Source organism: Stenotrophomonas sp. 85239_Sma, assembly GCF_056481725.1.
Genome location: NZ_CM151163.1, coordinates 3505621 through 3562997 on the forward strand (window position 1 = coordinate 3505621; position 57377 = coordinate 3562997).

Genomic DNA, 57377 nt, shown 5'->3' on the forward strand with positions numbered 1-57377 from the left:
ACGGTGGCGGATGCCGTGCGTGCCCACGTGCGTAGCGCCAGCCGCCTTGAGCGCACGGCTCCAGCCACCGTAATACTCGCCCGTGGTTAGATGCTTGCCAGCGTGGCTAGGAGAAGGCAGCACATAGCGGCTACCCTCCTGCCGGGGTGCCGTCGAGAGTAGCCGATAGGCTTCCTCGCTCATGGGCTTAGACATGCCGCCTGTCTTGCTGTCAGGCCAGACGACGCGCCGGTTCTGCAAGTCAACCCAGTTCCATTCCAGCGCGATGATTTCCGAGCGGCGGCCGGCGAACTCGAACTGCAGGCGGATTCCCAAAGGGATGACGTAGTTCTCCAGCCCCTCCGACTCGATCTTGTCGAGCTGTCGGAACAGGTTGCCCATTTCTTCGTCGCTGATGAGGTGAGTCGATTTGCCGGCAGGGAACATCGGGACGTGACGGCAAGGGTTGGTACCGTCGGGCCGATAGCCCCATACCTCGGCCATGTTGAACATCTTGCGCAAGACGCTGAATACCTTGTTCGCCTCGGTCTGCTTGTACGAAAGCTTTTCCATCAGTCCGGCGATTTCAGGACGCTTCACGTCCTGAACTTTCTTGCGTCCCAGCAGCGGAATAATGTTGCGATTGATGACAGCCTGATAGCCGGCTTGGGTGCTGAGCTTGTTGCGCTTCTTGGAGTAGTCCTCCATGAACTTCGTGCATAGCTCCTTGACCGTAGGTGCCTGGCGCGCCTCCGCCTTCTCTGCGGCGGGATCTCCGCCTCGGCGGACTTGGGCCAGCCATTCCTGCGCCAGCGACCGCGCCTGTTCGACGGTCAGCTCCCCGTACAGTCCTAGCGAGGGCTTGCGGCGCTCGCCAGCGTTCGTCCGGTACTGGAGCATGAACACCTTGCGACCCGCCGGGGTAATCTTGCACAGGAAGCCGGGGACCAGCGTGTCCCGGAGTTCGACGGCCTCTGCCTGGGGTTGCGCCGCATCGACAGCGGACTTAGTGAGTTTGATCTTAGCCATGATGACTCCTTGGAAAGACCTGGATTCCAAGGGCCGGATAGGAGTCAGGCGGTCGGAAGTCAGGTCAGGTTTCGGAAAGCACCGGCATATGTTGAACTCGCTTAAGTCATTGATAAACCTGCTGTATCGGGCTGTAGCGTAGTCCAGCGAATTTCGGTGCTGGAGTCATGGTGAAATAAAAAAACCCCCTCCCCGCTGGGCAGCCAGGGAAGGGGGTTTCAGGATGCGGCTATCGGGAAGTACTTAGATCAGCGGCGCCGGGGTTGCCGGCAGAGCGACCGGAGCGGCCTTCTTCTTGCGGGCGGCCGGCTTGCGCTTGGCAACCTTCTTCGCTGCCTTCTTCGGGGCAGCCTTCTTGGTGGCCTTCTTCGCGGTCTTCTTTACTGCCTTCTTGGCGGTCTTCTTGACGGCCTTCTTGGCAGTGGCCTTCTTCGCGACCTTCTTGGCCGGCTTGCGGGCCGTTGCCTTCTTGGCAGTCTTCTTGGCTACCTTCTTGACAGCCTTCTTGGCGGTCTTCTTGACGGCCTTCTTGGCAGCGGACTTCTTGGCTACCTTCTTCGCCGCCTTCTTCACTGCCTTCTTCGCAGTGGTCTTCTTGGCGACCTTCTTCGCAGCCTTCTTCACTGCCTTCTTGGCAGTCGCCTTCTTCGCGACCTTCTTCACTGCCTTCTTGGCAGCGGCCTTCTTCGCGACCTTCTTCACCGCTTTCTTGGCGGCGGGCTTCTTCTTCGCAGCTTTCTTGGTTGCCATGGGATGGCTCCTCGTCAGTGATAGGGAGTTGAAACGCCCAGTTGGATCAAACCCGCGGATGCTGCGTGCGGGGACCGCCGGCGCGTCAGGCGCGCCGTTACGGATGCGGCAATGCCCGCCTCGATCGGCGGAGCGGGCATCGGAACAGGAGTTGCCTTGCATTTCTCCGGGGGAAGCGGGGCCATGTCCACCGTCATTTGGGTCGCGGTGGTCTTGAAGGGGCTGCTTCGCATCGGACGATTGATTCTGCGCACTCGGTTGGGCAGGCAAGGTCTGCTGAGGCGAAACCTAATCACGGTTTTTTTTACTGTCAACAACCCCCGCGAAAAATTTTCACATCCGCGCCGTTCCGGGCGCCTTCGGCGCCACCACTCTGCACGGCCTGCAACGACGGTGGAAGCGGCGCGCACGCGCGTTGCCTGCATCGATGCCAATGCAGGCGTTGATCAAAAAACACTTGAAATAAGCACTCCGCGCAGATAGGCGCAGGTTGGGCACAACAGCGTGCGCGCATCGGCGATGGTCACCGGCACCGCCGCCAACGCCAGCACAACGGCGCCGCAACAGGGGGCGAAAAGTTTTCACATTCGAACGCCTCGGCGCGGGGCTGAAACGCGGATTTGCGCAAAACTGCGCACGCCCATCGGCACCGTTCGTCTGTCGGTTGATGCCACGCCGAGGGTACACAGCGAACCCCGCGTCATGAGTCCGACGCGGTCGCCAAAACAAAAACGGCCACCCGAAGGTGGCCGTATCCGAACCCGGAAGCGACGACTCAGTGGTCGTCGTTCTCCAGGACTTCGGCGTACGCGTCCGGGTCCAGCAGTTCGTTGACCTCTTCGGCGTTGGTCAATTCGACCACGAACATCCAGCCTTCGCCGTAGGCATCTTCGTTGATGGTTTCCGGCTTGTCGGACAGCGCCGAGTTGACCTCGACGACCGTGCCGCTGATCGGGCTGTAGACGTCCGAGGCGGCCTTCACCGACTCGACAACGGCGATCTGTTCGCCGGCCTTGGCCTCGGCGCCGACTTCGGGCAGTTCGACGTAGACCAGGTCACCCAGCAGGCCCTGGGCGTGGTCGGAAATACCGACGGTGACGCGGCCATTGCCTTCGACACGGGCCCACTCATGGGACTTGAGGAACTTGAGGTCGCCGGGGATCTCGCTCATGGGACTGCTCCAGAGATATGCAGGGGTGGAAAAAACGGGGCTAGTGTAACCAACCGGCCGCCACTGCTGTCAGTGACGACCGGCACGTTCGGATCAGGCGTCGGCGAGCACGCCGGGCTGGGCCTGGCCTTCGCGCACGAACGGGAACTTGACCACGCGCACCGGCACCTGCCGGCCACGGATGTCGACGGTGACCTCGCCGAGCTCACCGGCCGGCACTCGGGCAAAGGCGATGCCCTTGGCCAGGGTCGGCGAGAAGGTACCGGACAGGATCTCGCCCAGGCCACTGGCGGTGGTCACCGCCTGGCCGTGGCGCAGCACGCCCTTCTCGTCCATCACCAGACCGATCATCTGGCGCGCGGTGCCGGCGGCCTTCTGTGCTTCCAGCGCGTCGCGGCCGATGAAGTCGCGGCCTTCGTCCAGCGACACGGTCCAGGCCAGCGCCGCTTCATACGGGCTGATCGCTTCGTCCATGTCCTGGCCGTACAGGTTCATGCCGGCCTCCAGGCGCAGGGTGTCGCGCGCGCCGAGCCCGGCCGGCTTCACGCCTGCCGCCAGCAGGCGGTTCCAGAAGGCGACCACGGCATCCTGCGGCAGCAGGATCTCGAAACCGTCTTCACCGGTGTAGCCGGTGCGGGCGACGAACAGCTCGACGCCGTCTTCGGACTGCGCCTGCAGGGCGGCGAAGCGGCCCAGCTTGGTCAGCGCTGCACGGTCGGCTTCGCGGGTCAGGCCGATGACGATGTCGCGCGCCTGCGGGCCCTGCACGGCGAGGATGGCCAGGTCCGGGCGCTGCTCGACGGAAACATCGAACGGTGCTGCCTGCTCGCGCAGCCAGGCCAGGTCCTTCTCGCGGGTGGAGGCGTTGACCACCATGCGGAAGAAGTCGTCGCCCAGGTAGTAGACGATCAGGTCGTCGATGACGCCGCCGCGCGGGTTCAGCATGCACGAGTACAGCGCCTTGCCGGTCACCTTCAGCTTGTCGACCGAGTTGGCCAGCAGGCGGCGCAGGAACGGCTTGACCTGCTCGCCGCGCAGGTCGACCACGGTCATGTGGCTGACGTCGAACACACCGGACTCGCGGCGCACCAGGTGGTGCTCGTCCAGCTGCGAGCCGTAGTGGATGGGCATGTCCCAACCCCCGAAATCGACCATCTTGGCGCCAAGGGCGCGGTGGGTATCGTTGAGCAGCGTCTTCTGGGTCATGACCGGGTCCGGCAGCAGAGGAAACAAGAACCGCCATTATCCCAGATCGGTCGCCCGCAGGCGTGCCGCAGCGCAGCGGTTCGTGGAAGCGGAAGCCCGGCTAGGCCCGTCCTTTCCCTTTCGGGCGAGGCAGTGGTTGCGGTGCACCGCAACCGCCTGCTACAGGTGCACCCGCCCACGCAGGATGTCGGCGAACATCACCCAGTCACCCATGAATGAATACAGCGGGTGCCGGAAGGTCGCCGGGCGGTTCTTCTCGAAGAAGAAATGGCCGACCCAGGCGAACCCGTAACCGCAGAACAGAGCAGCGAGCAGGAGCAGCGGTTGGCCGCGCAGCACGGCAGCAGCAACCAGCAGCAGCACCCCGCAGCTGCCGATGAAGTGCAGCCGCCGCGAGACCGGATGGCGGTGCTCGCTGAGATAGAACGGATAGAACTCGCGGAAGCTGGCGAAACGGGTCATGCGCGTGCTCCGGGCGGCGGGGTCACCGCCATCATGCGCCTTCCCGGGAGGGAAACCGGTCTGGACGGCCTGGCCGATTTCGACAGGGCATCGCATGATCCGGTGGCGGTGCCTTTGTAGAGTCGCGCCACGCTCGACGCTACAGGAGAGAGAGCGCGCGAGCGGTCGAGTCTGGCTCGACGCTACACCGAGGGCGCGCGCGGACCGAACATGATCACCGCCATGCCGGCCAGGCACAGGGCTGCACCGAGCAGGTCCCAGCGACTGGGACGAATGCCGTCGACCAGCCACAACCAGAACAGTGCGGTGCCGATGTAGACACCACCGTAGGCGGCATAGACGCGTCCACTGGCGGTGGGATGCAGGGTCAGCAACCACGCGAACAGGGCCAGGCTGGCCGCCGCCGGCAGTAGCAACCAGACGCTGCCCCCCTTGCGCAGCCACAGCCACGGCAGGTAGCAGCCGACGATCTCGGCCAACGCGGTCAGCAGGAACAGGCCGAGCGTCTTCACGCCTTTTCCGCGGCCTTGGCGTGCTGCCACAGCGCTTCCTGCGCCTCCAGGTCCAGTGCAGCCAATGCCTCGCCCTGCGCGTCGGCCTGCGCTTCCATGGCGCGGAAGCGACGTTCGAACTTGTGGTTGGCCCCGCGCAGCGCAGCGCCCAGATCGATATCGGCGTGCCGGGCCAGGTTGGCGCAGACGAACAGCAGGTCTCCCAGCTCTTCCTGCAGGCGCGCCTTGTTGCCTGCGATGTCTCCGCGCTCGAACTCCTCGCGCAGTTCCTGCAGCTCCTCGGCCGCCTTGTCCAGCACCGGCAGCGGGCCCGGCCAGTCGAAACCGACCTTGGCCGCGCGCGACTGCAGCTTCACAGCGCGCTGCCATTCCGGCAAGCCGCGCGAGATACCGGCCAGTGCGGAGGTGTCCTGCTCGCCCTTGGCAGCACGCTCGGCGCGCTTGATCGCCTCCCAGTTGCGCATCACCCCATCGGCATCGTCGACGCTGACATCGGCGAACACGTGCGGGTGGCGGCGCTGCATCTTGTCGCTGATCGCACGGGCGACCTCGGCGAAGGCGAACGCGCCCTGTTCCTCGGCCATGCGCGCATGGAACACCACCTGCAGCAGCAGGTCACCGAGCTCGTCGCAGAGATCGTCGAGGTCACCCCGGTCGATCGCATCGGCGACCTCGTAGGCTTCCTCGATGGTGTACGGGGCGATGGTCGCGAAGTTCTGTTCCAGGTCCCACGGGCAGCCACCCTGCGGATCGCGCAGGCGCGCCATGATCGACAGCAGGCGCTCGAGTTCGTTGCTGGCGGCGCTGCCGGTGGTGGGGGTGTCGTGCGCGCTCATGCGGACTCCAGGTTCAATCGGACAACCAGTCGCGCCACGGCAGGCTGGTATCACCAAGGGCAATGAAATCGCCGTTCAACAGGGTCTCGCGGCGGTTGTAGCGGAACGGCTTGCCGGTTGCGGCCGACAGCACCGCGCCACCAGCGGCATGCAGCACGCACTGGCCGGCGGCGGTATCCCATTCGGAGGTCGGGCCGAGCCGCGGATAGACATCCAGGCCACCTTCGGCGATCCGGCAGAACTTCAGCGACGAGCCCTGCGCGATGGTCTCGATGCGGCCCATGCGCGCCAGCAGCGCCTCGGTTTCCGGCGAGCGGTGCGAACGGCTGGCGGCAACGCGCAGCGGTGCGGTGGCCGGCGTACGGGTGCGCAGCACGGTGTCGTGCAGGCCCTGCCGCCGATAGGCCAGCTCGCCGCGCATGGCATGCCAGACGATGCCGGTGACCGGCGCCAGCACCACGCCGAAGGCCGGCGCGCCCTGGTAGATCAAGGCGATGTTGACGCTGAACTCACCGTTGCGCTTGACGAACTCGCGGGTGCCGTCGAGTGGATCCACCAGCCAGTACGCGCCCCAGTGGCGGCGCTGCTCCCAGCCCACCTGCGCCGATTCCTCGGACAGGATCGGCAGGTCCGGGGTCAGCTGGCGCAGGCCCAGCTCAATGACCTGGTTGGCGGCCAGGTCGGCCGCGGTGACCGGGCTGTTGTCGTCCTTGATCTGCACCTCGAAGCCATCGGCATACACCTGCATGATGGCCTGTCCGGCTTCCTGGGCGATGGCGATGGCGGTCTCGCGCAGGTCCGTCGTCAGCTTGATCATCGCGGTCCCTGCAGCCACTGCCGGGCAATGAACAGCGCCGCCAGCGAGCGTCCCTCGGAGAAGTCCTCGCGCAGCATCAGCTGGTCCAGTTCGGCCAGCTTCCACGGCACCACTTCCAGCTCCTCCGGCTCGTCACCGGCCAGCTTTTCCGGGTACAGGTCGCGCGCCACCACCAGCCACGACTGGTGGCTCATGTAGGTCGGGGCCAGGGTCATCGCGCGCAGCACGTCGACCCGGCGCGCACCATAGCCGGCCTCTTCCTTCAGTTCGCGGTCGGCCGCCTGCTCGGGCGTCTCGCCGGCGTCGATCCGGCCCTTCACCAGCCCCAGTTCGTAACGGTGCATGCCGGCGGCGTATTCACGTACCAGCAGCACGGTTTCGTCGTCGAGCATCGGCACCACCACCACCGCACCGTGCCCACGACTGACCAGGCGTTCGAAACGGCGGCGTTCACCGTTGGAGAACTCCAGGTCAAGATGCTGGCGCTGGAACGGCCCGTTCTCCTCATCGGTGATGCGATGGATGATCGGCAAGCGACGGCCGGCACGGTCATCGTTCATGCGGAATCTCCGCGGCGACCGGCGGCTGCGCCGGGGCCGATAGAATGTGCAGGCAGCAACATGTTCATGAGCCCGAAATGCTAGCAGACCCAACCCCCTCCCCGCTGGCCCGCCACTGGCGGCAGCGCGACCTGCAGGTGCTGTGGCACCCGTGCACGCAGATGCGTGAGCATCCGGACACCCTGCCGCTGGTGCCGATTGCCCGTGGTGAAGGCGCGTGGTTGATCGACCACGACGGCAACCGCTATCTGGATGCGGTCAGCAGCTGGTGGACCAATCTGTTCGGCCACGCCGAACCGCGCATCGGTGGCGCCATCGCCGCCCAGGCCGGGCAACTGGAACAGGTGATGCTGGCCGGTTTCGGCCACGAGCCGGCGATCACCCTGGCCGAACGCCTGCTGGCACTGGCGCCACGCCAGGCCGGCCGTGCACCGCTGGCCAAGGTGTTCTATGCCGACAACGGTTCGGCCGGCGTGGAAGTAGCGCTGAAGATGGCCTTCCAGTACTTCCAGAACCGTGCAGAGCCCCGGCGCACGCGCTTCATCGCACTCGAGAATGGCTACCACGGCGAAACCCTGGGCGCGTTGGCGCTGGGTGACATCCCGCTGTACCGCCGCGTCTATGCGCCGCTGCTGGCCGAAGGCCTGTTCGCCCCCTCGCCCGATGCCTACCTGGCCGAACCGGGCCAGAGCGCGGCCGATCGCGCGCGGCAGGCGGCCGATGGCCTGGCCACGCTGTTCGACCAGCATCCCGGCGAGATCTGTGCGGTGGTGCTGGAACCGCGCCTGCAGTGTGCCGGCGGCATGCGCATGCATGACCCGGTCTACCTGCAGCGCGTGCGCGAACTGTGCGATGCCCATGGCGCGTTCATGATCGCCGACGAGATCGCCACCGGCTTCGGCCGCACCGGCACCCTGTTCGCCTGCGAGCAGGCCGGGGTGATGCCGGACCTGATGTGCCTGTCCAAGGGCCTGACCGGCGGCTTCCTGCCACTGGCTGCCGTACTGGCGACGCAGGCGCTGTATGACGCCTTCCTCGACGACTCGCGCGAGCGCGCCTTCCTGCATTCGCACAGTTACACCGGCAACCCACTGGCCTGCGCTGCGGCGCTGGCGACGCTGGACATCTTCCGCGACGATGATGTGATCGCGCGCAACCGGGGCATCGCCTCGGTGATGGGCACGCTGGCGGCACCGTTTGCCGACCACCCGCAGGTGGCCGACGTGCGCCAGGCCGGCATGGTGGTGGCGTTCGAGCTGTCGCGCGACGGCGACAAGCGCGCGCCGTTCGACCCGGGCCTGAGGCTGGGCCTGCAGGCCTACAAGGCCGCGCTCAAGCGCGGCGTGGTGCTGCGCCCGCTGGGCGACGTGCTGTACTGGATGCCACCCTATTGCGTGGATGACGAACAACTGGAGCTGCTGGCACACACCACGCTGGCGGCCATCGACGAGGCGATTGCATGCGCGTGACCCGCTGCCCCATCGACCTGGCGCTGCACAGCGGCCAGACCGTGACCCTGCCGGAAGAGACCGCCAACCATCTGGTGCGGGTGATGCGCCTGCGCGAGGGAGACACCTGCGTGCTGTTCAACGGCGACGGCCATGACTACAGCGCCACGCTGACCGTGGCCGGCAAGCGCGAAGTGCAGGTGCGCATCGACGCGGTGCAGGCCATCGGCAACGAATCCCCGCTGGCGATCACCCTGCTGCAGGGCATCGCCCGTGGCGAGAAGATGGACCTGATCCTGCAGAAGGCGACCGAGCTGGGCGTGGCCGCGATCCTTCCGGTCAACGCCGAGCGCACCGAGGTGAAGCTGGATGCGGCACGGGCCGAGAAGCGGGTGGCGCACTGGAACAACGTGGTGACCTCGGCCTGCGGACAATCCGGGCGAGCACGCATTCCGCAGGTGGGCTCCCCGCTGTCGCTGGCGCAGGCTGCGGCGGCGCTGCCAGCCGATTCGCTGCGGCTGACCCTGGATCCGCAGGGCGCGCATCGCCTGTCGACGCTGGCGGCCGCTCCCGCGGGCGGCATCGTGATTGCGATCGGCCCGGAAGGCGGCTGGTCACCTCGCGATCGCGATCAATTGGCCGCGGCAGGATTCCAGGGGTTGCAGCTGGGGCCGCGGATCCTGCGCACGGAAACGGCCGGACTGGCCGCCATCGCGGCGTTGCAGGCGCGGCTGGGCGATCTGGGGTAAGGCGCAGCTCCCCTCGCCGGGCATGGCCCGGCCGATTCCCCATCAGGCCGCCAGCGAATCCAGCGCCGCTTCCAGTGCGTCCAGGTTCGGCAGCAGCGCGCTCTGCTCACCCAGCAGCACGCGCATGTGCACGACCTGCGGCAGGGTTTCTTCGGAGGCGTCGGCCAGCAGGCCGTCGCGCGGCACCGAGATCAGCTGCGGGAAGTTCTGCGTCAGCAGCGCGTAGTACGGGCGCTGCGCATTGCCGCTGAGGGACTTCAGCACCACCACCTTGTTGTGGCCGGCCACCGCCTCTTCGCCCAGCCCGGAAAGGCGTGCGAACGACACCAGCGGCACCTGCCAGCCGTGCCAGCCGATCTCGCCGACCAGCCAGCGCGGGGCATCGGAGACCGGCTGCACCGGCACGCGCGACATCATTTCAGCCACGGTGGCATTGGGCAGCAGCACGCGCTCGTTGCCGGCCTGGATCAGGACGCCGCGGATTTCGTCATTGCTGGCGTAGCTCATGGTGCTTCTCCGTTGTCGTCCTGCTCACCCCAGCGCGCGGCAATCGCCTGCGCCAGTTCCTGCGGTTCACCGGCCACCATGCCGGCAGCAACCACCGCAGTGGCTGCAGCCGGGTCGTAGCAGCCCTCGCCCACCTGCCCCGCCACCCACGCACCGGCAGCCGCCAGGTCCAGCGCCGGGCCGACGTGGGCCAGGTCGGCACCGCTGAGCAGCACCAGCGCGGTGTGTTCGGCCGGCAATGCAGCGAGCGAAATACCAGTGGCATCGCTCTGGAAATGCAGGCCATCGCTGGCCGCGCGGACGCCGATATCATCGGCCAGCACGTGGACCTCGCCCGGTACGGCATGCTGGCCGGCCTCGGCCAACTGCACCGGCAACGGCGAAACACGCGACATCTGCTTGACCAGGTTGCCGTAGCGGCCACCATCCAGGCGCATGTGCACCAGCACCGGCACGCTCAACGACGCGGGCAGTGCGCCGAGCAGGCGACGCAAGGCATCCGGGCCACCGATGCCGGCCAGCACCAGCAACGATGCGGCGCGTGCACCGGCCGGGGCGGCGGCATCCAGATCGACCAGGCTCAAATGATCGGTATCGAAGGAGGGCTGCGGCGCGGCGACCGGCGCCACGGCGTCTGCCGGTGCCGGTGCCGGCGCTTCGATCGATTCCTCGACCAGCGACCAGGCGGTGTGATCGAAGGAGATCGGCGGTGCCGCAGGCGCCGCCGGTTCGGCCAGCGCCTGCGGCGGCGAAGACGGATCCAGGGGTTCGGGCACGACCGGCTGCAGCGCCGCCAGGGCCTGCTCCAGCGCGATCGGTTCGTGCAGGTGTGCCGGAGGCGAATACAGCCCGTCGGCCGGAACCTCATCGGCCCAGCTCAGCGCCTGCTCCAGGTGCGGTTGCAGGGCTTCCTCCTGCGGCACCGGCGCGGGCGCCGGATGGCCGGGCTCCAGCTGCAGGCTGGGCTCTTCCTCGGCGCCCGGCGGCAACACCTGCTGGTGGCCGTGCAGCTTGGCGGCCAGATGGCGCCCCCAACGCTGGGCCTCCCAGCCGTCGCGGCGCGCGGCCAGCTCAGCCTCATCGAACACCAGGGTCAGCCCCGGTGCCGAGAGCACGGCTTCCAGCCGTTCCAGTGCATCCTCGATGGCAGCTTCCAGCGCGATCACCACGAACTGTGGGTCTGCGGCCTGCAGGACCTGTGGCTCCAGGCCGTTCGGATCATCTTCCAGGACCAGCTGCACATCTGCATGCGACAACGCTTCGCGCAGGCGTTCGCGCGCCGCACCGGGACGGGCCAGCAGGGCGACGGCCGGGGCCGGATGGGTTTCACTCACGGACACGGGCGATCCCCAGCAGGTCGTACACGTTACGCATCAGGTCCAGTTCCTGGTACGGCTTGCCCAGATAACGCTGGACACCGATTTCGAAGGCGCGCTGGCGGTGCTTGTCGCCGCTGCGCGAGGTGATCATCACGATCGGCACATCCTTGTAGCGCGGGTCGGCGCGCATCGCGGTGGCCAGCTCGTAACCATCCATGCGGGGCATCTCGATATCCAGCAGCATCAGGTCCGGCACGCGCTCTTCCAGCCGCTCCAATGCTTCCACGCCATCGCGGGCAACACTGACTTCGAAGTTGTGGCGTTCGAGGATGCGGCCGGTCACCTTGCGCATGGTCAGCGAGTCATCGACCACCATCACCAGCGGCACCTGGCGTTCGTCGCGCGGTGCATTGGCCAGTACCGGTGCGGTCGGATTGGCCAGGAAACGGCGCACCAGCGGCGCGACGTCCAGGATCACCACCACGCGGCCATCGCCGGTGATGGTGGCACCGTAGATGCCCGGTACCGATGCAATCTGCAGGCCAACCGGCTTGACCACGATTTCGCGGTTGCCCAGCACCTGGTCGATCGCCACGGCAGCGCGCAGGTCACCGGCCCGCACCAGCAGCAGCGGCACCTGGTCCTGGCCATCGGCGCGTGCCGGGGCCTGCCCGACCAGGCTGCCGAGGTCATACAGCGGGTAGTCCTCGCCGCTGTAGCGGTAGCTGCTGTCGGCGGCCTCGAAGCGTTCGCGCGACAGGCGGCCGATACCACTGACCGAGGCCACCGGCACGGCAAAGGTGGTTTCGCCGATCTGCACGAACACCGCCTGGGTGACGGCCAGTGTCTGCGGCAGGCGCAGGGTGAAGCGCACGCCCTGGCCACGCACCGACTGGATGTCGACCGAGCCACCGAGCTGGCGCACTTCGTTGCGCACCACGTCCATGCCCACGCCACGGCCCGCCAGCTGGCTGACCTGGTCGGCGGTGGAGAAGCCGGAGGCGAAGATCAGGTTGTCCAGTTCCTGCTCGTTCGGCTGCGCATCGGCGGCCAGCAGGCCACGATCGATGGCCCGGCGGCGGATCGCTTCGCGGTCCAGGCCGGCACCGTCATCGGCCACTTCCAGCACGATTTCCGAGCCTTCACGGTGCAGGCGGATGGCGACCTCGCCTTCTTCCGGCTTGCCGGCGGCACGACGCTGTTCCGGTGCTTCCAGGCCGTGGGCCACGGAGTTGCGCAGCATGTGTTCGAGCGGTGCGACCATGCGGTCGAGAACATTGCGGTCCAGTTCGCCGTGGGTGCCTTCCAGGGTGAGGTGCACCTGTTTGCCGGTATCCATGCCGGACTGGCGGACCACGCGGCGCAGGCGCGGCACCAGGCCATCGAACGGCACCATGCGCGCGCGCATCAGGCCGTCCTGCAGCTCGGAACTGACGCGCGACTGCTGTTGCAGCAGCGAATCGTACTGGCGTGACAGATCGTCGAGCACGCCCTGCAGGCCCCCGAGATCGGCCGCCGACTCGTTCAGCGCACGGCTGAGCTGCTGCAGCGTGGAGAAGCGGTCCAGTTCCAGCGGATCGAACTTCTGATCGGCCTGGTCCTGCTCGCGCTGGTAGCGGGCGACGATCTGCGCTTCGGTTTCCAGGTCGAGGCGGCGCAGCTGGTCGCGCAGTCGTGCATTGGTGCGCTCCAGTTCACCCATCGCGCCACGGAAGGCACCGAGCTGCTGTTCCAGGCGCGAGCGGTAGATCGCCACTTCACCGGCATGGTTGACGAGGCGGTCGAGCAGATCCGCGCGCACGCGCACCTGCTCCTGCTGCGGGCGCGCCAGCGGATCTTCATCGACCACGCCTTCGGCCGGCAGCGGTGCCGACAACGGCGCATCGAGCAGTACCGGTGCCGGGCTGGCGACCGGTGCCGGAGCGGTTTCAGCGACGCTCGCCACGTTCGCTGCGGCAGCTGCGGCAGCCGCAGCAGCCGCAGCGATATCGGTGGTGGTACGCACTTCGAACGCGTCGACCAGGTCCTGCGCCGGTTCCACCACGCGGTGGTCACCGGTGCGGGTCAGCAGCTGGTGCAGGCGATCGAATCCGCGCTCCAGCAGCTGGACATCGCGGCGTTCGATTTCGGTGCGACCGGCGGCAACGGCTTCCAGCAACGATTCAATGCTGTGGCCGAGATCGCCGATGGCGTTGATGCCAGCCATGCGTGCGCCACCCTTCAGGGTGTGCAGGTCACGCTGCAGGCCAGCCAGCACCTCACGGTCCTGCGGCGCATCGCGCAGCTCGCTGATCAGGCCATCGCAGTGGTCGAGCAGGTCCTTGCCTTCCTCGACGAAGATGTCCACCAGCTCGCGATCGTAGACACTGAAGTCGAGCGCATCGGCGCTGTCTTCGAGCACCGGCATGGCAAGGACTTCGGCTGCCACGGTCTCAGGTGCGACAACGTCAGGCGCGTCGGTGGCCACGGCATCCGATGCGGTGATCACTTCGACGTCGACGGCTTCGACGCGGACTTCCGCCTGGCCCGGCGCGTCTTCCAGTTCGAAGAAGCGCACCGGTTCGGCGGTGGCCGGCGCAGCGGCCTCCGCGATCTCCCCATTCACCGTCGCCGGGGACGGCTGATCGGCGCTCTCTCCTTCACCGATCGCCGCCTCCCCGCCGACGTCCGCATCCTCGGCAAAGGCTTCCGCCTCGCCCGGCGCGAGTTCGCTGGCCTGCAGGCCGAGCACGGGCCATTGCCCGTCGTCGGCCAGGGGCTGCTCTTCGTCGATCACGTGCAGGCCGGCCTCGAGCGCGGCTTCCAGCGAGACCGGTTCTGCAAACCCCGGCGCAGCCATTTCATCCTGCAGGCTCGACAGCTCGCTGTCGAGTGGCAGTGCAGCAGGCGTTTCGAACGCCACGGCATCAGCGATGTGCGCGTAGTCGGCCGATGGCGCATTCAGGTCAGATGCGACGGCTCCGACACCGGCCGGGATCTCTTCGGCGTCGCGGTCGTCGACCGGCAGCGCACTGGCATCCAGATACGGCGACAGATCGTCCACGACGGTCAGACCGGCACCGTCGGACAGCGGCGGCAGGCTTTCGGACTCCGCCCCGACGCCGGCTACGGCGACGCCCGGAACATCGCCGGCCACCTGGATCGATTCGACCACCGGCAGCGTCGCCTCCCCCTCACCCGGTACCGACGGCCATCCGGCATCGAAGTAGCGCGAAAGATCGTCGCTGGCGGTCAGCTCACCGACCTCCAGCCCGGCCTCGATCGCCACGTCGGCGACCGGGGCGTGCGCAGTATCGACATGTGCCTCCGGTTCCTGCTCCGGTGCGGCAAACGAAAGCGGCACCGCATCGGCTTCACGCGCGACGACCGTCGATGCGTCCGCGTCCAGTTCCACCGCCGGTTCGTCATCCAGCGCCAGATCGTCTTCGTCGTCCTCCAGGCCCACCATCGGCCAGCGCGCTTCCGGCAACGCACCGGCCAGCGCCTGCAGGCGCTGTGCCAGTACCTGTTGCGGCGCAATGCGCGGCTGTTCGGCCTGCAACGCTTCCATGGTGGCGGTGATCGCCTGCGCCGTCGCATCCAGGGCGGCCACGCCTTCATCACCCGGGACCACCTCAGCGGCCAGTGCGCGCTTGATGTAGGACTCCGCACCGCCGGTCACAGCCGTGATCTCGGGCACTTCGGTCATCGCGAAGGCGCCGTTCATGGTGTGCACCGCACGCAGCAGTGCATCGCTGACCGGTTGCGGTGCCTGCTGCGCCGAACGCAGCCAGTCCTGCAGGGTGGCCTGGTGGACTTCCACCTCGGCCTCGAGAATCTCGCGCAGTACGCTGTCGATGTTGGCCGGTGTGCCGGCGACTTCGGCCTCCTCAGCGGTATCGGCCAGCGCCGAAACGGCAGCCTCCGCGTCGAGAATGCGGCTGATCTCGTCTTCGCCGTCGGCTTCGGCAACCGGTACAACCGGCGCAGCCGCACCCGGCAGCGGTACGTAGTAGGTTTCCTCGCCTGCACCGACACGATCGGCAATGGCCTGCATGGCCTGCAGGTCGACGCTGATGCGCTGGCCGTGGCGCAGTGCTGCGTTCAGCTGTGGCAGCGCCGCATGTGCGTTGTCGACCATCGCCAGCACCGCCGGCGACGCGGCGCGGCTGCCATCCAGCACGCGGTTGAGCATGCCTTCGATCTTCCACGCGAACTCGCCCAGCGTGCGTGCGCCAACCAGCCGGCCACTGCCCTTCAGGGTATGGAAGATGCGGCGGATCGGGCGCAGCCGGTCCATGTTGTCCGGCTGCATGCGCCACGCTGGCAGCAGCGTGCCGAGATTGGCCAGCTCATCGTCGAACTCTTCCAGGAACACCTCGCGGATGTCCTCGTCGATGTTCTCGGCGTCGTCATCGAAGCCGGCGTCGAAGCCCGCATTCGCGTCGGCATTGGCGTCGGCGTCGGTCGCAACCACCGCCTCCGGTGCCGCCGCGGCGGGCATTGCCTGCGGATTGAAGCCGGCAGCGGCTGCACTCAGTTCGGCAAAGAACTGGGCGTCGGCTTCGCTGAAATCGATCGGCGCGATGGTGTCGATATCGATCATCGACACGGCCGGTGCGGACGTTTCCGTTGCACGAGCGGCATCGATCAACGGTGGCGTGATCGACGGTACCGGCAGGTCATCCGGAGCCTCATCCGCCTCGACCTGCGACGCAGGCGATGCATCGGCCAGTGGTGGCGCCACGGCATCAACGATCTCCAGCGACGGGTGCAACCCGGCGTCATCGTCCAGCGACAGCGTTTCCATCGCATGCAGCGACAGCACGTCGTCAGCGTTATCCAGCGCGTCGGCGTCGAAGCGGAACACCACGTCGGCCACGGCAGCCGCATCCTGCTCGGCCGCTACCGGATCGAACACCGGTGCAGCATCGAATCCGGTCGCGGATGAACCCACGACGTCCGTCGTCTCGTCGATGGCAGGCGCTGCGGTTTCCTCAAGCACCTGCGGTGCCTCGGACAGCGACCACTGCGGTGCACCGGAGTGACCGCTGTCAGCCAGCTCGAAGCTGACCGGATCGAAACTGGCGAAGGTCGGGCTGCGTTCGTCATCGGCAGGCGCGACCACGTCGGTCTCCGGATGGAACGGCGCCAGCTCCCACTGCGGGACATCCGGCGCGGGAGCGCTGGACGCAGCGAAAACCAGCGCTGCCTCTGCCTCATCCTGCGTCGGCAACGGCGAGGCATCGGCATCACCCGTGCTGGCGGCCACGGCTGCCACCGTGCCGAGTGCACCGAACATCAGGCGATTGTCGGACACCATTGGCGCCGGGGTGGCCGGCGGCGGGTCAAAGGTGAAGTCCGGCAGCGGCGTCGGCACGTCGCCGGCAGCGGGCGCAGCAGGCTGCACCGGAATCTCGATGCGCTCCGGCTGCAGCGGTTCGGCCTGCAGGGCGACCGGTTCCGGTTCGACCGGCAGCACCACCCGCGCATCCGGCGCAGCGGCGTTGCGCTCGGGCAGCGGCCAGTAGCGCAGTGCTTCGAGGCTGCTGCGGGTGATTTCGAGGATGTCTTCGCGGCCCGGGCGACGGTCGCGCAGGGCTTCCAGGTAGTACTCCAGGCTGGCCATGGCATCGGCCAGGGTGTCCAGCTGGCGGCCGCTGGGCACGCGCTGCCGGCCGATCAGTTCGGCTTCGATGTACTGCTGCACGCCGCGCAGGTAGTCGGCGGCGGTGCCCAGGTCGAGCATGCGCAGCGCGCCGGACACATCGCCCAGCAGTCGCGGTACATCCTTCAGCTCGGCATGGTTCCAGCTGGTTTCGATGAAGGCGACGAAATGCTCGCGGGCGGCAGCGAAGTTGGCGATGGCTTCATGTGCCAGCACCTCCACCGTACGCCGGTTCTCCACCGCGCTCGGATCGTCCTCGCCACTGCCACCGGCACCCAGGTGGGCGACCTGGTCGTCCAGCGAGGCGTCGACGTACAGCAGCGCACCGGCGATATCCAGCAGCAGGTTCTCGTCGATCTGCTGGCGGCCCTCGACCACGCCACGCAGCGCGTCGCGCTGCTGCACGACCACGCCGCGGGCCACGCCCAGGCCCATCATGCCCAGCGTGTCGGCCACCGCGCCCAGCTCGTTGGCCTGGGTCTGCAGCTGTTCCGGCGCACCGCCGGTGCGCAGGTGCAGGTCAAGCGCATCCTTGATGCGCAGCAGTTCTTCCTTCACCGCGCTGCCGACCGTATCGAGCAGCTCGCGGTTGCGCCCGCTCAGGCTGCCACGGGCATGGTCCAGCTCGGCCTCGGTGGCGGTGACGCTGTCCGGCGCAAAGGCCAGCAGCACGCTGTCATTGACGCCTTCTTCGCCACGCGCCGCGCGGATCTCGTTGAGCAGCGGCATCAGCACGATCGGAATGTCGCGATGGCCGTTCTGCAGGCGTTCCAGATAGTCAGGCAGCAGCACGCTGCCGCGCATCAGGGTCGCGCAGGCTTCGTCACGGTCGGCCACGCGGCCGGCGCCGATGGCGTTGGCCAGCTGTTCCAGCTCTTCGGCCACCATCGCCGGGGCATACAGCTCGACCATGCGCAGGGTGCCCTGCACCTGGTGCAGGTAGCCGGCGCAGATGCGCATGCGGCTGGCATCGGTGGGATCTTCCGCGTAGTACTCGACCTCGTTGCGCACCTGGCGCAGGGTCTCGTCCAGCTCGGGCTTGACCCAGCCCAGCGCTGCGTGGCTCATCGCATCGCGCAGACTGCTCATGGACGCGCTCCGTTCGCCGCCGCGCGGTGGCCGCGCGAGTTCTGGCGTGGGGAATGGAAATGCTTCATCGACTGGTTCCTTGCTCGCCGCCCTGCCCGCGTCACGCCGGCAGCTTGAAGTCGGCGACCGAACGGCGCAGGTCCGCCGCCAGCTGCGCGAGGTGGCCGATCGACTCTGCCGTCTGCCCGGCACCCTGTGACGTCTGGCCGGTGATCTGCCGGATCACGCCCATGGTGCGGGTGATGTCCGAAGCGGCGGCCGACTGCTGCTGGGCGGCGATGGAGATGTTCTTGATGAGGGTGTTCAGGGCGTTGGACACGCGCTCGATCTCGGTCAGCGCGGTACCGGCGTCCTCGGCCAGGCGCGCACCGGACACCACTTCGGCCGTGGTCTGCTCCATCGAGGTGACCGCTTCGTTGGTGTCGGCCTGGATGGCCTGGACCAGGTTTTCAATGCGTCGGGTCGCCCCCGAGGTACGTTCTGCCAGGCGCTGCACTTCGTCGGCCACGACCGCGAAACCGCGGCCCGCTTCACCGGCCGAAGCCGCCTGCACCGCCGCGTTCAACGCCAGGATGTTGGTCTGCTCGGAAATGTCGTTGATCAGTTCCACGATCGAGCCGATTTCCTGCGACGACTCGCCCAGGCGCTTGATGCGCTTGGAGGTTTCCTGGATCTGGTCACGGATCTGGTCCATGCCCTGGATGGTCTCGCGCACCACGCCGGCACCCTCGGCGGCGATCACCACCGAACGCTGTGCCACGTCGGCCGACTCGGCCGAGTTGCGCGACACCTGCTCGATGCTCGCCGCGATTTCGCCGATGCGGTCCGAGGCCGAGGTGATCTGGTTGGCCTGGTGGCCCGCCGCCTCTGCCAGTTGCATGGCGGTGGCCTGCGTTTCCTGGGTGGACATCGCGACCTTGGCCGAGGTGTCGTTGATGGTGGTCACCAGGTGGCGCAGCTCGTCCACCGCGTAGTTGATCGCGTCGGCGATCGCGCCGGTCATGTCCTCGGTCACCGAGGCCTTCACCGTCAGGTCGCCCTCACCGAGGGAGGAGATTTCGTCCAGCAGCCGCATGATCGCCTGCTGGTTGCGGCTGTTGAATTCCACCTGGGTCTGGTAACGCAGTTCCTGCTCGCGCGAGCGGCTGCGCACGTTGGTCGAGACGAAGCCGATGATCGCGATCAGCGACAGCGCACCGGACACCACGCCGATCCAGAAATTCGGGAACAGGCGGGTGTCGGACACCGAGCCGAACGAGGAGAACGCATCGAACAGCTTGCGGCTGTCATCCAGCATGTGTGCCGAACCCTGGCCCAACGCGGTGGCCGCCGATTGCGCCGCGAACAGCTGGCGCGAGCTGGCCAGGATCGCGTCGGCGTCCTGCTTCATCGCTTCCCACTTCTGCTGCGACTGCTCCAGCGCAGCCACGGCGGCGGCACCGCGCACGGCGGTGATGCCCAGTTCCTCGTTGCCGTTGCGCAGGCCGTCGAGCACCTGCGAGAACACGGTGATATCTCGGGCAAGTGCATCGCCGGAGGTCGCGGCGGCACTGCCACCGGCGCGCATTTCAGTCACGCGGCGGGCCATCGAACCGGCCACCACGACCTGCTGCAGTGCGCTGTACACCTGCGACGACGGCGCACCGGCGGCGGACATCGCGCGCACCAGCTCGTTCAACTGGGCCTGCAGGCCCGGCACTGCGCCGGTGAAGTTGTTGGCATTGCCGGCCAGGGCCAGTACAGCGGGCTCGCTGGCCACCAGCTGCCCGGCCTGCTTGCCCAACGGTGCCCAGGTCTCGCCCAGCGTGGCGATGGCACCGGATACGCCCGGCTCCTTGCCGTAGCGGCCCTGCAGCGTCGACACGTTCTGTTCGATCGCGTTGCGGGTGGCCTTGAAGGCGGTGAAGGCCTGGGCGTTGCCGCCGACCGCATCACGCCCCTGGTTGGCCAGCTGCTGCGACAGCACCTGCAGGTCGGCGGCCTTGGAGCCGGCGTCGGCGAGGCGGCTGCCCTGCCAGGTAGCGACGCCGGTGTTGACGCCGAACAGGATCATCGATGCCAGCAGCAGGAACAGCCAGAGGTTGCTGCCGCCCAGCCGCAGCTTGCCGGTCTTGGTGGCGTCCGAAGCAGTACTCATCGTTCAACCTCGATCTTCAATGCAGGGGGCGATGCCCGGCCTCAGGCCGCGGCTTGCCGGAATTCAGGGGTGCGCGACAGCAGCGAGAGCGAGAACACGCCCCAGTCATGGCCGTCGGCATGGAAGGCACGGTCAACGAAATGGCCGTAGCGACCTTCGGCCAGTGTGCCGGCCGCGATCTGCTGTTCCAGCTCGAAGCTGCGCTGGCCGAACAGTTCATCGATGGTCAGTGCGACGTCGCCGCCGGCCTGGCGCATGATCAGCACGCGCTGGCCTTCCTGCTGCACGGTGCGCGTGCCTTCCAGGAAGTACTTCAGGTCGACCACCGGGAACAGGTTGCCGCGCAGGTTGCCCACGCCCAGCAGCCAGGGCTGCGCGCAGGGTACCGGGGTCACCGGCGGCATCGGCACGATTTCCACCACTTCTCGGAAATCGGACACCAGCCGGCGCTGGCCGACGCGGAAACCGACGCCACGCCACAGGTCCTGGGCGAACTGCCGCCCGGGCAGCTGCACCGCGTGGGCCAGGCTGCGCCGTTCGTAGGCTTCAAGGATGTCGAAGGGCGAGCGCATCAGGCCACCAGTTCGTTGATCCGCGCGATCAGTTCATCCTCGCGCGGCGGCTTGACGATGTAATCGGCTGCGCCCTGGCGCAGGCCCCAGGCCTTGTCGGTTTCCATCGCCTTGGTGCTGACGATGATCACCGGGATGTGCTTGATCGCCGCATCACGGGCCATTGCACGGGTGGCCTGGAAACCGCTCATGCCGGGCAGGACCACGTCCATCAGCACCAGCTGCGGCACCTGGTCGCGGACCAGCTGCAGGCCATCCTCGGCGTTGTCCGCTTCCAGCACCTCGTGGCCGGCACGGCGCAGCCACTGGGTGAACACCGCGCGGTCGGTCGGTGAATCCTCGATCAGGACGATACGAGCCATTGTGCCTTTCCCCCCTGGTCAGGCGTTGACGTATGTGCGGATGGCACCCAGCAGTTCTTCGCGCGTGAAAGGCTTGGTCAGGTATTGCTCCGAGCCGACGATGCGCCCCCGCGCCTTGTCGAACAGACCATCCTTGGATGACAGCATGATCACCGGGGTCGCCTTGAACAGCTGGTTGCCCTTGATCAGCGCGCAGGTCTGGTAGCCATCCAGGCGCGGCATCATGATGTCGACGAAGATGATCTGCGGCTGCTGGTCTGCAATCTTGGCAAGCGCTTCGAAGCCGTCGGTGGCGGTGACCACCTCGCAGCCTTCGCGCTTGAGCAGCGTTTCCGCAGTCCTGCGGATGGTCTTCGAATCATCGATGACCATCACCCGGAGTCCTGCGAGTTCCCCGCCCGCAGTCGTGTTTTCAGTCATTGCCTATCCCCAAGCGCACGGCCCAATCTCTGGCGGGAGCCGCTGCGAAAGCGTATCTATATCGCACTTTCCGCGCCCGCTTCAAGGCCGGTCCACCGCGCAGGGGGTGGCGCCCGGCTGAACGTGACCGGGTTCGCAATGACTGCGCCGCCGGCAGGCGGACGCTGCGTTGCAGTACGGCAGGGAGGCGCGCGGCCAGCGTTGCCGCTACCATCAACGCCTTGCCTGACAGGTGCGCCCATGCCGTTGAACGTCATCGTGGTGATGGACCCCATCGCCCACATCAAGATCGCCAAGGACACCACCTTCGCCATGCTGCTGGAAGCCCAGCGCCGCGGCCATGCCCTGCACTACGTGCGGCCGGGCGGGCTGGCCCTGGAGGGTGGCGTGGCGGTAGCCCAGACCGCGCCGCTGCAGGTGCGCGACGACCCGTCCGGCTGGTATGAGCTGGGCGCGTTCAGCCGTACCGAGTTCGGTCCCGGCCAGATCGTGCTGATGCGCAAGGATCCGCCGGTCGATGCCGAGTACATCTACGACACCCAGGTGCTGGACGTGGCTGCCGCTGCCGGTGCCTGCGTGGTCAACAACCCGCAGGGCCTGCGCGACTACAACGAGAAGCTGGCTGCCCTGCTGTTCCCGCAGTGCTGCCCGCCGACCCTGGTCAGCCGCGATGCCAAGGCGTTGAAGGCCTTCGCCCTGGAGCACGGCCAGGCCGTGCTGAAGCCGCTGGACGGCATGGGTGGCCGCTCGATCTTCCGCAGCGGGCAGGGCGATCCGAACCTGAACGTGATCCTGGAAACCCTGACCGAGGGCGGCCGCAAGCTGGCGCTGGCCCAGAAGTTCATTCCCGACATCACTGCCGGCGACAAACGCATCCTTCTGGTTGACGGCGAACCGGTCGACTACTGCCTGGCACGCATCCCCCAGGGTGACGAGTTCCGCGGCAACCTGGCGGCCGGCGGCCGTGGCGAAGGGCGCCCGCTGAGCGAGCGCGACCGCTGGATCGCCGCCCAGGTCGGCCCGGAGATGAAGCGCCGCGGCATGCGCTTTGTCGGACTGGACGTGATCGGCGACTACCTGACCGAGGTCAACGTGACCAGCCCGACCTGCGTGCGCGAACTGGACGCGCAGTACGGCCTGAACATTGCCGGCACCCTGTTCGACGCGCTCGAGGCCGGCCTGCGCTGATGCCGTCCGCACCTGCCGTCCTGCCACCGCCGCCGCGCGAAGCGCAACGGCTGGGGGCCACCATCGCGCTGTCGGTGCTGGTCCACGCCCTGTTGATCCTGGGCGTGGGCTTTGCGGTGAAGGGCGATGCTCCGCTGGTACCGACGCTGGAGGTCATCTTCAGCCAGACCCGCACCGCGCTGACGCCGAAGCAGGCTGATTTCCTTGCCGCTGCCAGCCAGGAAGGCGGGGGCGAGCACGACCGTGCACAGCGCCCGCGCGACAACCAGGCGGGCATCGTGCCGCAGGCGCAGGCCGGGCTGAGCCCCGTGCCGCAACAGCAGCAGTCGGCCGCACCGGTTCCGCCACCGCAGGCGCGCGTGGTGAGCAGCCGCAATGGCGAAGAGACGGTGGCCCAGGCCCAGCCGCGGCCGACACCGGAGCAGCCCGAGCCGGATGCACCGCTGACCGCACGCGAGCAGCGCGACGCCGAGATGGCACGGCTGGCGGCCGAGGTGCATCTGCGCTCCGCGCAGTACGCCAAGCGCCCGAACCGCAAATTCGTGTCGGCCAGCACGCGCGAATATGCCTATGCCAATTACCTGCGTGCCTGGGTCGACCGCGCCGAGCGCGTCGGCAACCTGAACTACCCGGACGAGGCCCGGCAGCGCCGGCTCGGCGGCCAGGTGGTGATCAGCGTGGGCGTGCGCCGCGATGGCAGCGTGGAGAGCAGCCGGATCCTGCGTTCGAGCGGGACGCCGTTGCTGGATGAGGCGGCACTGCGGGTGGTGCAGTTGGCCCAGCCGTTCCCGCCGTTGCCGGAGACCGAGGACGAGATCGACATCCTGCAGGTCACCCGCACGTGGGTGTTCCTGCCCGGCGGCACCCTGCACGACGATCGGTAGGGTTTTGTTGCCCGGGCCTGCGGCCCGGGACCCGCTGGACGTCAACGTCAACGTCAAAAGCGGCGGTTGGACTGTGGTTTTGGTGTGGTGGGTGGCTGGTCAGGACACGCCGTAAACCCATCCCTGGGGGCTCGATGGCGCCATCCATGGCGCCAACGGTCCTGCCCAGCCACCCCGCCACACCTCTGACAGATCGCGGCGCATGTTTGCTATTGGTAGGTGTCGACCTTGGTCGACACACATCCACGCTACGCGTGGATGCGAGCGAAGCGATCCGCTTTTGACTTTGACTTTTCTTTTTTTCGATTTTCCGTGGCGGACGCACACGGTAACTGTCAGAGGCAGGGCGGGATGGGTTCGCGGGGGTGTCCGCGGCATGGATGCCGCGGCCAAGCCCCCATGGACGGGTTCACGGCGCCCCCCGCGAACCCACCCCGCCCGGTCAAGCGCGGCTTTTGATTTACGCGATCAACCAACCCCGCCACGAGGGGCTCAGCCGTTGGCTTTCGCCTTCGCTTCGCGCGCCGCCTGCTGCTCGACCAGGGTCAGCGCCACGTTGTCGCGCAGGTACGCCGGCTCGACCCTCTCCGGTGCAATGGCTTCGCCGCGAGCGAACGCCGGCACCGCCAGTGCCAGTACGTCCGACGCGCGCGGCAATGCGGTGGCATCGAATCCGCGCAGGCCAGCCCCAAGTTGCGCCAGCAGTGCGCCCTCGGCAGCACCGAAACCGGTACCCACACCATAGGCGGACAGCCCTTCCGGCAGCGCCACCGCGGCAGGCGCGCACACGCGTTCGGCGTCGCGCGCCACCGGCAGGCCGTCCACACGCTCGAAGCGCGCGACATACAGCTCGCCCATCCGCGCATCGATCGCCGACAGGATCTGCATTTCTTCCGCCGGTGCCTGCAGCGCCAGCACCTGCAGCGTCGAGACCGGCAACAGCGGCCGGTCCAGCGCCAGTGCGATGCCCTGGGCAATGGCGATCGCCAGGCGCACACCGGTGAACGCACCGGGGCCACGGCTGAGCGCAATGCCGTCCAGCTGGCGGCGGCTGATACCGGCTTCGGCCAGCAGCGCCTCGGCCCACGGCAGGCTCAGTTCGGCGTGCCGGCGCGGGGCGATCTCGAAGCGTTCCAGCACCTGCCCATCAACATGCAGGGCAACGGAACAGGCTTCGGTGGCGGTTTCAAAGGCAAGCAGTTTCATCGGATCGGGTCAGAACAAGGGGAACGTGGCACCGGGTACCGGCTCCGGGCCCGCCGCATCGGCGGCCGGGGCAGCCGCATCATCGGCCACGGGTGTCCATTGTGGCGTAAAGAAGGCCTGCACATCGGCCAGGCTGCGGGTACGTCGGAACGGCGGCAGTGAATCGAGGAAGACCCGGCCATAGCCGCGGTTGAGCAGGCGCGGGTCGCACAACACCAGCACCCCACGGTCGCTCTCGCTGCGGATCAGGCGGCCGACGCCCTGTTTCAGCGCAATCACCGCCTGCGGCAGCTGCTCATCGCGGAACGGGTTGCCGCCCTGGCTGCGGATCGCCTCCAGCCGCGCCTCGTACACCGGGTCATCCGGCGCCGCGAACGGCAGCTTGTCGATCATCACCACGCTCAACGCCTCGCCCACCACGTCCACACCCTCGCGGAAGCTGGCCGAGCCCAGCAGCACGCCATTGCCCGATTCGCGGAAACGCTGCAGCAGCGTCGCGCGCGGCGCCTCGCCCTGCACGAACAACGGCCATGGTCCGTCGCGCAATGCCTCGGCGGCCTCGCGCAATGCACGGTGCGAGGCGAACAACAGGAATGCCCTGCCCTGCGATGCCTGCAACACCGGCCGCAGGGCCTGGATCAGGGCAGTACCGAAGCCCCGTGCGGCCGGATCAGGCAAGCCTTCGGGCAGGTAACACAGCGCCTGCTCCGGCCAGTTGAACGGGCTCGGCTGGACCAGCGTGTGCGGATCGTCCAGGCCCAGGCGTGCAGCGATGTGATCGAAGCCACCGCCCACGGTCAGCGTGGCCGAGGTGAAGATCCAGGCCGCGCGACTGCGCTCGCGATGCTCGCGCAGCGGGCCGGACACGTCCATCGGCGTGCGCTGGCAGCGGAAACCACGCGGCGTGAGTTCGTACCAGAGCACATCGGCAGCACGGGCGGCCTCCGCCGGATCGGCATCGAAATCGAGGGCGGGCTCATCATCGCCCAGCCAGCGCTGGAGCCGCGACACCGCCTCGCGCGCCCTTGCATGGCAGGCGTCCAGGCCCGCAGCCGCTTCGCGCAGCGGCTGCAATGCCTGCTCCAGCGTGGCCAGGCCGGCCATCACCGTATCGAATCCATCGCGCACCTGTGGCATGGCCAGCGCACGCCACTGCGTACCACGCGGCGGCAACCCCTCCATCGCCAATCGCAACGCCAGCAATGCCTGCTGCAACTGGTCGACCGGTTCCTGCAGGGCCGACTGCGCACCGCCCACGCCGCGTGCTTCGGCCAGGCAGTCGCGCCCCAGTTCCTGCCACGGGCGCATGCCGAAACCTTCGCCGAAGAACTGCGCGGCCAACTCCGGCAACTGATGCGCCTCGTCGATGACGAAGGCCTGCGCCCCCGGCAGCAGTTCACCGAAACCGTCCTGCTTCAGTGCCAGGTCGGCCAGCAGCAGGTGATGGTTGACCACCACCACGTCAGCGGCCTGCGCACGTTGGCGCGCGCGCACCACGAAACAGTCGTCCCAGAACGGGCAATCGGTGCCCAGGCAGTTGTCGACGGTGGAGGTGACCATCGGCAGCAGCGGTGAGTCGTCGGCGAGGCCTTCCAGTTCGGCGATGTCACCAAACTCCGAGCGTCCGGACCAGGCCAGGATGCGCTGGAACTGCGCGGCCTGCTCGGGGCTGGAAAACCGCGGCTCCCCCCGCGCCTGCTGCAGTCGGTAGCGGCACAGGTAGTTCGCACGACCCTTCAGCAGTGCGCTGCGCAGGCCGACGCCCAGTGCCTGGCGCACGCGCGGCAGATCGCGGTGGTAGAGCTGGTCCTGCAGCGCGCGGGTGCCGGTGGAGATGATGGTGCGCAGCCCGGACAGCAGCACCGGCACCAGATAGGCAAAGGTCTTGCCGGTGCCGGTACCGGCCTCGGCCAGCAGCAGGTCCCGCTGCTGCAGCGCATCGGCGATGGCTTCGGTGAGGTGCAGCTGTGCCGGACGCGGGACGAATGCATCCAGGTGCGAGGCGAGCGCGCCGCCTTCGCTAAGGGCTTCGCGGCTGGCATGGACAAGGTCGGACATCAGAGGGAAAGGATACCCGGCCGGGCGCTGCCCGGCACCCGTTTCAACCCGGAGCCAGAGCAACAGCAACGGTGTTCCTGGCTCTGGGTTGTACTGGGGACTGGCGGGGGACTGTGGGTTTACGGCGTCCCCCGCGAACCCAACCCGCCCGGCCCAGCGCGGCTTTTGCTTCTGGCTTCAGCGACCAACCCACAGCCACGAGGGGCTGCGCCGTTGGCTGAAAACTCAGTACCGCTTGATCCCCGGCACCGTGCAGCCCTCCAGCTGCGCATGCGCCGACACCGCATTTTCCTTCTCGCCGCGCGCCAGGCGCGACTGCTCGATCGTCGCCCAGTGCCGGCGGCACAGCGGGCCGGTCTTCGAACCCAGGTCGATCGCCTTGCGCGCGAACGTCTCCGCCTGCGCCCACTGGCCCTGCAGCAGCGCCAGCTCGGCACGTTCCTGCAGCACCGCCGGGTCACTCGCCACGATCTCCAGTGCATGGTCCAGGCTGTTGGCGGCACCGGCCAGATCGTTGGCCTGGCGCTGCGCCTGTGCGGTCAACCGCAGGTCTTCTACCTGCGAGTCACGCAGCGGCTGCACCGACAGTTCCTTGTCATCCGGCCCCGCTGCTGCATCCACGGCAGCCAGACGCTGCGCCGGCGTGGTGGTATCGACCGGCTTGACCACCGGTGGTGCGCTGCTCACGCAGGCGGCCAGGGCCAGGCTGAGGCCGCTCAGGACCAGGGGCTGCAGCAGGGATCGCATGTTCATCGGCATCATCGGCTCGGGGGAGGAGTAGCGGGGGCAGGTTCGGCAGGCGCTTCCGGCTTGCGGTCCAGGCCGAACCAGCTGCGCCAGCCACCGCCCTCGCCTTCGGCCCCACCCTGCCCGTCCGGCGACACGGCCGGCGCGCACGGCGCGTAAGCCGGCGCATAGCCCACCACAAACGGGAAACGGCGCGCGCCGGGGCAGCCTTCATCGGTGCTGTTGAGGCCGGTGGGTGCCACCGACTGCCAGTCCAGGCCCTTGTTGCTGACCCGCAGCGGCGCGCTCGGCAGGCGCTGGAAGATGCCCGACCAGACCCGCATCGCGCCGGTGGCGCCATACAGACCGGCCTGCTCGTTCTGATCGTTGCCGATCCAGATCACCGCCAGATGGTCACCGGTGTAGCCGGCATACCAGCTGTCACGGCCATCGTTGGTGGTGCCGGTCTTGCCGGCGGGCTGCAGGCGGCCGAGGCCATCGGCATTGAGCCGCTGCGCGGTACCGCTGGCGACCACCTGCTGCAGGCCGACACTGATCAGGTTGGCGGCAATCGAATCGCCTTCCTGTGCAGGCGCCGGGGTCTTGTCGTATCGCTTGAGCAGCTTGCCCTGCGGATCGAGCACGCCACGTACCGCGTGCAGCGGCTGGATCTCGCCGCCGGACGCGAGGAACTGGTAAAGCTGCGCCATCGCATACGGGCTCTGGTCGGTCGAGCCGAGGATCACCGCCGGGTTGGCCTCGGCCTTGATGCCGGCCAGTACGTGGATCAGCTGGGTCACGCGCTCGGGGCCGACCTGCATGCCCACGCGCACCGTGGCCTGGTTGTAGGAATGCGCCAGCGCGTCGATCAGGCGGACCGTGCCGTGGCTGCGGTTGTCCGCGTTGCCGGGGCTCCAGTTGCGGCCGCGGCCGAGCTGCACCGTCACCGGCGAATCATCCACCCAGCTGGCCAGCGAGTAGCGGTCCGGCTGCGCCAGGGCCAGCAGGTACACGAACGGCTTGAGCAGCGAACCGACCGGGCGCTGCGCTTCGATCGCACGATTGAAGCCGACCTCGGACACCTCACGGCTGCCGATCACCGCCAGCACGTCACCGTTGTGCACGTCGGTCAACACCATGCCAGCCTGCAGTTCAGGACGACGCTGGCTTTCCAGCGACTTGATGGTGCGGGTCACCGCGCCTTCGGCATACGCCTGCGCGGACGGCGACATGCCGGTCATCACGCTCAGGCCCGCGCCCTGCAGCGCCGATTCCGGATAGTCATGGCCAAGTTGGCGGCGGACCAGGTCAACGTAGGCGGGGAAGCGGTTGGCTGCCACCAGGCCCGGCGTCTTGGGCACGCCCAGCGGTGCCTTCAGCGCGCGCTGGTACTCGGCATCGTCGATCAGCGTGGCCTCGTGCAGCTTGCCCAGCACGAAGTTGCGGCGATCCAGCGCGCGTTCCGGGTTACGCCGCGGGTCGTAGAACGACGGCCCCTTGACCAGGCCGATCAGCAGGGCGATCTGCTCGGTCTCCAGCGACTGCAGGTCGCGGCCGAACCAGAACTCGGCGCCGGACGACATGCCGTGGATCGCCTGGCTGCCGCGCTGGCCCAGGTACACCTGGTTGAGATAGGCCTCGAAGATGGTGCGCTTGTCGTAGCGCGCCTCCATGATCAGTGCGTACAGCACCTCATTGAACTTGCGGGTGACCGTCTGTTCCTTGCCGATGCCGAGCAGGCCGCTGCGGGCCAGCTGCTGGGTCAGCGTCGACGCGCCCTGGCGGCTCTGGCCACCGGAACGGATCGTCACCCACACCGCGCGCGCAATGCCGGACAGATCGATGCCGTGATGGCGGTTGAAGTCCTTGTCTTCCACTGCCTGCAGGCCGGTCACCAGCAGGTCCGGCGCCTCGTCCATGCGGATCAGGCGGCGTTCTTCCTGCTTCTGGCCGTACAGGGTGGCGATGCGCGCCGGATCCAGCCGCGCAGCCTTCAGCGCCTTGCGGCTGTCGGCATCGCGCAGCGAGGCCACGCCGCCATCGGCCAGCGACAGCTCCACCCGGCGCGGGGCCACCCGGCCATCGACATCGTTGTAGCCGCGGCTGGAGATGACAAAGCGCCCGCCGTTCACCGCATAGGTGGCCGGCTCCTTGCCCTGCCCGTCATCGCGGTAGGCAGAGGCGGCCAGTTCGGTCTTCAGCGTGGAGGCATCCATCGCCTTGCCGGGGGTGAGCACCAGCGGGCGCGCGTACACGCGCGTGGGGATCTGCCAGCGCAGCTCGCCGAAACGCTGGGTCACCTGTTGGTTCAGGTACAGCGTATAGGGAATGAGGAAACCCAATCCCAACGCGACCGCAGCCATGCTCCAGGTGATCAGCCGGCGCCGCCACAGCGGACCGTTGTCCTGCTGGTCGTCGTCGAAATCGTCGATGTCGTCGGAATCGTAGCGTCGGGGCACGGGAATGCGAGAATGTAGGGTCTGGCGAGTCTACCCCAGCCACTGCGGCTGGCGAATTCTCCCGGGTTCCCCTGCTTAAGCTGGAGTTGCAACCGGATGGCGATGTCCCTGGCCGAGATCCGATACCTGATCAACCGCCTGTCGGGCCTGGCCCGCCGGAGCCTGGCAAGCCTGCGCACCCGTGGGTGGCGGGCCACCTGGCAGCGCATCCGCGTGCATACCCAGCGCGCCGTTCCCGCTCCGCGCACGCCGCTGTTCCTGCCGCCGGCACAGGATTTCACCCCCTTCACGGTGCCTTTCAGCGAGTCGCCGGAGGTAAGCATCGTCATTCCGGTCTACAACCACGTCGACCACACGCTGGCCTGCCTGCGCGCCCTGGCGGCGTACCCGCCGGCGGCCGCGTGCGAGATCCTGGTGGTGGATGACGGCAGCAGCGACGCCACCGCGCAGTGGATGCCGCAGGTGGCCGGGCTGCGCTATGAAGTGCGCGAGCACAACGGCGGTTTCATTGAAGCCTGCAATGACGGTGTGTCGCGCGCGCGCGGCCGCTACGTGGTACTGCTCAACAACGATACGGTGCCGCAGCCAGGCTGGCTCGATGCCCTGCTGGGCACCTTCGGCAGCGTGCCCGACGCCGGCCTGGTCGGCAGCCAGCTGCTGTACCCCGATGGCCGCCTGCAGGAATCAGGCGGGGTGATCTTCGCCGATGGCAGTGGCTGGAGCTACGGCCGCTTCGAGGCCGCCGATGATCCGCGCTTTGCCAGCCTGCGCGACGTCGACTACTGCTCGGGGGCGGCGCTGATGCTGCCGCGCGCCCTCTGGCAGCAGCTGGATGGCTTCGATACCCGCTACAAGCCGGCGTACTACGAGGACACCGACCTGGCCTTCCGCGTCCGTGCACAGGGCCTGCGCGTGCTGGTGCAGCCGGCCAGCCGGGTGATCCACGACGAAGGCACCAGCAACGGTACCGACACCGGCAGCGGGGTGAAGGCCTACCAGGTGCGCAACCAGGCCATCTTCGCCGCCCGCTGGGCTACCGAACTGGGCCGACATCCGGCGGTCGGCGAAGTGCCGTCTCCGGCGCTGCTGCTGCGCGGCCGGCGCCAGGTGCTGATCCTGGACGAGGAAGTACCACAACCGGATCGCGATTCCGGGTCGCTGCGCCAGGTCAATCTGATCCGCCTGCTGTTGCAGGGCGGTGCCCACGTGGTGTTCGTACCGACCCGGCGCGAGCATGCCGGTGCGGCCACCGAAGCGCTGCAACGGATGGGCGTGGAAGTCTGGTACGCGCCCTTCCTGGACGGCGTGGCCGGCTGGCTGCGCAACCACGGATCGCGTTTCGACGTGGCAATGATGGTGCGTCACCATGTAGCCCATGAATGCCTGCCGCTGCTCAAGCGCTATGCGCCGCAGGTACGCACCGTATTCGACACCGTTGACCTGCACTACCTGCGCGAACGCCGCGGTGCCGAAGTGGCCGGCGACGCAACCCTGCTGCGTGCAGCCGAACGTACCCGAAGCAGCGAACTGGCCGTGATGGAGCAGTGCGACATCACCGTGCTGGTCAGTGCGGCCGAACGGGAGCAGCTGCAGTCCGATGCACCACGGGTGCGGGTGGAGCTGATCTCCAACCTGCACGAGGTCGCTGGTGCCGGTGCCGTGTTCGAGCAGCGGCGTGACCTGGTGTTTGTCGGTGGTTTCCGTCATCCACCGAATCTGGATGGCATGGAATGGTTCATCGGCGAAGTCTTCGCCCGCATCCGCGCCCGGCTGCCCGAGGTGCGCCTGCACTGCATCGGTGCTGCGGCGCCGGAGTCGTTGCTGGCGCTGGCCGCACGCCAGCCGGGCGTGCAGATGCACGGGTTCGTCGAAGACATCACCCCCTACATGGACGGTGCGCGCATTGCCATTGCGCCGCTGCGGTTCGGCGCCGGCGTGAAGGGCAAGATCAACCTGAGCATGGCCCATGGCCAGCCGGTGGTCGGTACCACCTGTGCCGTGGAAGGCATGCACCTGCACCCGGGCCAGGACGTGCTGGTGGCCGATGACGCCGCCGGCTTCGCCGATGCGGTGATCCGCCTGTACCAGGATCCGCAGCTGTGGCAGCAGCTGTCCGATGCAGGCCTGGCCAACGTCGCCCAGCATTTCTCACTTGATGCCGCCCGCGCGACCGTGCAGCGGGTGTTCTTCGCCTAGTCCGCACGTCCGCCGGCGCGACGCAGGCGGTCTTCGAATGCCGGCAGTTCGGCCAGGTCCGGTTGCAGCAACCGCGCCTGTTCGGCGGCGCGCGCAGCAAAGGCCAGGTCGCCATTGCCGAGCCGTTCGCTGCCGATCGCCAGCCAGCGCTGGGCCAACCGCAGCCGCGCCGAGGGCAGGCCCGCTGCGGTCGGTGACAGCGTCTGCCAGGCCTGCAGGCAGGCGCCTGCCGCCTGTACCCGGTTCTGCCGCAGATTGTCGTCGAAGCAGCGGCGACTGGCGGGCAGCAGGCGTGCTGCAGCGGCCTTCACCCGCGCGTCGCGGGGGGCCAATGACTGTGCTTCGCGCAGCGCGTCGAACGCGCTGTGCCCCGGTGGGCTGATCCACTGCCCTGCACGCTCGGCGCGTTCGATCTTGCGCAGGTGGTCGCGCAGCTGGCGTTCGCGCTGCGCCTTACTGATCGCGGGCTGCTGCAGGGCCTGTTGCGCCTGCTGCGCACGCTGCAGGCGCTGCGCAAGTTGTTGCCGTACTGCCTGCGAAGCCCCCAGCTCCACCGCCAGCGCCGCATCACGTTGCGCCGCATCGAACTGGAAATCGTCGGCGCGCTTCTGGCTGCGCGCCAGCACTGCCTGCAGCACCTGCTCACGCCCCCGTTGGGCGTTGGCATCATCGGCAGCCACCGCCAGCACCGCCAGGAAGCCCTTGGACGCTGCTTCCAGCTGCTGCCGTTGCAATGCGCGCTGTGCCTGCCGCAAGCGCTGCTCGACCGCCCGCGCCAGGGCTTCCTCGCTGGCCGGCAGATCGGCATGACCGGCATCGAACTGGCGGGCACGACGCAGGATCGCGGCGGCCTCGACCAGCTCTCCGCGCCCCGCCAGCGTGCGCGCCTGCAGCAGCAGGTCGCTCAGCGCATCTTCGCGCCCTTCCAGCGCCGGCAGGTTGTCCGGCTGCAAGGCGAGGATGCGCTGGAACAAGGGCAACGCACTGCTGTCGCCGTCATCCAGGCGTCCGGCTGCGAACGCGTTGCGCGCCTGTGCCAACAACGCACCAATACCCGCTCCGGCGCTGCGTCGCGCCTGCAGCTGGCGGGCGACTGCATCGGCTTCGCCCTGTGGCACCTGCAGCTCACGGGCCAGCGCCAGCGCCTGCGCGCTGCCGTCCAGGTCACCAGCCTGCAGGCGATCGCGCGCCTGCTGCAGTGCTGCCGCGCCGGTACTGGCCAGGCCCTGGCGCGCCTGCGGGCGATCACCGTCCAGCGCCAGCACCGCCTGGTAGCGCTCGCGCGCACCACTGCCATCGGCATCGCTCAGGCGACCGGCAGCCAGTGCACGATCGCCCTCGGCCAGCAGCTGCTCGATCTGCGGCTCATCCCAGAACCAGTCGGCCAGCGGCTTGCGCAGCAGCACCAGCAGCACGAACACCGCCAGCGCTGCGAGCAGCGCCCAGCGCCACACCCGGCGCGCATGGCGCGCCTGCAGCCACCACCAACGGCCCTCGCGACGGACGCGGTCCAGCGCAGGGTGTTCAGCGCCATGCGGGCGATGCGGGGGCTCGCGTTCCATGCGTGCAGGGTAGCCGGGGCAGCGTGAAGCTCAGCCGAGGCGACGCGCCTCGCTCACGCCCGGCAGCGCATCGAGTTTGCCCAGCAGGGTCGACAACTGCCCGTAGTCGCTGACCTTCAGGCGCAGCCGCAGGTGGGCACGGCCACTGTTGCGCACGTTGTCACTGTGGATGTCGAGCACGTAGGCGTCTTCCTGGGCGATCAGGTTGGTGATGTCCTTCAGCAGCCAGCGGCGGTCGACGGCAGTGACCACCACGTCCACTTCGTAGCCGCCGCCGGCCTGGCCCCACTCCACCGGCAGGATGCGCTGCGGACTGGTGGCTGCCAGCCGGGCCAGCGCGGCACAGTCTGCACGATGCACGGTGACACCACGGCTACGGGTCAGGTAACCGATGATCGGCTCGCCGGCCACCGGCTGGCAGCAGCGTGCCAGCTGCACCAGCAGGTTGCCCACGCCCTGCACGGTGAACTTGGACTTGCCCAGGTTCTCGCGGCGCGCGGTCGGCCGCGGCAGGCTCGGCGCGGGCGCCGGCTGGCTGGCGGCACGCTCCGCTTCCAGCAGCGTACGGCTGACCTGGTTCGGGCCGGTATCGCCCAGCGCGACCTGGATGTACAGGTCATCGACACTGTCGGCATGGAACTTCTTCGCGGCGACGGCCAGGTCCGAGTGCTGCAGGCCCAGCCGCTTCAGTTCGCGCTCGAGCAGCTCGCGACCGGCCTGCACGTTGCGCGCACGGTCCAGCTTGTGGAACCAGCTGCGTACCTTCTCACGTGACCGGTTGCTGGCCAGGAAGCCGTTGGCCGGCATCAGCCAGTCGCGGCGCGGGTCGGCTTCCTTGCCGGTCAGGATCTCGACGCGGTCGCCGCTGCGCAACCGATAGGTCAGCGGCACGATACGGCCGTTGACCTTCGCGCCGCGGCAGCGGTGCCCGACCATGGTGTGCACCTGGTAGGCGAAATCGAGCGGCGTGGCCCCCTGCGGCAGGTCCAGCACCTCGTCCTTCGGGCTCAGCGCATAGACCCGGTCCTCGGTCAGCTCGGCATCGAGCGCCCCGGCCAGTTCATTGCCCTGCCCGTCCTGCGCCTGTTCCAGCAGCTGGCGCATCCAGGTGATCTTGCGGTCGAAGGACTTCTCCGCGCCCTTGCCGCCCTCTTTGTACTTCCAGTGCGCGGCCACGCCCAGCTCGGCCTGCGAGTGCATCTCATGGGTACGGATCTGCACTTCGATGGTGCGCCCTTCCGGGCCGACCACGGCGGTATGCAGCGAGCGATAGTCATTGGCCTTGGGCCGGGCGATGTAATCGTCGAACTCGCTCGGCACTGGCGCCCACAGCGCGTGCACCACGCCCAGCGCGGCGTAGCAGGCGGCGACGTCGTCCACCATCACCCGCACTGCGCGGATGTCGTACAGCTGGTCGAACGCCAGCCGCTTCTTCTGCATCTTCCGCCAGATGCTGTAGATGTGCTTCGGGCGGCCGCTGACTTCGGCCGTGATGCCCTGCGCGACCAGCTCGCGCGACAGCACCTTCTTGACGTTCTCGACATAGCGCTCGCGTGCGATTCGGGTCTCGTCCACCTCGCGGGCGATGCGGCGATAGGTCTCCGGTTCCAGGTGGCGGAACGCCAGGTCCTCCAGCTCCCACTTCAGCTGCCAGATGCCAAGGCGGTTGGCCAGGGGCGCGTGGATGTCGCGGGTCAGCTGCGCCAGCGCGCGGCGTTGCTCGTCATCCAGCTTGTCGGCCGCACGCATCCGCGCCAGCTGGCGTGCCAGCAGGATAGGTACCACGCGCAGGTCGCGGATGATCGCCAGCAGCAGCCGGCGCAGCCCTTCACTGTTGCGCCCGGCCTCACGGCCGGCATGCAGTGCCCACACCGGATCTGCAGCGTCCTGGCCATCGAGCAGGCCGATCACCGCCGCCTTGTGGCTGCCCAGCGGCAGCGGGTCCAGGCGGGCGCGCAGGCCCGGCAGGTCGAACAGCAAAGCTGCCACCACCGCTCCCTCGTCGGCCGAAAGCATCGCCAGCGCATCAAGGGTATCGCCCAGCACCGACCAGGTGGCGCGCATCTGGTGGTCGCAGTCCGGCGCTTCCCACTGCTCACGCAGGGCCTGGCGCAGCGGAGCAGGCAGCACAGCTGCCGAGGGACGGTTCAACAAGGCATCCAGGCCAGGGACGGAAGCGCGGTTCACAGCATCGAGCAGGCAAGGCAGAGGCCCCTACACTAGCGCCGGCGCCGTTCAGGGACAATCACCGCGGCCACCATCACCCGGCATGAAGACATGCCGCTACACTCGCCAGCACACCCAGGAGAGACCTGCCATGCCTTCCATTGCCCTGCGCGTCCGTCCACGGATGCTGGCCTGTGCCGCCGTGCTGCTGTCCCTTTCCGCGCCAGCGCTGGCCCAGCGCGTGGTGGAGGGCGACCTGCAGCATCAGATGTCGCCCGCCGAATTCAAGGCCGCCGGCCTGGAAAAGCTCAGTGCCAACGAACTGGCCACGCTCAATCGCTGGCTGCAGGGCAAAGTGGAGGCAGCCACTACGCAGGCCGTCGCCGCAGCGCGCGAAGAAGGCCGCCAGGAAGTGATCAAGAAGAACCGCGGCTTCCTCGACTTCGGCAGCAGCGAGCCGATCGAAAGCAACCTGCAGGGCGAATTCCGTGGCTTCGGCCAGGGCCGCCGCTACGTACTGCAGAACGGCCAGGAGTGGGAGCAGATAGATGCCACGCACTATTCCGGCGGCCGCAAGGAAGCCCCGAACGTCAGCATGCGCCCCGGCGTGATGGGAGCCTGGTACATGAAGGTGGACGGTGTGAACGTGCAGCCGAAGGTTCGCCGCACCAAGTAACACCCGGGCATTCCGACCGCGCCGGGTCCCTGCCCGGCGGCAATGGCCGCCCGACGGGGCGGCCATTGCACGCATTTACGCCTGGCGCAGTGCGGCCACCCGCTGCGACAGCTTCTTCGCCGAAATGCCGGTACGTGCGCCCAGCTCCTGGGCGAACAGCGATACCCGCAGTTCTTCCAGATCCCAGCGCAGGGCCTGCCACTGCGGCCGGTCGCGCAGCCCCTGCTGCTCGCCGGTCTCCAGCGCCTCCAGGAATGGATGCAGTTCCAGCATGCGTGCCTGGTCGCGCGGCGGATCACGCTTGGCGCGCTCGGTGCGCAGGATCATCGCCTTCAGGTAGCGCGGGTACTGCGCCAGTGCATCGGCCGGCGTATCACGCAGGAAACCGGGATGGATCAGGCCCGCCAGCTGCGCCTCCATATCGTCCAGGTTGCCGCGCGCCCAGCCCATCAACGGTGCTTCCAGCATCGGCTTCAGTTCCGCCACCAGTGCCAGGATGGTTTCGGCCAGCTTCAGCCGCGACATCGCCTCGCCGAACAGCGCCTTGGCGGCATGCTCGCGGCGCTGCTCGAAGGCCGCCGCATCGCGGATGTCTTCCAGGCCCTCGGCCAGCACCGCGTTCATCGCCGCATCGACCAGATCACCGCGCAGGCGTTCCTGCGATTCGATCGCGGCATACAGCAGGCCGGTCTTGGCACCGACCGGCAACTGCTTGCGCGCCTGTTTGACCTTCTCGGCCAACGCGATCTCCAGCAGGCGGCGCACGCCCAGCGGATGAGCCTCCTGCGCCTGCTGCCGGTCGGCAAAGATGCGCAGCGCCACGCTGTCGCCCTCGTCCAGCAACGCCGGATAGGCCGGCACGCCGGCTTCACCCGGCACCTGCAGCGGAATCGGCGTCGCCGGGAACGTACGCAGGCCATCAGCCGCCATCTCGCGGCCGGCACGTGCAGCGAAGGCATCGCCGGCACGGCCACCGAACTTCGCGCGCAACGCATCGAGGTCGCGCGAGGTTGCCAGCACCTTGCCGTGCTCGTCGCGCAGGCGCAGGTTCATGTGCAGGTGCGGTTCGATCGAACCGGGTTCGAAATCCAGCGCAGTCACCGTCGCGCCGGTGGCACGTGACAGGAAACGCGCCAGTTCGCCGGTGATGGCATCGGCGCTGGGCTGCGGGAACGCCTCGAAGAAAGCGCGTCCGAAGTCAGGTGCCGGCACGTAATTGCGCCGCATCGCCTTGGGCAGGCTGCGGATCAGTGCCGAGGCCTTGTCGGCGACGAAGCCCGGCGCCAGCCAGCCCAGCTGCACCGGGTCCAGCGCGTTGAGCAGGTGCAGCGGCACGTCCAGGGTCACGCCGTCATCGTCGGCTCCCGGCTCGAAGCGATAGTGCAGTGGCAGGCGCGCCTGGCCCAGTGGCAGGTACTTCGGGTAGCGCTCCTGTTCGCTGCCCTCACCCGGCAACAGATCGGCCAGCGACCAGTGCAGGGTCTTGCGCTGCTCCGGCGCCAGCCCCTTCCACCACGTGTCCAGGCCGGCGGCCGAATGGACCTGCGGCGGCACCCGGTCCAGGTACCAGCGCGCCTGCCAGTCCTCGTCGGCCACGATGCCGGCGCGGCGCAGCTTGGCTTCTTCCTCGCGGGCGATCTCCAGCACTTTCTGGTTGTCGGGCACGAAGCTGGCGCGGGTGTTGATCTCGCCCGTCACCAGCGCCTGGCGCACGAAGATGTCGTGCGCCTCGCCCGGCGCGATGCGGCCGTAGTGCACCGGCCTCTTCGGGGCCAGCACCAGGCCGAACAGGCTGATCTGCTCGGAGGCCAGCACCTGGCCCTGCGCGCGCGACCAGTGCGGGTCGAAGTGCTTGCGCAACAGCAGGTGCGGCAATTCGGCAATCACCCAGTCCGGCTCGATCGCGGCCAGGGTCATGCCCCACACCTTCTGCGTATCCAGCAGATTGGCAGCCAGCAGCCACGGCGGCGGCCGCTTGGACAGCGCCGAGCCCGGGAACGGCAGGAAACGGCGCTGCCGCGGCGCCTGGAAGTCGCCCTTCTCGGTGCGATGGCCGATCTGTGTCGGCAGGCCCGCCACCAACGCCCGGTGCAGGGTCTGGTAGGCGGCGGCACGCGCGCGCTCGCTGAAGCCGCCGCCAATCGGCACCTGTTCCTTCTGCGCACGCACGGCCACCGCCGCCGGGGCGGTTTCCGCCTTGCCTTCGCGGGCCAGGCGCGCGGCACGGTGCAGCTGCCCACGGGTGGCCTTCACTGCAGCGGCATCATCGCGTACCGGGGCCGGTGCACTGCTGCCGGCCAGCAATGGCGCCATCGCCATTTCGTTGGCCTCTTCCTTCCAGCCCAGTTCCTCGCACAGCAGGCGCAGCTGGCGATGCAGCTCGCGCCATTCGCGCATGCGCAGGAAACCGAGGAAATGCCGACCACACCAGTCACGCAGCTTGGACTGGGTCAGGTCTTCATGGGCCTGCCGGTAGGCATCCCACAGGCGCAGCACACCAACGAATTCAGATCGGCCATCGGCAAACTGTGCATGCGCACTGTCGGCAGCACCGCGCGCTTCCGGTGGGCGCTCGCGCGGGTCCTGGATGCCCAGGAACGAGGCGATCACCAGCATCGGCCGCAGGCAGCCGGCGGCCTGCGCGGCCACCAGCATGCGCGCCAGCTTCACGTCCACCGGCAGGCGTGCCATCTGCTTGCCAATGGTGGTCATGCGCCGCTCGGCGTCGATCGCACCCAGTTCGGTCAGCTGCTGCCAGCCGTCTGCCACCGCACGCTCGTCCGGTGCTTCCAGGAACGGGAACTCCTCGATGCGGCCCAGGCCCAGCTGCAGCATGCGCAGGATCACCCCGGCCAGGCTGGAACGACGGATTTCCGGATCGGTGAACTCCGGTCGCGCCTGGAAGTCGGCCTCTGCATACAGGCGGTAGCAGATGCCCTCGGCGATACGCCCGCAACGGCCCTTGCGCTGGTTGGCGCTGGCCTGCGAGATCGGCTCGATGTGCAGGCGATCGAGTTTGTTGCGCGGGCTGTAGCGCTTGACGCGGGCGAAGCCCGGATCGACCACGTAGCGGATGCGCGGCACCGTCAGCGAGGTTTCCGCCACGTTGGTGGCCAGCACGATGCGCCGGTTCGGACCGGGATTGAACACCCGGTCCTGGTCCTGGTTGGACAGGCGCGCGTACAGCGGCAGCACCTCGGTATTGCGGTACTTGCGGCGCTCCAGCGACTGGTGCGCATCGCGGATCTCGCGCTCGCCCGGCAGGAAAATCAGCACGTCGCCACGCGCATCCAGGCGGGTGATCTCGTCGATGGCCGACACGATGGCATCGTTGACGGTGCGCTCGCCCTGGTCTTCGCCCTCGCCTTCCAGCGCGCGATAGCGCACTTCCACCGGATAGGTGCGGCCTTCCACGCTGATCACCGGCGCATTGTCGAAATGCTGGGCGAAGCGCTCGGTGTCGATGGTGGCCGAGGTCACGATCAGCTTCAGGTCCGGCCGCTTGCGCAGCAGCTGCTTCAGGTAGCCCAGCAGGAAATCGATGTTGAGGCTGCGTTCGTGCGCCTCGTCGACAATGATCGTGTCGTAGTTCGACAGCCAACGGTCACTGGCGATCTCCGCCAGCAGGATGCCGTCGGTCATGAACTTGATGCGGCTGTCGTCGCTGACCTTGTCGTTGAAGCGCACCTGGTAACCGACGAGCTGGCCCAGTTCGCTCTGCAGTTCCTGCGCCACGCGACTGGCCACCGCACGTGCGGCAATCCGTCGCGGCTGGGTGCAGCCGATCATGCCGGCCTGGCCACGGCCGGCGGCCAGGCACAGTTTCGGCAGCTGGGTGGTCTTGCCCGAGCCGGTTTCACCGGCGATCACCACGACCTGGTGGTCGCGGATCAGCTCGATGATGGCGTCGGCTTCACGCGCAATCGGCAGCTGCGGGTCCAGAGTAATGGACGGCTGCTGCAGCGCCCGGACCTGCCGGCGCTGCACCGACGCCTGCAAGGCCTGCTCGAAGGTGGCGGCCAGTGCCGCATCCTGTGGCTTGGCCTGGCAACGCGAGAGCATCCCCAGCAAACGGCCCCGGTCGCGGCTCATCGCACCGTCGATGGCGGCGCGCTGTTGGCGCAGGCGGGACGTCGGATTTTTATCGATAGCGTTCATCAATCGGTTCGTTCAAAACTTTGAAAGCGACCAGTCATCGAGACTGATTTACTGTGAAGGCCAACGATTCCACAAGGAGGAACCCCATGGCGAAGACCAAGAGCACGACCAAGGCCAAGACCGGCAAGCAGAAGCTGGCAACGGCGGCACCGTCGGCGCCGAACATCGATATCGGGATCACCCAGGGCGACCGCAAGAAGATCGCCGACGGTCTGTCGCGCTTCCAGGCCGATGCATTCACGCTCTACCTGAAGACCCACAACTTCCACTGGAACGTGACCGGGTCGATGTTCAACTCGCTGCACACCATGTTCGAGACGCAGTACACCGAGCAATGGGCGGCACTGGACGACGTGGCCGAGCGCATCCGCGCGCTGGGCTTCAATGCCCCGGGCTCCTACCGGGAATTCGCTGCGCTGACCTCGATCGCCGAGGAACCGGGCCTGACCGACAGTGCGGACTGGCGTGAAATGGTACGCCAGTTGGTGGTCGCCAACGAAGCGGTCTGCCGTACGGCACGTGAAGTGCTGGAGGTGGCGGCCAAGGGTGACGACGCCCCGACCGAGGATCTGATGACCCAGCGCCTGCAGACGCACGAGAAGTACGCCTGGATGCTGCGCTCGCTGCTCCAGTAAGGGTTTGGGGGGCTCGGCAGGGCTGCGCCCTGCACCCGCACAGAGGTAACGGCAAAGGCAACAACCGGAGCAAAAGCTGGTTTCCTGTGGGTAGGCGGGGTGGGTCCGGTTGCGGGGGACGCCGTAAATACGTCCATGTAGGCTCGGTCACGCCATCCATGGCGCTCACGCCCCCGCAACCGGACCCACCCCGCCTTCGACAGATTTCCGCGAGCTGCCAGCAAAGCTTGGGGTCAGATCCGTTTTCCTGCGGAAAGCGGATCTGACCCCATTTTGTTTGTCGATATCTGAAAGATTTCATCCACGCATGGCGTGGATGGGCCCACCGTCACCGGAAATCTGTCGGGGGAGGGGCGGTGTGGGCTTGCAGGATCGTTGGCGCCATGGATGGCGCCATCGAGCCCCCATGGATGGGTTTACGGCGTGTCCTGCAAGCCCACACCGCCCCGCCCAACCAGCAGACACCCCAGAGCCGGCTGTTGCCTTTGACGTTGCTCTGGCTTGAAGGCTTCGGCAGGTGCAGGGCGCAGCCCTGCCGAGACACCCCCGCCGGGGTAAACTAGCCGGATGGCTTCCCGTCCCGCGCACGACCTGCTCCAACGCGTCTTTGGTTACGACGATTTCCGTGGTCCCCAGCAGGACATCGTGGAGCATGTGGCTGCCGGTCACGATGCCCTGGTACTGATGCCCACCGGCGGCGGCAAGTCACTGTGCTACCAGGTCCCGGCCCTGCTGCGTGACGGTTGCGGCATCGTCATCTCGCCGCTGATCGCGCTGATGCAGGACCAGGTCGAAGCCCTGCGCCAGCTCGGCGTGCGTGCCGAATACCTGAACTCGACCCTGGATGCCGAGACCGCCGGCCGCGTCGAACGCGAGCTGCTCGCGGGTGAGCTGGACATGCTCTATGTCGCCCCCGAGCGCCTGCTGACCGGTCGCTTCCTGTCGCTGCTGTCGCGCAGCCAGATCGCCCTGTTCGCCATCGACGAAGCGCACTGCGTGTCGCAGTGGGGCCACGATTTCCGCCCCGAGTACCGCCAGCTGACCGTGCTGCACGAACGCTGGCCGCAGATCCCGCGCATCGCGCTCACCGCCACGGCCGACCCGCCGACCCAGCGCGAGATCGCCGAGCGCCTCGATCTGCAGGACGCACGCCACTTCGTCAGCTCCTTCGATCGCCCCAACATCCGCTACACCGTGGTGCAGAAGGACAACGCCCGCAAGCAGCTGACCGACTTCCTGCGTGGCCACCGTGGCGAGGCGGGCATCGTCTACTGCATGTCGCGGCGCAAGGTCGAAGAGACCGCCGAATTCCTCTGCGGCCAGGGCTTCAACGCCCTGCCCTACCACGCCGGCCTGCCACCGGACGTGCGCGCCAGCAACCAGCGCCGCTTCCTGCGCGAGGACGGCATCGTGATGTGCGCCACCATCGCCTTCGGCATGGGCATCGACAAGCCGGACGTGCGCTTCGTCGCGCATACCGACCTGCCCAAGTCGATGGAAGGCTACTACCAGGAAACCGGTCGCGCCGGCCGCGATGGCGAGGCCGCCGAGGCCTGGTTGTGCTACGGCCTGGGCGACGTGGTGCTGCTCAAGCAGATGATCGAGCAGTCCGAGGCCGGCGAAGAGCGCAAGCAGCTGGAGCGGTCCAAGCTCGACCACCTGCTGGGCTACTGCGAGTCGATGCAGTGCCGTCGCCAGGTGCTGCTGGCCGGTTTCGGCGAGACCTATCCCCAGCCCTGCGGCAACTGCGACAACTGCCTGACCCCGCCTGCCTCGTGGGACGCCACCATTCCTGCGCAGAAAGCGCTGAGCTGCGTCTACCGCAGCGGCCAGCGCTTCGGCGTCGGCCACCTGATTGACATCCTGCGTGGCAGCGAGAACGAGAAGGTGAAGCAGCAGGGCCATGACAAGCTCAGCACCTATGCGATCGGCCGCGACCTCGATGCGCGCACCTGGCGCAGCGTGTTCCGCCAGCTGGTCGCCGCCAGCCTGCTGGAAGTGGACAGCGAGGGCCACGGTGGCCTGCGCCTGACCGATGCCAGCCGCGACGTGCTGACCGGCCGTCGCCAGATCAGCATGCGCCGCGATCCCGCCAGCAGCTCCAGTGGCCGTGAGCGCAGTGCGCAGCGTACAGGGCTGTCCGTGCTGCCGCAGGACCTGGCGCTGTTCAACGCCCTGCGCGGCCTGCGTGCCGAACTGGCCCGCGAACAGAACGTACCGGCCTTCGTGATCTTCCACGACAGCACCCTGCGCAACATCGCCGAGCAGCGCCCGACCAGCCTGGACGAACTGGCCCGGGTCGGAGGCATCGGTGGTACCAAGCTGAGCCGCTACGGCCCGCGCCTGGTCGAGATCGTGCGCGAAGAGGGTTAGCGGCGGGCTGGGCTCTACATTGGTGCTGCTCCAACCTTGAACCGGCCATTCAGCCGGAAGTGCATCCGCGCCCGCTTGCGGCTAGATTAGCGCCATGTCCCTGGCCTCGACCCTGCTCCGCGTCGTGCTCATGCTCAGCCTGTTGCTCAACGGGCTGAACGCGGCCATGGCCGGTGGCCACGAGGAAATGGGCCGGATGGCGCATGCTCTCGCCACCGCGGTCGACGACGGTGACCCTGGCTGCCACCATCACGCGGGCATGCAGGCCGACGAGGCCCCGCAGGCCAAGGCCCCCGCCCACGACGCTCATTGCCAGATCAAGGACTGCGTGCGCAGCTGCGCCCAGCACCCGCTGCTGGTGGTGCAGCCTTTGCCCTTCATGGCCGGCCCCGCACTGTCGCTTGCCCCGCAGCCGATGCCGGCCGCTGGCCGCCCGGCACCGCCGCTGCCGCCGATCTCGCGCCCTCCCATCGGCTGATTCCACACGCACCGTGCGCCCTGCGCACCGTAGCCGGCCGCCTGCCGGCGTCTTTACGTGTCTGGAGTCACCACCATGAATACCCGTATTCCCCCCGGTCCGGGCGTTGTGCCCATGCCGTCGCGCCGCCTGTTCGTGCAGGGCCTGGCCGCCGGCGGCGTGGTTGCCGGCATCGCCGCTGTCGGCGTGCCGCAGCGCGCGCTCGCCGCCGCCAAGGCCACCCCGCGCCTGGCCGGCGCCCCCGCCGTGCTCAGCGACACCCGCATCGAACTGGCCATCGGCGAGTCGCTGGCCAACTTCACTGGCCGCACCCGCCCGGCGATCACCGTCAACGGCTCGCTGCCCGCGCCGATCCTGCGCTGGCGTGAAGGCCAGACCGTGGATCTGTTCGTGCGCAACACGCTGCAGCGGCACCCGACTTCGATCCACTGGCACGGCATCCTGCTGCCGGCCAACATGGACGGCGTGCCTGGCCTGAGCTTCAACGGCATCGGCCCCGGCGAGACCTACCACTACCACTTCGACCTCAAGCAGTCGGGCACCTACTGGTACCACAGCCACTCGATGTTCCAGGAGCAGGCCGGCCTGTACGGCGCGCTGATCATCGACCCGGCCGAGCCGGCGCCGTACCACCACGACCGCGAGCACGTGATCATGCTGTCCGACTGGACCGACATGGATCCCGGCGCATTGTTCCGGCGCATGAAGAAGCTCGCCGAGCACGACAACTACTACAAGCGCACCCTGCCCGACTTCCTGCGTGATGTGAAACGCGAGGGCTGGTCGGCCGCGCTGTCCGACCGCGGCATGTGGGGGCGGATGCGGATGACGCCGACCGACATCTCCGACATCAATGCGCATACCTACACCTACCTGATGAACGGCACGGCCCCGGCCGGCAACTGGACCGGGCTGTTCCGCAGTGGGGAGAAGGTGCTGCTGCGCTTCATCAACGGCGCCTCGATGACCTACTTCGACGTGCGCATCCCCGGCCTGAAGATGACCGTGGTCGCCGCCGATGGCCAGTACATCCATCCAGTCAGCATCGACGAGTTCCGTATCGCCCCGGCCGAAACCTACGATGTGCTGGTAGAGCCCACTGGCCAGGATGCGTTCACCATCTTCTGCCAGGACATGGGCCGCACGGGCTTTGCTGCCGGCACGCTGGCGGTGCGCCACGGGCTGCAGGCGCCGATTCCGGCGCGTGACCCGCGCCCGCTGCTGACGATGTCCGACATGGGGCATGACATGGGCAGTGCCGGCCATGGTGGCCACGACATGGCCGCGATGAAGGGCATGGAAGGCGGCTGTGGCGCCAGCATGGGCCACGGTGCGCACGGCAGTAGCGATGACGCCAGCAAGGCACCGAAACATCCGGCCAGCGAGCGCAACAACCCGCTGGTGGACATGCAGAGTTCGGCCACCGAACCCAAGCTGGACGACCCCGGCATCGGCCTGCGCGACAACGGCCGCCAGGTGCTGACCTACGGCGCGATGCGCAGCCTGTTCGAAGATCCCGATGGTCGCGAGCCGAGCCGCGAGATCGAGCTGCACCTGACCGGCCACATGGAGAAATTCTCCTGGTCGTTCGACGGCATTCCGTTCGCCAGCGCCGAACCGCTGCGGCTGAACTACGGTGAGCGCATGCGCATCGTGCTGGTCAACGACACCATGATGCAGCACCCGATCCACCTGCACGGCGTGTGGAGCGACCTGGAGAACGCGCAAGGCGAATTCCAGGTCCGCAAGCACACCATCGACATGCCGCCCGGCACCCGCCGCAGCTACCGCGTGCGCGCCGACGCACTCGGCCGCTGGGCCTACCACTGCCATCTGCTGTACCACATGGAAGCGGGCATGATGCGCGAAGTGAGGATCGAAGAATGAGCCGCCCACTGCTTACCTCCAGCCTGCTGGCGCTGGGCCTGGCCGCCGCACTGCCGGTGTTCGCGCAATCGCATGCGGGGCATGACAGGGGCACGATGGCCCCTCCGGCGAAGACCGCGATGCCCGCGACCGAACCGGTCGATCATTCGAAGATGGATCACTCGACGATGCACCATGGCGCGATGCAACCGGCGGCGATGGACCATTCCACGATGGATCATTCAAATATGGACCACGCAGCGATGGGTCACGGCGCGCCCGCCCCCACCGAACCGCGCGAGCCGATCCCGGTCCCGACCGACGCCGACCGCGCCGCCGCCTTCCCGCCGATCGCGCATGGTGCGATGGAACATGCGCCGGAGATCAACAGCCTGCTGCTGATCGACCGCCTCGAACACTGGGACGGCAAGGACAGCAACGGCCAAGCCTGGGAAGCGACCGGCTGGATCGGCGGCAACATCAACCGCCTGTGGCTGCGCACCGATGGCGAACGCAGCCGTGGCCGCACCGAATCATCGGCGGTTGAAGCGCTGTATGGCCGCAGCGTGTCGCCGTGGTGGGACGTGCTGGTCGGCGTGCGCCAGGACTTCCGGCCGGCCGACTCGCGCACCTGGGCTGCCATCGGCGTCCAGGGCCTGGCGCCGTACAAGTTTGAAAGCTCGGCCACGCTGTACCTGGGCTCCGGCGGCCAGGTGCTGGCCAAGGCCGAAGTCGAGTACGACGTGCTGCTGAGCAACCGGCTCATCCTGCAGCCGCTGCTGGAAGCGACGGTGGCGGCCAAGGATGAGCCGGAGTACGGCATCGGCCGCGGCCTGAACAAGGTCGAAGCCGGACTGCGCCTGCGTTATGAGTTCAGCCGCCGCTTCGCGCCGTACATCGGCATCGCCCACGAGCGCAGTTTCGGCGATACCGCCGACTATGCCGGTGACCACGCCCGCGACACGCGCTGGGTGGCCGGCGTGCGCATGTGGTTCTGAGCAGCGGAGTGTGAGCAACCGCCAGCCCCGGCACCCGCCGGGGCCGGCTACACTGCGCCACGCTCCATTGCAGGCACCGCCATGTCGTTGCAGATCCGCCGCGCCACCCTCGCCGACGTCGACGCCCTGTCGGCCACCGCCATCGCTACCTACAACGAAACCTGGGGTGACTCGTATCCGCCGCAGGAACTGCACGATTTCCTGCAGGCGCACTACAGCAGCGGGCCACAGCGCATCGAACTGTCCGACCCGCGCAGCGCGGTCTGGCTGTTGATCGACGGTAACTCGGTGGTCGGCTATCTGGCCGCCGGTGCCAACACACTGCCGCATGCCGACGCGCGCGAAGGCGACATCGAACTGAAGCGCTTCTACATCCTGGCCGACTACCAGAACGGCGGCCACGGCACGCGCCTGATGCAGGCGTTCATGGCCTGGCTTGACCACCCGCAGCGCCGCACCCTGTGGGTAGGCGTATGGGAAGAAAACTTCGGCGCGCAGCGCTTCTACGCGCGCTACGGTTGCAGCAAGGTGGGTGAGTACGACTTCATCGTCGGCGACACGCACGACCGCGAGTTCATCCTGCGCCGGCCCTGACCGCCCGTAGCGTCGAGCAAGCTCGACGCTACAAATCGATGCGCCTAGAAATCAAACAGCTCCGACAGGAAGCTGTCCTTCTTCTTTTTCTTGTACCCATGGCCGTACTGCTGGCCACGGTTGTCCTCGTAGCGCTGGCCAAGGTGGCGGGTATCGCGATGCATCACCGGCGGCGGCGCAGCGGCCGTCTGTGCCTGTACCGGTGCGGGCGGCGGCACCGCAGCACCGGCACCGGCGCGTTCGATGATCTTGTCCAGTTCGCCACGGTCCAGCCACACGCCACGGCAGCCGGGGCAGTAATCGATCTCGATGCCATGGCGCTCGGCCATCTGCAGTGTCTGGGTCTTGCACACGGGGCACAGCATGGGCAGGGCTCCTGAAGGTCAGGCAACGACTTTACCTGCCCACGGATGACTGTCCGGCAACACATGACCGATGGCACAGGGACTTCCGGCGCGTGCCAGCGTTCCCGGCCGCCTTCCACACTGCACGCTGGTTCCGCAGGGAGTGCGTGCATGACCGTCCTGTCCAGCCTGCCCAACGCCGCGCGCCTGCTGCTGGTGCTGCTCGGCGTCGGCCTGGGCCTGAATCTGCGCGATGTCGCTGCGGCCGCAGGCGCGCCGATTCCCGCCTTGCCTATGCCCTACGGCGGCAGCCTGCTCGACAACGCACTGGCCGTACTGCTGGCGCTGCTGCTGGCCGCACTGCTGAGCCCCCGTGGGGTCGGGCTGATGGCCAGCCTGGGGCTGCGCGGGAACGGCTGGCGTGGCCCGATGTGGGTGCTGCTGGCCAGCCTGCCCTGCTGGCTGGGCCTGGCGATGCTGGGCACGCCCAACACCGCACTGACCGCCCTGGATGCAACGATGCTCGCCGTGCTGTTCCCACTGGCCGAGGAAGTGCTGTTCCGCGGCCTCGGCTTCGTGCTGCTGGTGAAGATCGTGCGTGGCCCGTGGCCGCTGCTTGCGCTGCCGCAGGCACTGCTGTTCGGTTGGGTGCACTGGCTGGGGTTCGGCGGCTTCGACGGCGGCGGCACCGCGCTGTTCGTGGGTGCGGTGATTTCACTGGGCGGTTTCATCTTCGCCTGGCTCGACCACCTGGACGGCGACTCGCTGTGGTGCGGCATGGTGCTGCACGTGTCGATGAACCTGGCGTGGAATGTATTCAGCCTCGATGACGCCGTCGCGCTCGGTTGGCAGGCCACCAGCCTGCGCATCGGCACCGCGCTGCTGGCGGTGGCGGTACTGGGCTGGCACGTGCGCCGCCGGCGCCCGCAGCCGCTGTAACGCCCACTTAGCCTGGCGTGCACGCCGGGATCACCCCCGGCTTGCGCATACTTGCGCGCCTTTTCATTGCTGCTTTCCGGAGCTGTAGCGTCATGTTGCTGTCCAAGCGCCACGTTGAACCCCGCGTCCTGCTGATCGAGGACGCCGAGGAAACCCGCGAGCTGAGCCGTCTTGCGCTGGAAAGCCAGGCCTGCCACGTGGTGGGCGTGAGCTCGGCCGAAGCGGCACTGGGCCTGCTGGCGGCCGGTGAGCGTTTCGACCTGCTGTTCACCGATGTCAATCTGGGCGCGATCAGCGGTATTGAAGCCGCCAACCAGGTGCGCGGGCTGTACCCGCACCTGCCGATCCTGGTGACCTCGGGCATGGACCAGCACCAGGTGTTGCCGCAGCTGCGCGACGGCATCCATTTCCTGCCCAAGCCGTACAACATGAGCGAGCTGCTCGATGCCATCCGGCTGTGCTTCCGGCATGCCGATGTGGGCGTGTTGACCGGGCCGGATGCACAGGCGGCCTGAGGCGTTCATCCACGCATAGCGTGGATCTACCGGGTTCTTGCAGTAGATCCACGCCACGCGTGGATGGCGCTCACCCTCAACCGCTGCTGTACGGCCCGGTACCCGGGAACACCTTCAGCAGCGCGCGGGTGATCATGTCCGGGTAGACCGTGAAGTGATCTTCGTCATCGATCACCATGTTCTCCACCTTCAACGATCGCCCGCTGTTGCGCAGCTGCTCGGCGAACTCGGCGTTGTGGCGCAACATGTCGTTGCGGGTGAAATAGCGCGGTTCGGGCCTGACCGTTTCAAAGCTGCCCACCGACAGCACCACCGTGGTCGGCTGCGTCGGCGCCTTGGCCTCTGCCTGCATGCGCGGCACCCGATGACCGTCAAACCACAGCGAAGGACTGGACAGGATGTAGGTGCGGAACATGTCCGGACGCGTGGTCAGCACATAGGCGCCGAACAGTCCGCCATAGGAATGACCCGCATAGGCACGCCGCGCCGGATCGGTGCGGTAGCGCGCGTCGATCATCGGCAGCACCTGCTCGGCGAGGAAATCGCGGTAGTGCGCCGCGCCGCCGTAGCTCACGTCATCGCTGTAGTCACGCGGATCGGTACGCGCCGGGTCGCTGGGCGTGTAATCGCGCGAGCGGCTCTGCTTGGAGGTCAGGCCCTCCTGCGGCGGCAGGCCGACCAGGATGAAATCCTCCAGGTTGACCCCCTGCTGCCCCACCATGTTGCGCACGCTGCGCACCAGCGGGAAGCTGTACAGCGCGTCGGTCACGTACAGCACCGGATAGTGCTTCTCCGGATGTGCGGCGTAGTCGGCCGGCAACGCCACCCAGACCGGGTAATCGCGGCCGACCGGATCGTGCACGCGCAGCGCTTCGGTATCCGGCAGCACCACACCCGGCGCAGCGGTGGCCGCGCTTTCCTTCGCTTCACTCTGCGTTGCCGGCGGTGCCACCGACATCGCACAGCCACTCACGGCCAGGCAGGCCGCCACACTCCATCCACGCACACGCTGCATCCACACGCTCCCGTTGCGGGCGGCGCACCGGATGGCGCCGCTGCCGCATCCTTGCATGGCGTGCAACGCGGTGCCAGTGCGGTCAGGGCGAAACCGGCGGCGGTGCCGGGAACAGCGTACGCAGCGCCTGCAATGCGGCCGGGTGATAGATCGTGGCGTGGGTTTCCTCCGGCAGCGGCAGGTACTTCACCAGTGGCGACGGTGACGCCTGTTGCAGCACGGCCGCCAACTGCGCGGCAGAAGCAGCCAGCTGTGGCTGCCCGCTGCTGGCCAGGAACACGCGCGGTTGCGCACGCGCCACGGCCGGCAGCTGCCTGGCGGCAGCGCCCAGCATCGTGCCCCGGTTCCACCACAGGCTGGGGTCCAGCGCGATGTAGCTGTTGAACAGTGTCGGTTCCTGCAGCAGCGTCTCGACCACGAACAACCCGGCCAGCGACTCGCCGATCAGCGCGCGCTCGTCGGTGGTCGGGTAGCGCTGGCGCACCTGCGGCATCAGTTCATCGCGCAGGAAGGTACGGTAGGCCGCCGAACCACCGATGCGCGGCGCGATCTTCTGGTCCTGCGGGCCGTTGCTGGGGCCGGTCATGTCGCGGCGGCGCTCGGTGTTTTCTATGCCGACCAGCAGGAACGGGCGCATGCTGCCGTTGCCGCTCAGCACCTGCACCAGCCCGGCCACATGCAGGAAGTCCTCGCCGATGCCGCCATCAGGCATGTAGAGCACCGGCAGCGGCGCCTTCGGATCCAGGCCCCACGGCTGCGGGCGGTAGACATTGATGCGGCGGTTCTCGCCCAGCGCCTTCGATTCGATGGTGAAGGTTTCGCCGATCACCAGCGGCGTGGCCGCAGCGACTCGTGCGGACGGCGCCGGTTCGGCGGCCATCAACGGCATGGCGGATAGACCGGACAACAGCAGCGACAGCACGATCAGACGCATGGGGCGGTCCATTCTGGGAAAACGCTGAGCATAGACCGCCGGAGACATTGTCGTTCGCGGCACTTTGCCGATCTACCGGAACTGGAGCAGCATGGAGTCGGTGATGGTCATGCAACGCGCACCTTGGCTCACGGACTGGTCACCGCCACGCTCATATTCACAAGGAGGTTCCTATGTTGAGTGTATTGATCGCCACCACCCTTGCTGCCGGCTCACCGCAGGCCAGCAGCATTCCCCCAGCATCCGCAGCGTATGCGGACTGCCTGCTCGCCCACCTCCAGCCGGGATTGTCCGACCGCGCGATCCCGCTGCTGCAGCAGGCTTGCGCCGCGAAGTATCCGGAGAGCTACGCCGCATTTTCAGAACTGGGACGCCGGATCAGCGCGCAGCGCCGGGCCGACTTCGAGGCGGCTCAAGCGGAGGCGGCGCGTTCCGCGAATGCGGCAGCGACGGCCGCACAGGAAGCTGCCGACGCGGCGGCCGCAAAAACCAAGGGTATGCGGACGAAGTAGCGGCCCCGGACCAGGCAACAAAAAAGGCACCGCATTGCGATGCCTTTCTGAATGACCTGGGTCATTGGATGCAATGGTGGGCCGTGAAGGATTCGAACCTTCGACCAAAAGATTAAAAGTCTTCTGCTCTACCGACTGAGCTAACGGCCCATTGCACTGCCCCAGCCTTTCGGCGGGGTGGGCATTCTACCCTATTTTGGCGGGTCGCGTGGAACCCCAACGTGGCGAGGATGCCGGCCGGCGGCCGGCACTACCCCGATCTCGGCAGCGGGCTTAAACCTTTCTGTCCACCGGCGCATCCCATCGGTAGTCCTTCCCTGGAGCCATGGATGCGTCTGATCTTCAGCCTGCTCGCCGCCCTGCTGCCCTGCACCGCCGTGGCCGCGCCACCCCAGGTCGTCACCGACGATATCGCCCGCTTCTGGGCCACCTACGATGCTGTGCGCGCCGAACCCGATGCCGAACGCCGGGTGGCGCTGGTCCAGCAGCGCTACATCGAACCGGGCAGCCCCGGCCTGCGTGCGCTGATGCAGGTGCGCAACTACACCGCCCGCGAGTACGCCGAGGCCATGAACACGTGGCCGCGCTTCTGGACGTCGGTACGCCCATTGACCGCCAACGCGCAGCAGGCCAGCGCCACGCTGGAGCGCGACTTGGCCGCCTTCCGCCAGCTTTATCCTGCGCTGCGTCCAGCCACCATCACCTATGCAGTGGGTGTGCTGCGCACCGGTGGCACCACACTGGGCGACAAGGTACTGATCGGCGCGGAGATGGCGCTGGGCGATGAACGCGTGGACGTGAGCGAGCTGCCGGAGAAGATGCGCGACCGCCTGCGGATCTTCTACGACAGCCGGCCGGGTACGAACAACGCTCAGAACAACCTGCACGAGTACGTGCATACCCAGCAACGCGAGACCACCGGCAGCCTGGCCCAGTACGCGGTGCGCGAGGGTGTGGCCGAGTATGTGGCCGAGCGGCTGAGCGGGCGCCGGCCGGCGTTGCCGCTGTATGCCTATGGCCCCGCGCACGAGACTGAAATCCGCGCGCGCTTCGTCGCTGAAATGGACGGCGAGGATCTGGACAACTGGCTGTACAACAGCGCCCGGAATCCGTTCGGGGTGAGTGATCTGGGGTACTACGCCGGGTATCGCATCGCGCAGGAATACATGCGGCGGCAAAAGGATGAGAAGGCGGGGATCGCGCGGATGATCGAGCTGGATTATGCCGATGCACAGGCGGTGCGGGCGTTTATTGAAGCGTCGGGGTGGTTACTGCAGCGGTAGCGCTGGGCTGTGCCCGGCGGACGGTGCCAACCAAGGTTGGCACCCACCAGATCAGACCTCCCCGGCCGTGCCGGGCCATGCCCGGCGCACCGTGCCAACCAAGGTTAGCACCCACCATTGGGGGCATCGCCCCCCATCACCTCACGCGTACAGCGTCGGGTCGGCCACGCCGGCTTCGGCGAAGCCTTGCGCACGCAGGCGGCAGGCATCGCAGTGGCCGCAGGCGGCGCCATTGGCGTCGGCGTTGTAGCAGGACACGGTCAGGCCGAAGTCGACGCCCAGGCGCACGCCTTCGCTGACGATCTGGCCCTTGCTGAGGAACTGCAGCGGTGCGTGCACCTTGATGCCTGCGCCTTCCACGCCCGACTTGGTGGCCAGGTTGGCCAGCGCCTGGAACGCGGCCACGAACTCGGGGCGGCAGTCCGGGTAGCCGGAGTAGTCCACGGCGTTGACGCCACAGAAAATGTCGTTGGCGCCGAGTACTTCGGCCCAGCCCAGCGCCAGCGACAGCATGATGGTGTTGCGCGCCGGTACGTAGGTGACCGGAATGCCGTCGCCGCCGGCCTCGGGTACGTCGATGTCGTCGGTCAGCGCCGAGCCGCCGATGCTGCGCAGGTCCACATCCACGGTCTTGTGCGCGACCACGCCCTGGGCCTTCGCCACGCGGGCGGCGGCATCCAGTTCGGAGGTATGGCGCTGGCCGTAGCGCACGCTCAGGGCATGCACGGCGAAGCCCTGTTCCTGGGCCATGGCGATGACGGCGGCTGAATCCATGCCGCCGGAGAGAAGCACGACTGCCTTCTTCATGGGAAAACGTCCGGTTGGGAGGGGAAAGCCAGCACGCTGTCCCGCGCCGGAGCTACATCAGGGAACACTGCGCGGGCTCATCGGCCCGGCTCGTCGTTCCACAGGATTTTATGCAACTGCATCTGGAAGCGCACTGGCAGCCGGTCCTCGACGATCCAGTCGGCCAGCTGGCGCGCGGTGATCTCGCCCTTGCTGGGCGAGAAGAACACGGTGCAACGCTTCACCAGGTCGTGCTCGACGACCATGGCCTTGGCCCAGTCGTAATCCTCACGGTTGCAGATGACGAACTTGATCTGGTCGCGGGCGGTCAGCAGCGGCAGGTTTTCCAGGCGGTTGCGGGCGGCTTCGGCCGAGCCTGGCGTCTTGATGTCGACCACGCGCGACACACGCGGGTCCACCGCGCTGACATCCAGCGCGCCGGAGGTTTCCAGCGAGACGTCCATGCCGGCGTCGCACAGCTTCTGCAACAGCACCAGGCAACGCTTCTGTGCCAGCGGCTCACCACCGGTCACGCAGACGTGGCGTACGCCCTGGGCCAGCACCTCGGCCACGATGTCGTCGATATCCCACCAGGTGCCGCCGTGGAAGGCATAGGCGGTGTCGCAGTACTGGCAGCGCAGCGGGCAGCCGGTCAGGCGCACGAACACGGTCGGCCAACCGGCGGTATCGGCTTCGCCCTGCAGCGAGGTGAAGATCTCGGTGATCTTCAGCCGTGGCAGGGGCGACTGCACGATCTCACTGGGCGTGGCGGCGGCGCTGGACGGGGTAACGGCGGTCATGGCGGGTACTTCTTGGTGGGACACGTGGCGGGTGGGCTACCGTGGCCGGTAACGAAAGCAGCCGAGCATGGCTCGGCGCTACAGAAAACAACCGGTCCGGGCATGGCCCGGTGTTGCCGCATCCAGGCGGGGTGCCGATCCGGAAACGAAAGCAGCCGAGCGTGGGCTCGGCTCTACGGGACACGTATTGTACGCCGGGTCAGCGGATCAGCGGATCTGCTTGCCGAGGCGGATGGACTGCAGGCGGTCCTGCGCGGTACGCGCGGCGTCCGAGCCCGGGTACTGCGCCACGACGGTCTCCAGCGTCTGCTGGGCCTGGTCGACCTTGCCCTCGCCATACTGCGAGAGGCCAACCTTGAGCAGGCCGCCAGCGGCCTTGTCGTGGGTCGGATAGCGCGAGAGCAGTTCACGGAACTGGGCCTCGGCCATCGGGAAATTGCGCGTGGCGTAGTAGCTCTCGCCCAGCCAGTACAGCGCGTTCGGCGCGTACACGCCGTTCGGGTACAGCTGCAGGAAGCTCAGGAACAGCTGGGCCGAATCATCGTACTTGCCGGCCTTCAGCGAATCGAAGGCGACGTTGTAGGAGGTGCGCTCGTCACCGGTAGCGGCAAGGCTGCCGGCATCACCATGGACGGAAGGCGGCCGCTCGGAAGTGGCCGCCGCTGCGGGTTTTGCCGGAGCCGGGGCGGCCTTCGGCGCGCTCGCCGGAACGGGCGGCAGGGCCGGGGCGGCATTGCCCCCTTCCAACCGGTTCAGGCGGCTGTCCAGATCCAGGTACTGGTCCTGGGCGGACTGCTTGAGCTGGGCGTTGTCGTGCTGCAACTGCTCGATCGAGGCCTGCAGGCTGGTGACCTGCTGCCGCAGCTGATTGATCTGGTTCAACAGGTCCTGGTTGGCACTGTTGTTGTACATCTGCTGCTCGAGCGCGCCGACACGGTCGGCCAGGCTCTGTCGCTGTGCATGTGCCGGTGCGGCAGCCACGAGGGCTGCCGCAACGACCAGCATCAATTTGATGCCAATGCGCATGGATTACTGCGCGGTGTAGACGATTTCGACGCGACGGTTCTGCGACCAGCAGGACTCGTTCGACTCGGTGCAGACCGGACGCTCTTCACCGTAGGACACGACGGTCAGCTGCGAAGCCGAGCCACCATTGGCCTGCAGGGCCGAGTTGACGCCGTTGCCACGACGCTCACCCAGGGCCTGGTTGTACGCACGCGAACCGCGCTCGTCGGTGTGGCCCTGCAGGGTGATGCGCGAGGACGGACGGTCACGCAGGTACTTGGCGTGGCACGCCATGATGGCCTGGAATTCCGGCTTCACGTCTTCCTTGTCCAGGTCGAAGTAGACAACGCGCTGGCGCAGGCAAGCGTCGGTGTCCAGGTCGCCCGGGCCGTACAGGCCGGAGGTCGACGGACCGGTCGGGGTGGTGGTCGAGGTGCCGGTGTCGACCGGGGCTGCCGGCTCTTCCTTCACCTTCTTCGAGCAACCGGCCAGGACGGCCACAGACAGCAGGGAAACAAGCAGAACGCGGGTGGACTTGTTCATGGCGATACCTTTGTGGCTCCTAGGCCGATGAGGGGTTCAAGACAGCGAAAATATTAACACTCTTTTAGCGCTGGGTACGGTATGGGGACCATGCCGGTTCGCGCACATCTCCGTCAGCCAGAACCAACCGCTGGCGCACGCGCGCATCGGCGGAAACGGCGTACAGCACGCCACGGCCACCCTCGCGGGCGGCGTACAACACCATGCTTGCGTTGGGCGCAAAGCTCGGAGATTCATCCAGCGAACCCGGGGACAGCGTGCTCCAGCGGGGCGAACCCAGCGAGCTGTCCATCATCGCGATCTTGTAGCTGTTGCCCGAACCCTGGGCGACGGCAATCTTCTTGCCATCGTAGGACACCGAGGGCTTGGCATTGTAGTTGCCCTGGAAGGTCACGCGCTCGGCACTGCCGCCGCCCGCACCCACCTTGTAGACCTGCGGACGGCCGCCGCGGTCGGAGGTGAAGTACACCGCGCTGCCATCCGGCGCCCAGGTCGGCTCGGTGTCGATGGCGAAATGGTTGGTCAGCTGGGTCAGCTGCTTGCTGCCCAGGTCCATCACGTAGATTTCCGGGTTCCCCGAACGCGACAGGGTCAGGGCCAGCTTGCGGCCGTCCGGCGAGAACGCCGGGGCACTGTTGATGCCACGGAAGCTGGTGACCAGCTCGCGCGCGCCGGTGCCGATGTTCTGGATGTAGATCGCCGAATTGCCACGCTCGAAGCTGACGTAGGCCAGCTTGCTGCCATCCGGGCTCCAAGAAGGCGACAGCAGCGGCTCGGCCGAACGCACGATGGTCTGCGGGTTGTAGCCGTCGGAGTCGGCCACCATCAGCGCATAGCGCATGGCGTCGCCCTTGCCGCTGGCGGTCACGTAGGCGATGCGGGTCCAGAAGGCGCCACGGATGCCGG

The 57377-nt window shown here is 67.6% G+C and carries 48 protein-coding genes and 1 tRNA gene (2 of these 49 only partly in view); 17 read left to right on the top strand and 32 right to left on the bottom strand.

Translation table 11 applies throughout. From position 1 onward, the window contains the following. Both ACYKG1_RS16385 and ACYKG1_RS16390 read right to left on the bottom strand, forming a co-directional pair. Positions 1-1008, bottom strand: the 5' portion of a protein-coding gene (locus ACYKG1_RS16385; RefSeq protein WP_004883034.1) for a tyrosine-type recombinase/integrase. It extends 192 nt beyond the left edge of the window; the window shows 1008 of its 1200 coding nt (coding positions 1-1008); the start codon lies at positions 1006-1008; its stop codon lies beyond the left edge, outside the window. 243 nt (positions 1009-1251) lie between these two features. Beyond that, entirely contained in the window at positions 1252-1758 is a 507-nt protein-coding gene (locus ACYKG1_RS16390; RefSeq protein WP_478470912.1) for a hypothetical protein, read from the bottom strand. A gap of 111 nt (positions 1759-1869) precedes the next feature. Here ACYKG1_RS16390 and ACYKG1_RS16395 point away from each other — a divergent pair, with 111 nt between their 5' ends. Continuing rightward, positions 1870-2241 carry a hypothetical protein gene (locus ACYKG1_RS16395; RefSeq protein ID WP_478470913.1) on the top strand — a complete coding sequence of 124 codons (372 nt, stop codon included), beginning with the start codon at positions 1870-1872 and terminating at the stop codon, positions 2239-2241. 292 nt (positions 2242-2533) lie between these two features. On the opposite strand, the gene gcvH is transcribed toward ACYKG1_RS16395, so the two are convergent. The 7 genes from gcvH to nudE form a co-directional block, all read right to left on the bottom strand. Further along, positions 2534-2929, bottom strand: a complete 396-nt coding sequence (gene gcvH / locus ACYKG1_RS16400; RefSeq protein ID WP_100473640.1) for a glycine cleavage system protein GcvH — start codon at positions 2927-2929, stop codon at positions 2534-2536. Between the two features lie 93 nt (positions 2930-3022). Further along, the gene (gcvT, locus tag ACYKG1_RS16405) at positions 3023-4135 is read right to left on the bottom strand and encodes a glycine cleavage system aminomethyltransferase GcvT (RefSeq protein ID WP_100473641.1); all 1113 of its coding nucleotides are present in this window, start codon (positions 4133-4135) and stop codon (positions 3023-3025) included. 159 nt (positions 4136-4294) lie between these two features. Next, entirely contained in the window at positions 4295-4597 is a 303-nt protein-coding gene (locus ACYKG1_RS16410) for an Mpo1-like protein (protein WP_100473642.1), read from the bottom strand. Between the two features lie 182 nt (positions 4598-4779). Beyond that, the gene (locus ACYKG1_RS16415) at positions 4780-5109 is read right to left on the bottom strand and encodes a YnfA family protein (protein ID WP_100473643.1); all 330 of its coding nucleotides are present in this window, start codon (positions 5107-5109) and stop codon (positions 4780-4782) included. Further along, positions 5106-5945, bottom strand: a complete 840-nt coding sequence (gene mazG, locus ACYKG1_RS16420) for a nucleoside triphosphate pyrophosphohydrolase (protein ID WP_100473644.1) — start codon at positions 5943-5945, stop codon at positions 5106-5108. Before mazG ends, ACYKG1_RS16415 begins: the two co-directional genes overlap by 4 nt. A gap of 13 nt (positions 5946-5958) precedes the next feature. Then, positions 5959-6762 carry a 3'(2'),5'-bisphosphate nucleotidase CysQ gene (gene cysQ, locus ACYKG1_RS16425; protein ID WP_100440360.1) on the bottom strand — a complete coding sequence of 268 codons (804 nt, stop codon included), beginning with the start codon at positions 6760-6762 and terminating at the stop codon, positions 5959-5961. Then, positions 6759-7322, bottom strand: coding sequence for an ADP compounds hydrolase NudE (gene nudE / locus ACYKG1_RS16430; protein ID WP_100473645.1), 564 nt, complete (start codon positions 7320-7322; stop codon positions 6759-6761). Before nudE ends, cysQ begins: the two co-directional genes overlap by 4 nt. A 77-nt stretch (positions 7323-7399) precedes the next feature. Here nudE and bioA point away from each other — a divergent pair, with 77 nt between their 5' ends. Together bioA and ACYKG1_RS16440 are read left to right on the top strand one after the other, a co-directional pair. After that, entirely contained in the window at positions 7400-8791 is a 1392-nt protein-coding gene (gene bioA, locus ACYKG1_RS16435) for an adenosylmethionine--8-amino-7-oxononanoate transaminase (RefSeq protein ID WP_478470914.1), read from the top strand. Beyond that, positions 8782-9519, top strand: a complete 738-nt coding sequence (locus ACYKG1_RS16440; RefSeq protein ID WP_478470915.1) for a 16S rRNA (uracil(1498)-N(3))-methyltransferase — start codon at positions 8782-8784, stop codon at positions 9517-9519. Before bioA ends, ACYKG1_RS16440 begins: the two co-directional genes overlap by 10 nt. Positions 9520-9561: 42 nt before the next feature. Here the strand turns inward: ACYKG1_RS16440 and ACYKG1_RS16445 are convergent, their stop codons facing one another. The 7 genes from ACYKG1_RS16445 to pilG form a co-directional block, all read right to left on the bottom strand. Further along, positions 9562-10026: a chemotaxis protein CheW gene (locus ACYKG1_RS16445; protein WP_100473648.1), complete on the bottom strand. Its 465-nt coding sequence runs from the start codon at positions 10024-10026 to the stop codon at positions 9562-9564. Beyond that, the gene (locus ACYKG1_RS16450; RefSeq protein WP_478470916.1) at positions 10023-11366 is read right to left on the bottom strand and encodes a chemotaxis protein CheB; all 1344 of its coding nucleotides are present in this window, start codon (positions 11364-11366) and stop codon (positions 10023-10025) included. Before ACYKG1_RS16450 ends, ACYKG1_RS16445 begins: the two co-directional genes overlap by 4 nt. Next, positions 11353-18081 carry an Hpt domain-containing protein gene (locus ACYKG1_RS16455; RefSeq protein ID WP_478470917.1) on the bottom strand — a complete coding sequence of 2243 codons (6729 nt, stop codon included), beginning with the start codon at positions 18079-18081 and terminating at the stop codon, positions 11353-11355. Before ACYKG1_RS16455 ends, ACYKG1_RS16450 begins: the two co-directional genes overlap by 14 nt. 100 nt (positions 18082-18181) lie before the next feature. Then, positions 18182-20218 carry a methyl-accepting chemotaxis protein gene (locus ACYKG1_RS16460; protein ID WP_262082865.1) on the bottom strand — a complete coding sequence of 679 codons (2037 nt, stop codon included), beginning with the start codon at positions 20216-20218 and terminating at the stop codon, positions 18182-18184. A 41-nt stretch (positions 20219-20259) separates the two neighbouring features. Further along, positions 20260-20790, bottom strand: coding sequence for a chemotaxis protein CheW (locus ACYKG1_RS16465; RefSeq protein ID WP_100473652.1), 531 nt, complete (start codon positions 20788-20790; stop codon positions 20260-20262). Continuing rightward, a complete protein-coding gene (locus ACYKG1_RS16470; protein WP_005410717.1) occupies positions 20790-21152 on the bottom strand; it encodes a response regulator in 363 nt (120 codons plus the stop codon). Before ACYKG1_RS16470 ends, ACYKG1_RS16465 begins: the two co-directional genes overlap by 1 nt. Positions 21153-21170: 18 nt before the next feature. Continuing rightward, the gene (gene pilG, locus ACYKG1_RS16475; protein ID WP_005418455.1) at positions 21171-21572 is read right to left on the bottom strand and encodes a twitching motility response regulator PilG; all 402 of its coding nucleotides are present in this window, start codon (positions 21570-21572) and stop codon (positions 21171-21173) included. A 240-nt stretch (positions 21573-21812) separates the two neighbouring features. Between pilG and gshB the strand changes: the two genes are divergently transcribed. Both gshB and ACYKG1_RS16485 read left to right on the top strand, forming a co-directional pair. Next, complete coding sequence (gene gshB / locus ACYKG1_RS16480) at positions 21813-22760, top strand: glutathione synthase (RefSeq protein ID WP_262227558.1); 948 nt, start codon at positions 21813-21815, stop codon at positions 22758-22760. Next, the gene (locus ACYKG1_RS16485) at positions 22760-23644 is read left to right on the top strand and encodes an energy transducer TonB (RefSeq protein WP_100473654.1); all 885 of its coding nucleotides are present in this window, start codon (positions 22760-22762) and stop codon (positions 23642-23644) included. The genes gshB and ACYKG1_RS16485 overlap by 1 nt, the downstream gene beginning before the upstream one ends. Before the next feature lie 492 nt (positions 23645-24136). Here the strand turns inward: ACYKG1_RS16485 and tsaB are convergent, their stop codons facing one another. From tsaB to mrcB, 4 genes are all read right to left on the bottom strand, one after another. Further along, entirely contained in the window at positions 24137-24850 is a 714-nt protein-coding gene (gene tsaB, locus ACYKG1_RS16490; RefSeq protein ID WP_329811054.1) for a tRNA (adenosine(37)-N6)-threonylcarbamoyltransferase complex dimerization subunit type 1 TsaB, read from the bottom strand. A 9-nt stretch (positions 24851-24859) separates the two neighbouring features. After that, complete coding sequence (locus ACYKG1_RS16495; protein WP_100473656.1) at positions 24860-26908, bottom strand: DNA repair helicase YoaA; 2049 nt, start codon at positions 26906-26908, stop codon at positions 24860-24862. Positions 26909-27133: 225 nt separating this feature from the next. Further along, on the bottom strand, positions 27134-27670 hold the full coding sequence (locus ACYKG1_RS16500) for a hypothetical protein (protein WP_262082869.1): 537 nt from the start codon (positions 27668-27670) through the stop codon (positions 27134-27136). Next, on the bottom strand, positions 27667-30093 hold the full coding sequence (mrcB, locus tag ACYKG1_RS16505) for a penicillin-binding protein 1B (protein WP_262082870.1): 2427 nt from the start codon (positions 30091-30093) through the stop codon (positions 27667-27669). The genes ACYKG1_RS16500 and mrcB overlap by 4 nt, the downstream gene beginning before the upstream one ends. Before the next feature lie 96 nt (positions 30094-30189). On the opposite strand from mrcB, the gene ACYKG1_RS16510 reads away from it, so the two are divergent. Beyond that, positions 30190-32289, top strand: a complete 2100-nt coding sequence (locus tag ACYKG1_RS16510) for a glycosyltransferase (protein ID WP_478470918.1) — start codon at positions 30190-30192, stop codon at positions 32287-32289. Here ACYKG1_RS16510 and ACYKG1_RS16515 read toward each other — a convergent pair. Beyond that, the gene (locus ACYKG1_RS16515) at positions 32286-33851 is read right to left on the bottom strand and encodes a hypothetical protein (RefSeq protein WP_478470919.1); all 1566 of its coding nucleotides are present in this window, start codon (positions 33849-33851) and stop codon (positions 32286-32288) included. The genes ACYKG1_RS16510 and ACYKG1_RS16515 overlap by 4 nt on opposite strands. A 30-nt stretch (positions 33852-33881) precedes the next feature. Then, complete coding sequence (locus tag ACYKG1_RS16520; protein ID WP_478470920.1) at positions 33882-36038, bottom strand: RelA/SpoT family protein; 2157 nt, start codon at positions 36036-36038, stop codon at positions 33882-33884. Between the two features lie 130 nt (positions 36039-36168). On the opposite strand from ACYKG1_RS16520, the gene ACYKG1_RS16525 reads away from it, so the two are divergent. Continuing rightward, entirely contained in the window at positions 36169-36693 is a 525-nt protein-coding gene (locus tag ACYKG1_RS16525) for a hypothetical protein (RefSeq protein ID WP_100473662.1), read from the top strand. Between the two features lie 75 nt (positions 36694-36768). Here ACYKG1_RS16525 and hrpA read toward each other — a convergent pair whose 3' ends face one another. Further along, on the bottom strand, positions 36769-40851 hold the full coding sequence (gene hrpA, locus ACYKG1_RS16530) for an ATP-dependent RNA helicase HrpA (protein WP_478470921.1): 4083 nt from the start codon (positions 40849-40851) through the stop codon (positions 36769-36771). Positions 40852-40937: 86 nt separating this feature from the next. Between hrpA and ACYKG1_RS16535 the strand changes: the two genes are divergently transcribed. The 6 genes from ACYKG1_RS16535 to ACYKG1_RS16560 all read left to right on the top strand — a co-directional run bounded on the left by ACYKG1_RS16535 (position 40938) and on the right by ACYKG1_RS16560 (position 47795). Beyond that, entirely contained in the window at positions 40938-41486 is a 549-nt protein-coding gene (locus ACYKG1_RS16535) for a Dps family protein (protein WP_100473664.1), read from the top strand. 567 nt (positions 41487-42053) lie between these two features. Further along, a complete protein-coding gene (recQ, locus tag ACYKG1_RS16540; RefSeq protein ID WP_478470922.1) occupies positions 42054-43859 on the top strand; it encodes a DNA helicase RecQ in 1806 nt (601 codons plus the stop codon). A gap of 94 nt (positions 43860-43953) precedes the next feature. Continuing rightward, entirely contained in the window at positions 43954-44337 is a 384-nt protein-coding gene (locus ACYKG1_RS16545) for a CopL family metal-binding regulatory protein (protein WP_478470923.1), read from the top strand. Positions 44338-44412: 75 nt separating this feature from the next. After that, the gene (locus ACYKG1_RS16550) at positions 44413-46224 is read left to right on the top strand and encodes a copper resistance system multicopper oxidase (RefSeq protein WP_478470924.1); all 1812 of its coding nucleotides are present in this window, start codon (positions 44413-44415) and stop codon (positions 46222-46224) included. After that, a complete protein-coding gene (locus tag ACYKG1_RS16555; RefSeq protein WP_478470925.1) occupies positions 46221-47201 on the top strand; it encodes a copper resistance protein B in 981 nt (326 codons plus the stop codon). Before ACYKG1_RS16550 ends, ACYKG1_RS16555 begins: the two co-directional genes overlap by 4 nt. A gap of 81 nt (positions 47202-47282) precedes the next feature. Next, a complete protein-coding gene (locus ACYKG1_RS16560; RefSeq protein ID WP_478470926.1) occupies positions 47283-47795 on the top strand; it encodes an N-acetyltransferase family protein in 513 nt (170 codons plus the stop codon). A gap of 44 nt (positions 47796-47839) precedes the next feature. Here the strand turns inward: ACYKG1_RS16560 and ACYKG1_RS16565 are convergent, their stop codons facing one another. Beyond that, positions 47840-48160 carry a TFIIB-type zinc ribbon-containing protein gene (locus tag ACYKG1_RS16565; protein WP_100473670.1) on the bottom strand — a complete coding sequence of 107 codons (321 nt, stop codon included), beginning with the start codon at positions 48158-48160 and terminating at the stop codon, positions 47840-47842. A 150-nt stretch (positions 48161-48310) separates the two neighbouring features. On the opposite strand from ACYKG1_RS16565, the gene ACYKG1_RS16570 reads away from it, so the two are divergent. Next, positions 48311-49078 carry a CPBP family glutamic-type intramembrane protease gene (locus ACYKG1_RS16570; RefSeq protein WP_478470927.1) on the top strand — a complete coding sequence of 256 codons (768 nt, stop codon included), beginning with the start codon at positions 48311-48313 and terminating at the stop codon, positions 49076-49078. A 92-nt stretch (positions 49079-49170) separates the two neighbouring features. Next, on the top strand, positions 49171-49593 hold the full coding sequence (locus tag ACYKG1_RS16575) for a response regulator (protein WP_057496965.1): 423 nt from the start codon (positions 49171-49173) through the stop codon (positions 49591-49593). Between the two features lie 76 nt (positions 49594-49669). Here ACYKG1_RS16575 and ACYKG1_RS16580 read toward each other — a convergent pair whose 3' ends face one another. Further along, a complete protein-coding gene (locus ACYKG1_RS16580) occupies positions 49670-50608 on the bottom strand; it encodes an alpha/beta hydrolase (protein WP_478470928.1) in 939 nt (312 codons plus the stop codon). A gap of 82 nt (positions 50609-50690) precedes the next feature. Next, a complete protein-coding gene (locus tag ACYKG1_RS16585; protein ID WP_478470929.1) occupies positions 50691-51542 on the bottom strand; it encodes an alpha/beta hydrolase in 852 nt (283 codons plus the stop codon). 173 nt (positions 51543-51715) lie between these two features. Between ACYKG1_RS16585 and ACYKG1_RS16590 the strand changes: the two genes are divergently transcribed. Then, a complete protein-coding gene (locus ACYKG1_RS16590; protein WP_478470930.1) occupies positions 51716-52054 on the top strand; it encodes a hypothetical protein in 339 nt (112 codons plus the stop codon). A gap of 74 nt (positions 52055-52128) precedes the next feature. Here ACYKG1_RS16590 and ACYKG1_RS16595 read toward each other — a convergent pair. Beyond that, positions 52129-52204, bottom strand: a tRNA-Lys gene (locus ACYKG1_RS16595). A gap of 179 nt (positions 52205-52383) precedes the next feature. Between ACYKG1_RS16595 and ACYKG1_RS16600 the strand changes: the two genes are divergently transcribed. Next, entirely contained in the window at positions 52384-53337 is a 954-nt protein-coding gene (locus tag ACYKG1_RS16600) for a DUF2268 domain-containing putative Zn-dependent protease (RefSeq protein WP_478470931.1), read from the top strand. A 141-nt stretch (positions 53338-53478) separates the two neighbouring features. On the opposite strand, the gene queC is transcribed toward ACYKG1_RS16600, so the two are convergent. The 5 genes from queC to tolB form a co-directional block, all read right to left on the bottom strand. Then, the gene (gene queC / locus ACYKG1_RS16605; protein ID WP_100473676.1) at positions 53479-54144 is read right to left on the bottom strand and encodes a 7-cyano-7-deazaguanine synthase QueC; all 666 of its coding nucleotides are present in this window, start codon (positions 54142-54144) and stop codon (positions 53479-53481) included. Positions 54145-54221: 77 nt separating this feature from the next. Continuing rightward, positions 54222-54923 carry a 7-carboxy-7-deazaguanine synthase QueE gene (queE, locus tag ACYKG1_RS16610; protein WP_478470932.1) on the bottom strand — a complete coding sequence of 234 codons (702 nt, stop codon included), beginning with the start codon at positions 54921-54923 and terminating at the stop codon, positions 54222-54224. 207 nt (positions 54924-55130) lie between these two features. Further along, entirely contained in the window at positions 55131-55949 is an 819-nt protein-coding gene (gene ybgF, locus ACYKG1_RS16615; protein WP_262082885.1) for a tol-pal system protein YbgF, read from the bottom strand. Positions 55950-55952: 3 nt separating this feature from the next. Beyond that, positions 55953-56471: a peptidoglycan-associated lipoprotein Pal gene (gene pal / locus ACYKG1_RS16620; RefSeq protein WP_005410748.1), complete on the bottom strand. Its 519-nt coding sequence runs from the start codon at positions 56469-56471 to the stop codon at positions 55953-55955. A 64-nt stretch (positions 56472-56535) separates the two neighbouring features. Beyond that, positions 56536-57377: the 3' portion of a Tol-Pal system beta propeller repeat protein TolB gene (tolB, locus tag ACYKG1_RS16625; protein WP_262082886.1), read on the bottom strand. The gene runs 478 nt beyond the window's last position; the window shows 842 of its 1320 coding nt (coding positions 479-1320); the start codon falls outside the window, past its right edge; it ends in the stop codon at positions 56536-56538.

Bases quoted from the DNA above. Each gene is read 5' to 3' on its own strand.
- ACYKG1_RS16390 (WP_478470912.1), bottom strand. From the start codon at position 1,758: ATGGCAACCAAGAAAGCTGCGAAGAAGAAGCCCGCCGCCAAGAAAGCG.
- ACYKG1_RS16395 (WP_478470913.1), top strand. From the start codon at position 1,870: ATGCCCGCCTCGATCGGCGGAGCGGGCATCGGAACAGGAGTTGCCTTG.
- gcvH (WP_100473640.1), bottom strand. From the start codon at position 2,929: ATGAGCGAGATCCCCGGCGACCTCAAGTTCCTCAAGTCCCATGAGTGG.
- gcvT (WP_100473641.1), bottom strand. From the start codon at position 4,135: ATGACCCAGAAGACGCTGCTCAACGATACCCACCGCGCCCTTGGCGCC.
- ACYKG1_RS16410 (WP_100473642.1), bottom strand. From the start codon at position 4,597: ATGACCCGTTTCGCCAGCTTCCGCGAGTTCTATCCGTTCTATCTCAGC.
- mazG (WP_100473644.1), bottom strand. From the start codon at position 5,945: ATGAGCGCGCACGACACCCCCACCACCGGCAGCGCCGCCAGCAACGAA.
- cysQ (WP_100440360.1), bottom strand. From the start codon at position 6,762: ATGATCAAGCTGACGACGGACCTGCGCGAGACCGCCATCGCCATCGCC.
- nudE (WP_100473645.1), bottom strand. From the start codon at position 7,322: ATGAACGATGACCGTGCCGGCCGTCGCTTGCCGATCATCCATCGCATC.
- bioA (WP_478470914.1), top strand. From the start codon at position 7,400: ATGCTAGCAGACCCAACCCCCTCCCCGCTGGCCCGCCACTGGCGGCAG.
- ACYKG1_RS16440 (WP_478470915.1), top strand. From the start codon at position 8,782: ATGCGCGTGACCCGCTGCCCCATCGACCTGGCGCTGCACAGCGGCCAG.
- ACYKG1_RS16445 (WP_100473648.1), bottom strand. From the start codon at position 10,026: ATGAGCTACGCCAGCAATGACGAAATCCGCGGCGTCCTGATCCAGGCC.
- ACYKG1_RS16455 (WP_478470917.1), bottom strand. From the start codon at position 18,081: ATGAGCAGTCTGCGCGATGCGATGAGCCACGCAGCGCTGGGCTGGGTC.
- ACYKG1_RS16460 (WP_262082865.1), bottom strand. From the start codon at position 20,218: ATGAGTACTGCTTCGGACGCCACCAAGACCGGCAAGCTGCGGCTGGGC.
- ACYKG1_RS16465 (WP_100473652.1), bottom strand. From the start codon at position 20,790: ATGCGCTCGCCCTTCGACATCCTTGAAGCCTACGAACGGCGCAGCCTG.
- ACYKG1_RS16470 (WP_005410717.1), bottom strand. From the start codon at position 21,152: ATGGCTCGTATCGTCCTGATCGAGGATTCACCGACCGACCGCGCGGTG.
- pilG (WP_005418455.1), bottom strand. From the start codon at position 21,572: ATGACTGAAAACACGACTGCGGGCGGGGAACTCGCAGGACTCCGGGTG.
- gshB (WP_262227558.1), top strand. From the start codon at position 21,813: ATGCCGTTGAACGTCATCGTGGTGATGGACCCCATCGCCCACATCAAG.
- ACYKG1_RS16485 (WP_100473654.1), top strand. From the start codon at position 22,760: ATGCCGTCCGCACCTGCCGTCCTGCCACCGCCGCCGCGCGAAGCGCAA.
- tsaB (WP_329811054.1), bottom strand. From the start codon at position 24,850: ATGAAACTGCTTGCCTTTGAAACCGCCACCGAAGCCTGTTCCGTTGCC.
- ACYKG1_RS16495 (WP_100473656.1), bottom strand. From the start codon at position 26,908: ATGTCCGACCTTGTCCATGCCAGCCGCGAAGCCCTTAGCGAAGGCGGC.
- ACYKG1_RS16500 (WP_262082869.1), bottom strand. From the start codon at position 27,670: ATGATGCCGATGAACATGCGATCCCTGCTGCAGCCCCTGGTCCTGAGC.
- ACYKG1_RS16510 (WP_478470918.1), top strand. From the start codon at position 30,190: ATGGCGATGTCCCTGGCCGAGATCCGATACCTGATCAACCGCCTGTCG.
- ACYKG1_RS16515 (WP_478470919.1), bottom strand. From the start codon at position 33,851: ATGGAACGCGAGCCCCCGCATCGCCCGCATGGCGCTGAACACCCTGCG.
- ACYKG1_RS16525 (WP_100473662.1), top strand. From the start codon at position 36,169: ATGCCTTCCATTGCCCTGCGCGTCCGTCCACGGATGCTGGCCTGTGCC.
- hrpA (WP_478470921.1), bottom strand. From the start codon at position 40,851: ATGAACGCTATCGATAAAAATCCGACGTCCCGCCTGCGCCAACAGCGC.
- ACYKG1_RS16535 (WP_100473664.1), top strand. From the start codon at position 40,938: ATGGCGAAGACCAAGAGCACGACCAAGGCCAAGACCGGCAAGCAGAAG.
- recQ (WP_478470922.1), top strand. From the start codon at position 42,054: ATGGCTTCCCGTCCCGCGCACGACCTGCTCCAACGCGTCTTTGGTTAC.
- ACYKG1_RS16545 (WP_478470923.1), top strand. From the start codon at position 43,954: ATGTCCCTGGCCTCGACCCTGCTCCGCGTCGTGCTCATGCTCAGCCTG.
- ACYKG1_RS16550 (WP_478470924.1), top strand. From the start codon at position 44,413: ATGAATACCCGTATTCCCCCCGGTCCGGGCGTTGTGCCCATGCCGTCG.
- ACYKG1_RS16555 (WP_478470925.1), top strand. From the start codon at position 46,221: ATGAGCCGCCCACTGCTTACCTCCAGCCTGCTGGCGCTGGGCCTGGCC.
- ACYKG1_RS16560 (WP_478470926.1), top strand. From the start codon at position 47,283: ATGTCGTTGCAGATCCGCCGCGCCACCCTCGCCGACGTCGACGCCCTG.
- ACYKG1_RS16565 (WP_100473670.1), bottom strand. From the start codon at position 48,160: ATGCTGTGCCCCGTGTGCAAGACCCAGACACTGCAGATGGCCGAGCGC.
- ACYKG1_RS16570 (WP_478470927.1), top strand. From the start codon at position 48,311: ATGACCGTCCTGTCCAGCCTGCCCAACGCCGCGCGCCTGCTGCTGGTG.
- ACYKG1_RS16575 (WP_057496965.1), top strand. From the start codon at position 49,171: ATGTTGCTGTCCAAGCGCCACGTTGAACCCCGCGTCCTGCTGATCGAG.
- ACYKG1_RS16580 (WP_478470928.1), bottom strand. From the start codon at position 50,608: ATGCAGCGTGTGCGTGGATGGAGTGTGGCGGCCTGCCTGGCCGTGAGT.
- ACYKG1_RS16585 (WP_478470929.1), bottom strand. From the start codon at position 51,542: ATGCGTCTGATCGTGCTGTCGCTGCTGTTGTCCGGTCTATCCGCCATG.
- ACYKG1_RS16590 (WP_478470930.1), top strand. From the start codon at position 51,716: ATGTTGAGTGTATTGATCGCCACCACCCTTGCTGCCGGCTCACCGCAG.
- ACYKG1_RS16600 (WP_478470931.1), top strand. From the start codon at position 52,384: ATGCGTCTGATCTTCAGCCTGCTCGCCGCCCTGCTGCCCTGCACCGCC.
- queC (WP_100473676.1), bottom strand. From the start codon at position 54,144: ATGAAGAAGGCAGTCGTGCTTCTCTCCGGCGGCATGGATTCAGCCGCC.
- queE (WP_478470932.1), bottom strand. From the start codon at position 54,923: ATGACCGCCGTTACCCCGTCCAGCGCCGCCGCCACGCCCAGTGAGATC.
- ybgF (WP_262082885.1), bottom strand. From the start codon at position 55,949: ATGCGCATTGGCATCAAATTGATGCTGGTCGTTGCGGCAGCCCTCGTG.
- pal (WP_005410748.1), bottom strand. From the start codon at position 56,471: ATGAACAAGTCCACCCGCGTTCTGCTTGTTTCCCTGCTGTCTGTGGCC.